Consider the following 57,671-nt stretch of genomic DNA (forward strand, 5'->3'; position numbering starts at 1 on the left):
AAAGAGCGAAGGATTATTGGACACACTCGTGATGCTCGCGGAGGTCATCGTGTTCCCTCCCTTCTGGTAGAAGGTGAGCGAGGTTCCGTTCGCTTGGGCATAGACCGGCATGTTGCAATTGTTGGTAATCAGCGCCCCGAGTGCCGACGCTATGCCTGCCGGTGTCGTGAACTGGCCGTAGGTCAAGGACACGGAGATACCATTGATGGTCGCTGTCACGGTACCGGTGTCGTAAGTGCTTCCCGAGGACTGTTCCCCTCCGCCGATGGTGACTGAGCCGATAGCCGTAGCCGCGACTCCTCGGCTGACGAAACAACCGAGAATCGAGAGCAGCAGAATTATCTTGCGAGGCTTACGCGACATTTTCGTTCCCTCAGAGTTCTGCGTTGCTATTGCAATGTAATAAGCACCATGATGGTTCCGGTGCCGGAATCAAGCGAGCCGAGAGCCTTGCCGATCACCGCTCCGACTAAACGGCTGCGGTCCGTGCCCTTCATGGCATAGCCCATGGTGGATGAGGTCACAAGCAAATCCCCGACCTGGATAGGGCCGTTCTCTGCCGTTACCTTGGTGGGGACCCTGCCCAGCATCGCCATCGGGATCTCGTCTGCACTGGCTGGATCGCTGGCCTCATGGAATCGGCCTACGAAGCCCGGCTTCGTCGAATAGACACCGGATGCCATGGTTGAATACGCTTCGTTCGACTTGAGGAATTTACCCGGCGCCTTCGGATCGATCACAAGCACATCGCCCGGTTCATACTTGGTGCGGTCCCCGGTCACATCGACAGACTCGGCGTAATCCGCGCCGCAGCCCGCATAGGGAGCGCTCTGACCTTGCGCAATGCCGCCGAAGAAGAGTTGTCCGTCGATCTCTACGTCGCCAGCGATATGAAGCTTCTTCTGTGGGTTTGTCGTGCCGATGCCGACGTTACCGTTGCCATGAAGGCGCAAAAGAGAATTGACCGTACCATTATTGGTTACATCGTAGAACGCAAAGCCGCCTCCTCCGCCACCGCCGCGGTTTGCCATAAAATCCGCTTCGCCATCACCGCCCGTGCGGTTCCATCCAGTTACCAGCTTGGCGCTATTCGCGACCTTGCTCATGTCGAGAGAGCCCCATTGCGGATCGAGATTGACGCCGGAGACGAGAAGACCACCAACCGGCGGCGTTACATCGAGGATTCCCTGAGGCGTTGATGTGCCAATGCCAACATTGCCGCTTGTGTAATAAGTATTGGAACCGGACAGCCCCCAGGGACTCGCGCCAGCCGGACCGGTAGCGCCCGCCGGTCCCGCAGGACCTTGGGGGCCAACAAGCCCGCTCGAAGGGCCAACCCAAACGCCACTGGAGTTGATTACCTGGTTTCCACCGACCGATAATCCGCCGGAAGTTGAGATTGCACCGGCTGAATTTACCTGAAACTGAGAACTTGAGCCGACCGAAAGCAATGCACTTGGAGAGGTGGTGCCAATACCAACATTGCCATTGTGGTCGATTCTCATTCTTTCCAGAGAAGTTAGGCTGCCTGAAGGCGTGGTATTAAAGTACAAATATGCGGAATGGTCGGTTGTGGTCCAAGTATTGTAGGCCGCTCCCGCATAAGTAGCTTGACCTAGGCTCCAGCTTGTTCCATCGTAGGCGCCAAGGTTTATTGCTCCAAGCACGCTGCCTGCGGTTACGGCAGTCGGGTTCAAATTAGTACCGCCAGATCTTCGAAACCTTAAGACAGGATTGTTTCCGAAAGCATTTAGTTGAATAGCCGTCGCCGACGAATCCGCCGCGCCCATATTAAGAATTACTCCGCTAGCTGGCGCGGGAAGTGTTGTTGCGGTATTGCTATTCACTGTTAGCAACGCATTCGGCGATGTAGTCCCCACCCCAACGTTCCCGGTGCTAGGAAACGTGTTTTGCGCGTACGCACTTACCGCGAACAATGCCATCAGAGCGGCGAGCCAGAGCCTATTCCTTTGCATATCCTGTCATCCTCTTCCTGTGTCGCTTTCAATTCCGTGATGCTTTTGGGCGCACGGCCGCGTCTCCGGCTCGAATCCTTCTCGCCAGTCTTCTGAATTACTTCAGGGCAACATCAAAGGGCACTTACGCAGAACAAGGCTGCAGTTCACCTACGGAACGGCGTTGAGTGTGTATTTGGGTTTGTTGTAAGAAGGAGGGCGAAAGCCCGTAACCAAGATTGTTACAATTCGTCAAAAGCAGAAAAACATCGATCCCCTTCCATTAGTGGGGACCTGAAAAATTTTCAGGTCAATCAAATCTCTAAATTGTGATTGCAAAAGCAAACCTACTGGCTGCCACAAATCGCGTCAAGAATTATTTTTAGATTTTCGCGGACACGTAGGGACGTAGTAACTCGGAGGGTTTGCGAGCGGCATGACGCGTGGCACTCATCAAAGGATGATGGGATGATATTGTCGACAACCCGACACAAAGAGATTGGCTGAGTCCGTTAGAGCAACACACCGCGAAGCATCGTGCCTCTCCGTTCTCCGTGCGGCCCGTAGAGATTAAAGTCGGCCCACGCCCCCTGTACGAGTTCTTCAGGAAGTCCCAGCATCCGCGCAGGGTTGCTCGCTGCCAACCGCGCAGCTACCGCCAGGGGAGCTCCCGTCATCTGCAGGAAGTTCTCCACTGCGCGGTCCAGAGTAATGATGCTTCCCGCCAGTGTGCCCTCGTCGGTGATACAGGCCAACCCCTTGATGCGCACCACCGTACCGCCGGCTTTATAGGTTCCATCCGGCATGCCTGCCGCTGCCAGGCAGTCAGTAATCAGAATGGCGCGTTCCGGCCCTTTGGCTTTGAGCCATAACCGCACCATCTCCGGCGCAACATGCATGCCATCGCAGATCAGTTCTGCGTAGAGATCGTCACGGTCCAGAACTACACCCAGGATGCCCGGCTCGCGATGATCGAGCGGGCGCATGGCATTGAAGGTATGCGTCGCCGACACCGCTCCGGCCTCAATGCCTGCCAGCGTCTCGGACCGTGTCGCCATGGAGTGTCCCACGGAGCAGCGGATTCCCAGGCTGACGGCGTAGCGGATCGTCTCCAGTGCACCCGGAAGCTCCGGCGCAATAGTCATCAGCCGGATGTTGCCCCGCGATGCCTCCCAAAGGCGCTTCAGCAGCTCCGGCGAAGGCGGCAGCAGAAACTCGGCTGGATGCATGCCCCGCTTGCCGTGCGAAAGAAACGGGCCTTCGATATGGATTCCCGCAGCCTGCGCTCCATCGTCAACTGTGCCTGCTTCGATGAAGGTGGCCATGTTCTCCAGCGCGATGAGCGTGTCATCAAGAGCAGCCGTCACCGTCGTAGGCAGAAAGCGGTTGATGCCCGCGCGTGCCAGGTGACGGGCTACTTCTCCCAGCCCCTCCACCGGGGCGTTCATCACATCATGACCGGCGATGCCGTGAAAGTGGATGTCGAGAAATCCAGCCGTCAACGTGCAATCGGAGAACTCATAGTCGACACGATCGACTGTCTCCTCGTCGCGGTTCGCGATGCGCGCAATCCGCCCATCGTCGATGGTGATGACGGGATCCTGCATCACACCAGAGGAAGTAGCAAGCGCCTTTGCAGCCAGCCTTTTCATCACAACAGATGGTAACAGCAGAAGCAGAAGCGGAAGAGTTGCGGGCCGATTCAAGCGGTACCTCAGTGGCTAAAGCCACGCCTGCTCTTGGTTCAGTACGGCATGGCTGAAGCCATGCCCTTAAGCAAGACGGAGCGCCTTTGGCGCCTTTCCATACTGAAGCCATCTCCTTAAGCAACATAAGCACATCTCCTTCGCGCAACGCGCGAATGCCGTGCTTAAGGGCACAGCTTTAGCTGTGCCGTGTGAAGCCGGAACAGGTGCGGCTTTAGCCGCTGCGGTACCGTGCTGTGAAGATCCCACTGACGCCTGGTGAATTCTTCGTAACAACTCTGCGTTCCTAAGGTTGCCTTAAGGCGACATAGCTTCAATCGAGACACCGAGCAGCCGTAGAACCGGAAGAGACAGGTGTTCCCTGCCTCTTTCTACGCATTCGAAATCTGCCACTGTGTTCTATCTGTTTCCACTAAAAATCGGAAGATTCAATGACAAGATCTCACCTCATCGTAAAAACAGCACGAGCGATACATCTGTACATGGGAGTGTTCTTGACACCCGCGATCCTCTTCTTTGCGCTGACCGGGGCATGGCAGACGTTCTCCCTGCAGTCGCCTTCAAAAGACGGGTCCTATACCCCTCCGCGCTGGATTCAGCAGTTCTCGCAGCTACATAAGAACGCAACATTTGCGGTGCCGCCACCGAAGAAGAAATCAGATGAGAAGAGCGAGAGCAAACGTGCGGAGGAAGGGCACGACGGGACAGCAAAGAAGACGGAGACGAAACGATCCCTATTACCGATGAAGATCTTCTTCGTCCTGGTCTCGCTTGGTCTATTTATCTCGACACTGACAGGGTTATATATGTCGTTTCGGTATGCGAGAAACAAACTGGCCGTCAGTGGAGCACTGGTGGCCGGAGTTTTAGTTCCTCTGCTGTTGGAGTTGCTTTAATACCGTTGCAGCGCGTAGAGCGTTTCCCTGTTACTAGTGTCGTGAGTCTAAAGTTCGTGAAAAATCATGAAGAGCTCTAGTGTTTCAGCGAGCGCTCTTCGCACCGCAGGTGCGAATGTCTTGCTTAAGGGGACGGCTTTAGCCGTCCCGTCCCTCGCACTGAAATACATGCGGCTTTAGCCGCTGAGGTACCGAAGCTATGCCCTCAGCGGCTAAAGCCGCGTCTCAGTGGAGGCCCATACGGCACGGCTGAAAGCCGTGCCCTTAAGCAAGACAAGGCGCCTTTGGCGCTTCCGGTCCGCATAAATGCGGACGCCCTACACTACACCCACAGGGAAAATGTTCTATTCAATCTCAGGATGCTTGCCCCAGGAGAAACGCCGTCCAATAATTCCTTTGACGATCAGGTGGTCTGTGGCCGAAGTCGCTCCCAGACCAACACCGAAGTTAATCTCCCATTGCTGAGAGACATTCAGGTCACTTACCGCGAAGATCTGTTGTTGTTGATTGTGCAGGGTGTCGAAAGCGCCAAACCGCCCATAGTCGGCGTAGTACTCAACACCAGCGCTGATCGTGCGGGTGAAGTCGTAACTCGCTTTCACCCCTGGGGCAAAGCCAAGCCCCTGGTTGACGTCCGGACCATGCCAGGTGCGCTCTAAGGCCGGATTTACAGAGAAATACCAGCGGCCGAATGACTTATCAATGATGGGCCGTATCTCCCAGGTCCAGGTGTCCGGCGAATACATTGCCCGCTGGTATCCCACCTCAGTGGAGATGCTCACTCCGACAGGCCAATGCCAACTATCGGGCACGCGCACGCGCGGCCGGATGTGATCGCCGACCCACTGCAGACCATGTCCCTCCTGCTCGCTGGTGAAGATATAGAAGCCCACTTCGGACCAGTTGTTGATGCCCTGCGTGATCTCGATGGTTTCGTGTTGTTGATGATTGGTCGGGTACACGCCGTCGATCAGGTACCGCTGCCCCTTCGCGGTGAAATTGGAGTGCAGCTCCACCATGGTTGTCTTCGGCAAGACCGTATCCGACCCGTAGACCTGAATCTCGTAGTTCCCTTGCGCATACGCCCTTGGCGCCAGCCATCCAGCCAGGGTAAGCACCAGGCTCCACAACGCCACATAGCAGCAACGTCCGATCAGATTACGCATAACGGAACACCATCATGAAGCCGAGATCCATATGATTCTGCTGGTGGCAGTGCAGAAGCGTCGGTCCGGGATTGTCTGCGACAAATTCAACCGCGGCCTCACCACGGGCGGGCACCAGGACCGTGTCTTTCAGAATGCCTCGCGTCGCTCTGGCCCCTGAGAGACTGCGAAGCTCAAAGACATGACGATGCAGATGAATGGGATGATCGTCGAGACTCGGGTTCTTCAGGAGCAGCCGATAACGCTGCCCGGTTTTCAATACTGGCGAGTCTGTATTCGGATACGATTTTCCGTTGATACACCACTCTTCCATCGCCCCATGCCCCTTGAACTTCGCTGAAAACTCCAGAGGAATTACCTCGACTGCCTCGTTCTGTTTAGCCTCAGGCGCACCGAATACCGTGTAGTCCCAGCTCAAGGTTTGCGGCTGCTGCCATACCGGTTTTCCACTTGCGCCGGCATACGCTACGACAATGCCCATACCAGCCGCCTGAACGTGTTTGCGAACCTCGCCCAATATCCATACGCCGGGATTGTCCATGGTCACAAACGCGGTTACCCGCTCTGCGGGAGCGAGGCGCAACATCGGCACGAGTTGTGGCTTCGGGATCGGATTTCCATCCAGGGCTACCACTTCAAAACGATGTCCGGCAAGTGAAATCCAATGTGTTTCGGTCGGGCTGGAGTTCAGAATCTGCAGCTTGATGCGCTGGTTCTGGCGCACCTGCAGCGGATCTCCGTAGCCCAGCGTGCGGCCATTGATGGTGGAGATATCGTAGGACGGATTCATCGAGCCATCATCGCTGCCGAGCAGTTGGCCCTGCCAATCGTGCAGGGTGAGGAAAAACTCGGCATCGAACTGTCCAGGCTCATTTGCCGGATCCACATATAGCAGCCCGTGCTGCCCGGTGTATTGTCCCTTGCTGAAGTCACCCCCGGCAAAGGTATGCGTATGGAACCAGCGAAAGCCTGCCGGACGGGGAGAGAACTCGTAAACCAAGGAAGCTCCGGGAGCGATCATCGGCGACCCTTCTTCCATAGCTCCATCCATTGCCGATGGAAGAAACAGCCCATGCCAGTGGACGATCTCAGGGTTCGCGCTGCGATTGGTCACTTTGATGCGGACCGGCCTGCCCTCGCGAAGCCGCAGCAATGGTCCCGGAACCTGTCCGTTATAGGCCGTTGTCCGGATCGAGCGTTTCGGAGAGAGGTCGACCTTCGTTGTTGCGATTTCCAGTGTGTGGTCCACAGGGGCATCCGCCGCACGTAGCGCCGTAGCGCCAGCCAGCAGACCGGCCTGCTGCATAAAGGTTCTTCGCGAGATCGTTCCCATTCCTGCCAACTCGACGTTGCATCTCCTTCCACCTATTCAGGTACGACGTATACGTAGTTGACGTAGGAAGGCAGACTTCAGTCGCAGATATCTGTATCCCATCCATTCGGCGCGCCAATGGATGGGATTCCAGCTTCACATGGGAGTCTACTCGCGACTGGGAACAGGTCCGACCGCCTGACTGCAAATCCCCGCTGCAGTGCAGGCGCGCACGCCGAAGAAGACGTTGTCCTTTGAAACAGGGAGACGCGTGCTGTTCGCATCCTTACCTGGGAACTGTGTCGCATTCACGACATACTGCCAGTCGTTCACCGTGGTCTCACGCCATACGATCTGGTAAGTCACCGGCTGCGTGTAGCTCCGCGGAGCATCCCATTTCAGGATGGTGTCATTGTCGAGATTCGACGTCGTTACACGAACATTCTGAGGAATGCCCGGAGAGTTGGCCAGCGTCGCCAGTGCTGCAATGTTCAGCCTTGCCACCCTGGCGATGTAGTCGAAGTCGTCATACTTCAACAGGTCGCCGTACTCCTTGCCATTCTCCACACGCACATGCTGGTGCTGATGGTCGAAGTTTTCGCGCCACTCGGTAAAGCGGACTGACGCAAAACCTGCCTCACTGAACGACCGATGATCGCCACCGCGCAGGAAGCGATCCAGACGAAGCTCCATTACCGGATGGAAGGTCCCGGGAAAGTAGGTTCTTCCTACGGCAAGCACCTGACGTGCAAGCTGACGCGAGGGTGTCTCATTTTCAGCCCCGATGTTCAATGTCTGGCGAATCTGCTCAATGGGAGCAGACGGCAAAATACCCTGCGAGAAGACGCGGATGCGCTGCTTGGACTGCAGTTTGTCTCCAGGCGTGGTGTCGCCTCCGACGATGTCGTTGTTCAATACGCCTTCAAGCTCCCAGCCTTCTTTGCGGGCGCGTTCTGCGAGATGATGCGATCCGTTCAGGCCCTGCTCCTCGCCGGCGACCGTGACAAAGACAAGCGTCGCGGGGAACTTGAGTTTGCTGAGCACGCGTGCTGCTTCCATCGAAACAGCCGTGCCGCTGGAGTCGTCATTGGCTCCCGGAGCGAAATCATGCGTGTTCATCACGTCGGTCTCGCGCGTGTCATAGTGGCCGGTCACCAGGTACATGCGCTTTGACGCGACGGGATCGGTTCCCTTCAGAATGGCAACGACGTTGCGCAGCGGCGTGGGCTTGATGATGCGCGGGCGGCTGTTGTTGAAGCCGGCCTGCGGCTGCTCGACGGACTCGTCAAATGAGACCTCAAGACATCCGCCGCATTCCTTGCTATAGCTCTCGAACTGCGACTTGATCCAGTCGGCAGCGGCCAGCACGCCGGTGCCGGGCTTCAGATCAGTCTCAGTGGAAGAGATCGTCGACCGGTTGTTGAACTCCACCAGACGGGTGATGTTGGCTTTGATGCGTTCGACCGAAACCTGCTTCAGCGCCGCTGCAATTTTCGCATCGACGGGATCAGCCTTGATCGGCGTGCCCACTGCCTCAAAGTCGAGCTTCACCGCGGCTGCCGATTGCGGCTTCTGTTGTGCAACGAGCAGGCAAGGTAGAGAGAACACCGTCACCGCCGCAAAGATACTGCGAACCTTCATCATTGAAACGCTCCGTAAGGAAAGTTGAGTTGCACGTGAAAAGCGGCGCCTCGCACCAGGCGAGGCGCCGCACCTGGAAGAAGCAGGGGTTAGAAGATGATCTTACCGACGATCTGTAACTGGCGCGAAGAGCCAAGATCGCTGACCGCGAAGCGGGTTTGCGAGATAACGCCGAAACTCGTGGAGCCTACGGCCGCCGATGTTCCGGGATTGCCGAAGCTGGGATGGTTGAAGATATCGAAGGCATCGACGCGGAACTGGAACTTCACCGCCTCGTAGATCGTTGTGTTCTTCTCGATCGAGAAGTCCGTATCCGCAAAGCCCGGTCCACGCAGTGCATTGCGGCTCAGGTTACCGAATCCGGTGGTGGGTATCTGGAAGGTGCAGTTTGCCGTCGTGGGCGCATTGCAGACCAGGGGAGCGAACCACTGCACCGTCGTGGCCGTCGTGCGGGTCAGGCCGTACTGCACCGGCCCAACCAGGTTCGGATGCAGCACATTCGCGGTACCTGTAAAGGTGGAGCTCGTGGTGATATTCAGCGGATTGCCTGTCTGCCACTGCGAAATGCCCGAAAGCTGCCAGCCTTCGATCAGGCGATTGCCCTTGAACGGCAACGTATAGATTGCGTTCATGGAGATACGGTGCGTGGTATCAAAGTCCGAGGGACCGTAGTTCAGATACGGACGTGTTGCATCCTGCAGCACAGTACCGCTTAGAGAGCCGGTATCCAGTGACTTCGAATAGTTGTAGTTGAAGTTGAAGTTCAGCCCGCTGCGAAAGTTCTTCCGCGCCGTCAACCACATGGCGTTGTAGTTCGACATGCCGATGGACGAGACCTGCGTGATGTTCACACCGCTGATGTTCGCTCCCGCCGAGATCGGGCTGCTGGTTGAAACGGCCTGGAACGGTCGCACATTCGATGCATTGGGCTGGTTCACATTCAACGGAGTACGCAGATGCTTGCCAACAGAACCGTAGTAGCCGATGGAGCCGACCAGGCCCCAGGGAAGCTCCTGCTGCACGTTGACGTTGAAGGTCTCTGTATACGCGTTGCGAAGATTCCGCTGAACACCGCTGATGCCGATGCCTGCGGCTCCGGCAGCGGCATACAGATTCGACAATGGAATGGTTGCCGTACTGCTGCTGTAGGTCACACGGTTCGCAAAGGGCGGATTGCCGTTCAGGCCGCTCGCGGCATTCGTCTCGGGCTGGTCAGCCATATAACCATAGGCAGCGCGCAGCACCGTCTTGTTATTCCCAAAGACGTCATAGGCAAACCCGATACGCGGTTCGTAGTTATAGTTCTGCGTGTACGGACTGTTTCCAACACCATTCGTCCCAACTCGAATGAGCGAGGCCGACGGGAGATCGAAGAGCACCAGGCGGTTCGAGCCATCGACCGGAGAACCATTCCATTCGAAGCGCAGACCAAGCTCCGCTGTCAGGTTTGGCGTGATCTTCCAGGAATCCTGCAGGAAGGCACCCAGGGCGTTGACATAGATACGGCTCGCCGTCCGTGTCGGAGTGATGCTGAAGCTGTTCGCGCGGCCGGCCTGGAAGTTAGCGACGCTGTTGAAGCCGATGGTGCCGGTGTCACCGGAAAAGTTTGCATTCAGGAAGCGGCGAAACTCACCGCCGAACTTGAGCGAATGTTTGCCGGCCGTGTAAGTCGCTGTGTCGGAGACGATGCCCAGCGTGTCAAAGCGCCCCTGCGGGAATCCCGACGGTCCACCGAAGTTAAGGCCAGGACCGGTGATCGTGATCTGCGGAATGCCGGTCGCACCGCTGGTGCCGGTACCGAGACCAAGCGATGTTGGATCCGTCGTCACATTCGGATTGAATGCGATAGCGATGCGGTTGAAGCCCAGACGGAACTCATTGACCAGCCTCGGGCTGAAGATATGGGTTTCGTTCAAAGTCAGGATCTGCCGGGTAGCGGCGCGGTTATCGCCAAAGCCGGGGATCGTATTGTTTTGCAGGGTGGGTTCGGTACGCTGATCCTTCTGAATGGCGTAGAAGCCATGCAAAGTGTCAGATGCGCTGAAGATCTGGCTAATATCCAACGTTCCCTGGTCAGTGTGGACGGGCCCGTTCGCAAGACCAAGATAGCGGGCACCGGTGCTGTCATTCGCACGTGGAATCAGAGTCAACAGCTTCTGAGCTACAGGGTCAGTGACTTTAGCGCGCTCAGCATCGGTCAGCACACCGCTGTTTACCGTCAGCCCCTGAGCCTGCCGCAGCCCCTCATAGCTGGCAAAGAAGAAGGTATGTTGCTTCCAGATCGGTCCACCGAGAGCGGCTCCGAAGTTATGGCGTTTCAAAGGCGCCATACGCTGCACATCCTTGGTATTGAAATAATTGCGCGCATCCAGGGCTTCGTTACGCACATATTCAAAGACCTCGCCATGAAACTCATTCGTTCCCGAACGCGTGCTCACATTCACGATAGAACCGGACGAACGGCCGTACTCCGCAGAAAAGGTCTGGTTGTTGATCTTGAACTCTGAGGTGGTATTGATCGACGGCTGGAAGGTGATCTGGTTCTGCACCATGTCGTTCAGGTTGACGCCGTTGATCTGGAAGTTGACTGAGTCTTCGCGGTTACCCGCCGTCACAAACGAATTGGCGCCCAGGCCGCGACTTGGTGCAGTCAGGCTTCCGGCTGCCGGAGCGGTGACACCACCGGGCGTCAGCACCGTCAGATCAAGGAAATGGCGTCCATTGAGTGGTATCTCCTGTACTGTCTGGCGATCGATGACCTGGCCGACCGTAATCGACTCCGCATCGATGAGTGGTGCACTGGAGTCCACCTGCACGCTTTCACCGGTCGAAGCAACCGACATCGGAATATCGAGGCCGGTCTTTGCGTCTACCTGCAGCGTCAGTTTTTCCACGGTGTACGAACCAAAACCGTTCGCTGTTACCTTCACCGTGTAATCGCCTGGCGGCAGAGACGGGGCAACAAACTGGCCCCCAGTATCCGAGGTAACGGTGCGCTCGGCGCCGGTTCCAAGGTTGCGGATGGAGACCTGTGCGCCCTGCAGTACGGCGCCGGACGAGTCCTTCACAGTGCCTGAAAGTGTTGCGGTGGATTGCGCCTTTGCGGCAGTCACCGCCAGCATAACGGCGATGACCATGGTCAATAGCTTTCTCATGAACGACCTCCAAACGAACTACCTGGACCTCTGGCAGATAGGGCTATGCATTGCAGCCTTTCTTTCCAGAGACCGTGCCTCCGCAGATTCGCGCCTCTGGCGAGGCGTCCTCTCCGGGTCATAAATTTTGGGTAAATAATGGGACCGCTTAGCGACGTAATATATCAGATACCAAACGAAATCCCCATAGCCTAAGGACGGTATGCGTCTAAGATTCCTGTCATTTGTTTGTCTCCTCGGCAGTACGGCTGCGATCTCTGCTCAAAATGCCGGCCCCGCCGGCACCCTCAAGTCGCTGACAGATACCGTCGCCGTCAGCGGTTATGAGACAGAGCTCTCCCACCGCATCGAACAGCGGCTTGCAGCACTCCATCCGCAGCGGGACAACATGGGGAACATCCTCGTCACCTTCGGCTCCGGAGCTCCGCATCGGCTGCTGGTCGCCCCGATCGATGAGCCGGGATACGTCGTCAGCCATATCGAGGATGACGGCTACCTGCGCGTTACCCGCCTTCCGCAGACAGGGCTGCCGCCGCACTACAACGAGATGCACAACGCCCAGCCGATGGTGATCACCACACGCAAGGGCGAGCAGCGCCCGGCCATCGTCGCCGGACTTTCCATTCACCTCACGCCGGGACGCGCCTCCGTTCCTGATCCGGACGATATCGACAACTTCTACGTCGATCTGGGTGCGGGCTCGCGCGCGGAGGTGCTGGCCAGCGGAGTCGATCTGTTAAGCCCCCTTGCTGCCGAACGCTCCCTCTCTATCGTAGGAACTCACACCTACTCCGGCACGGCTGTCGGCGATCGCTTCGGCGCCGCCCTTCTGCTGGCTGCGGCCGAAGCGCTTGGTCAAAGCGCTCCCAAAGGCACCGTGACCATCGCCTTCGTGACCCAGCAGTGGACCGGCTCACGTGGCCTGGCACGCGTACTGCAGCAGACGCATCCGGAGGAGCTGCTCTATCTGGGCCGCACGCTTCGGCCGGTGCGTTCTACCGCAGAGCGCAATGAGCCTCTGCCGCCGTCACCGAAACCTGGTACAGGAGCTGTGTTCGCAAGCTCCTCCTCTTCGAAGTCCGGCGATTGGCTGAACACCGCATCGCTGCAGCCGGTACAGGGCGCCCCTTTCGTCACGCGCGGCTATGGACCAGCCCCGACGTTGCCGGAAAAGTCTGCGCATCTGAGCGTTCCCATCCTTTATCCGCTGACCGCGGGTGAGATGATCGATGCGCGCGATCTCGACTCCCTCGGCGCGGTCGTCGGCAAGTACCTGGGCGTCTCCATCCCAACGTTCGCTCCCGCCACCCCGGCGCCGGCAGCCTATACCGCGATCTCGCGGCCAAACGCGGCTCCCGCAAACGATGCCTTGCTCAAGACACTCACGCTGGCCTATGGCGTCAGCGAGGTGGAGACAATGTCGCGTGAGGCCGTCGAGAAGATGCTGCCTGCATGGGCGCATCCCACCACGGATGCCGCCGGTAACCTTGTGCTCCATCTCGGTCCGACCACCGGACCCAATACTGTCTTCATGGCGCATACTGACGAGCTCGGCTTCCGCATCCGCGCGATTGACGCGGATGGCGCCATCCAGCTCGACAATAAAGGCGGCGGCACCACCTCGTTCTACTGGGGACATCCTGCCGTGGTGCACACCTCCGCGGGTATGCGTTCCGCCGTTGTCGGTCTGCCGCAGAACTTCGATACTGCGCAGTTCCACTTCCCGACCGACTTCCGGTCCCCTGCCACGCTGAACGTCGGCGCCGGCTCGGCCGATGAGGTCGCCGCTATGGGCATCAAAACCGGGGACTTCGTGACGATCCCCAAAACCTTCCATAATCTGCTGAACCGGCGGGTCTCCATCCGCAGCCTGGATGATCGCGTTGGCTGCGCTGCCCTGGTCCGTGCGGTGTGGGAGCTAGGCGAAAAGCCATCCCGCAACCTGACCTTCGTCTGGTCGACCCGCGAAGAGCTTGGCCTGCTGGGTGCGGTGGCTTACGCAGAATCGTCGGCCAAAGCCGGAACTACCCCGGCGACAGTCTTCGCGATCGATACCTTCGTCTCGTCCGACTCGCCGCTCGAGTCCAAACGCTATGCCGACGGCATTTTGGGGCAGGGTTTCCTGGTCCGCGCCATCGATAACTCGAATATTGTTCCCTGGGCCGATGTGCAGCAGGTGCAGGCCATCGCCACGGCTCACCATATTCCGGTACAGTACGGCGTAACCGGAGGAGGCAACGATGGCGCTGCCTTCCAGCGGTATGGCTCGACCGATGTTGCGCTGAGCTGGCCGCTACGAAACTCTCACTCCCCGGGTGAAGTGATGGACCTGCGCGATCTGGACGCGCTGGCCTCCATCGTCACCGCTCTGGCAAGGGAGTGGATTCCCGTCTCCGGACGATAAACTAAGACCGTGCGCCCACGGCGCGAAAGGCTTTTGACACATGCCGGTAATGGAACGGATTGCACCCCTCGAAACACTGACAGATCAGGCTCACCGCAGCATCAAGCAGTACATCCTCGGCGGCAATTTCTCAATCGACGAGCGGCTGACCGAAAGCTTCTTTGCCGAACACCTGGGCATCAGCAAATCGCCGGTGCGTGAAGCCTTGAATGCCTTGCAGAACGAGGGCCTGCTACGGATTGAACCGCGCAAAGGCATCTACCTTCGCCGCTTCACCGCCAAAGAGATCTCAGACCTGTACGAGCTGCGTGAGGCTCTGGAGGTCTATGCCACGCAGATCGTGCCCATCACAACCGAGTTCATCGAGGCACTCGACCAGAGCCTGGACCGCACAACAGACTTGCTGGCGCGCGATAACAAGACCGCATATATCGAAGAGGACATCGCCTTTCACCGGTTGATTGTGGTCTCTACCGGCAACGAACAGCTCTCCAGCACACATAGCAATATTCAGGACAAGCTCTGGCTCTGTCGCTGCCAGACCTACCAGCTCACTTCACCGGACACTCCTGCAGCCCACCATGCCATTGCCCGCGCGCTGCAGGTCGGCGACCGTGAGGCCGCCGCCACTGCAACACGCGACCACATCCGTTTTGTTCGCGATGCGTTGTTGCGCAGCCAGAACGAGCTGGATCAGGAATCGCGGAACAGTTAAGGGTTGACGCGATACACCAGAAGACCTGCGTCATCAATCGAGGTCTTCGGATGTACAACGAAGAGCTGCTTTGTCTCCGGCACAAACAGCCCCGTCTTGCCGCCGTTGGTGGGAAGATTCGTTAACAGCGTGTAGTGATCGGTTGACTCCTGATGCAACACGCTCATCCCCTGGGAAGCGAAGATGTAGATGCGCTTAGAGGCCGGGTCCCAGGCCATGCCGTCGGCAATATTCATGCAGGGCTGCTGCTCCACAACCTTACCCGTCGCAGTATCGAAGGTATAAACGATTCCCGGCTTGCGGCCCACAACAAAGAGGCGGTGGTTCGCCGTGTCGATCGCCATGGATGTATTCAGGTTCAGATCAGGCGTCGTCCAGGTATCGACCACCTTCATCGCCTTCAGGTCGACAACGCCAATCTTCTTCAGGTCGCGGATGTTGACATAGAGCCGGTCTGTCTTCTCATCCACCGCAATGGCTTCAAGGTTGGCGCCTTCTACGCGAATACGGCCGATGATCTTATGGCTCTCGACATCGATCGCCGTGATCTCGGAGTAGGAAAGGTTTGCGGACTTGCCGCCATTGCCTATGTAGAAGGTGTGCCGGGGAGCGTCATAGTACCCGACGTCCGGTGAGTCAGTTTTGCCGGTTACCGAGCCGTCGATAAGCGGCACCCGGTCGACCTGACGAAAGTCCGCCGCGGAAAAGAATAGCGTCGACGAATCTCCACCATCCGCGACGAGAATCTCGTCCTTCTCCGGAACATAGGCCAGAGTATGCGGTGTCTTCACTCCGGGAACGCTTTGCAGATGAGCTCCTGTGGCTGCGTCAAAGACCTCGAGCGTATGGTGCTCTTCCGCCGCGATAATCACATGGTTGCGCTTGCTATCGAGGACGAGAAAATCGAAATCCCCCTCGATGCCGGGAAGCGGTGTCCATGCCACAAGGGTGACCGGGGGAGTGTGATGTGATGCCTGCGCGAAGGTGGGCAACGACAGGATGACTGAGGCACACAGTGCCAGAGCTGGGATGAGCTTCACGAAGTTTCCTTTCGAGGCGCGCGCCGATCGAGGGCGCGATACGCTTGATTGTGAGCAGGAAACCTGAGTGAAATCTTAGAGAAGCAGCCGGGTTACTGAAGATTTACAGAACCAGGTGGCAATGGCCATGTGCGGAAAGAAAACCGGAACCAGGCCGAGCGAATTTTTCGTAAAAAAATTACTCTATATATCGTAGAGTGACGTTCGTATCGACATTCGGATCCAGGACATAGAAAAAGGGCTCCCATGGCTGAGCAGTATTGTGTGGACCACAACCAATTCAGTCTTCTTTCCCGCATTGCCGTGGGCAATCTGCCGGAACAGAGATCCTTCAGGACCATATATTTATGAGGTCCGACGTCCCATTCAGTCGATGGCGGTTCAGGATCTTCTGTTTCCTGCCACTTCTTTTGCCACCGATATCCAATGGCCAGCAGTCCTGTCCCAACGGCGGCATACAGGTAGACGGCCGTGTCGTCGATCGAACGGGAGCCGCGATCGTCGGTGCGGTTCTGACACTCGATCAGTTGCCGCCTGCTCGCTCAAACCAGCGCGGCGAATTCATCTATAGCTGCGTCGCCTCACAACAGCACACTTTGCACGTCGCAGCCAGTGGGTTCGCGGAACGCACTCTCGCCATTGCGCCCTCACGCGCAGGAAATCTTCGGGTCGTGCTGCAGATCGAGTCCGTTCAGGAAGAGGTCAACGTCTCTTCGGCCCAGGTCAATACCGCCACCGGCGAACGTACGCTGGCAGGCAGCGAGGTTACCGACCTGGCCGACGATCCGGATGATCTGCAGCGGCAACTGCAGTCCTACACCGCGGCTGCGGGCGGTCTTGGCGGTGTCCCCATCATTACCGTGGATGGCTTTCGCCTGGAAAGCCGCATGCCGCCCAAAAACGCGATTTCGTTCATCCGCATCAATCCCGATCTCTTCTCCGCCGAGTTTACAGAAGCTCCCTATGACGGCGGACGCATCGAGATTTATACCAAGCCCGGCCAGAGCCGGCTGCACGGCGACCTTTTCTTCAATGACAGCGAGGCCGGATTCAATGCGAAAGATCCGCTGTCGACCAGGCGCGCGGCGCTGACGCGGCGGCGGACCGGCTTCGACCTCAGTGGGCCTCTCTTCCATCACGATCGCGATTTTTCGCTCAGCCTGGAGCGCCGCGAGATCAACGACTTTGCAGTCGTAAACGCCACGGTGCTTGACACCGCCGGGAACCGTACTTCGCTGGTGCAGAATGTGCCAACACCACAGCATCTGTGGGAGGCCAACGCGCGCGTCAGCTTTCTTACCAGCCCACGGAACGTTTTGATCGCCGGCTATACCGCCAACGTGAATCAGTTCGAGAACGTAAGCGCCGGCGGCATCACGCTGCAGGAAGCTGCCTATGGCCGTAGCCAGGCAGAACATACGCTGCGCCTGAGCGACGTCACTACCCTCTCGCCTCACCTGATGCAGGAGTTCCGCATCAGCGTGCGATATCGCGATGAGCAGGACACGCCGAACTCCACCGCGACGCAGGCACAGGTCGCCGGAGCTTTTACCTCGGGCGGAGCTGATATTCAGACTTCACGGAATCGCGAAACCGTGATCCAGGCGCTGGATGATGTCGTCCTTACCAGGAAGCAACATTCGCTGAAGCTCGGCGTGCAGGTCGAGGATTACTTTGAGCGGATCAAGACCCTTCAGGGTTTCAACGGCACCTATCTCTTCGGCGGTGGAACCGGACCGGAACTGGATGCCCAGGGAAATCCCATCGCCGGCACCAGCATCGTCTTCGACGGACTGGAGCAGTATCGTCGGGCGCAGCGCAACCTGGCGGGCGGCACGGCAACGACCTTCTCCAACGTGACAGGCCAGCCGGGCAACAACTTCAACCAGTTCCGCGCATCGCTCTATGTCCAGGACCAGTGGAAGCTCTCCGACCGGCTGCAGGTGACCGGAGGTCTTCGCTATGCCGTCCAGACGGAGCCGCTCTCTGTCAGCAACATCACGCCACGGCTCGGCGCATCGTGGGTGCCGGATAAGAAAAGGAAATGGTCACTCAGCGGCCGCGTCGGGCTGTTTCTGACACCGGTCGCCACCACCACCATCGCCGAGGCGCGGCGGCTGGATGGAACGCAGCGCACAGGACAGACAATCTACACACCGCTTTACGTCTCCGGTGTTCCCGGCGGCACCATCATCAAGACCATCCGCAGCAACGCGCCTTCCCTCACCCAGTCTCCCTCGATCCAGAGCCAGTTGGCTGCAGGCTACAGCTGGGCCAAGGGATGGAACATCAGCGCGAGCTGGGTCCATGTCCGGCAGTGGAGCGGCCTGCGCACACGCAATATCAACTCGCCGCTGGGCAACGATCCCCAGGGCCTGCGTCCTGGTCCGCGTTACGAAAACATTCTTCAGTTCCAGCAGACGGGCGCCGTCATCGGAGACCTGGAGACAGTTTCGTTTGCCAGCTCCGCTTCAAAGCGCATTCAGTTCTACGCCCTCTATGTCTATGTAGACCTGCAGGGCACCATCGATAAAGAACCAACCTTTGCGCCGCAGTCCTCCAATACCGACGCGGGCGAATGGGCACAGATCAGCGGCCGCAGCCGCCACAATATCGTCACCTCAGGGCAGGCGCAGCTACCCTTCGGGTTGACGATCGCGCATGTCTTCCGCGTGCTCGGGGGCACACCCTACAACCTGGTCACAGGAATCGATCGTAATGGTGACGGCAACTTCAACGATCGCCCGGAGCTGGCAACAGCATCGACACCGGGGGCCATCGACACACGCTACGGATGGCTGGTCAGCAACGGCGGCAATGGAACCATCGCACGTAACGTTGGCCTGATGCCCTGGAACATCTACCTCGACACCAATCTCACCAGGCGCTTCGTACTGAATCCCAAAGCAGCCAACGATCGCAGGCAGACGCTGAGTCTCAACCTGCGGTCGGCTAATCTGTTGAATCACACCAACGTCACGACGATGGGGAGCATTCTCGACTCGCCTTCTTTCGATCGCGCCGTGCTTGCCGACCCGGGACGGCGGCTCGAGTTTGGTGTTCGTTATGCGTTTTAGCGGCATATCGACAAGTTGGAGGCGCTTGCCCAAGAAATGGGCCCAACGTACCACAAGGTAGAAGCAATCTCTATCCCTTGACTACTTGGGTGGGAGCAGCGGGCTTCAGCCCGCTGATTGGAGGCAATAAAACGATGGGCTTTAGCCCTGGGCCTTCTCGAACTTTGAAAACAAAGCCCAGGGCTAAAGCCCGACTTCTCTTGTATCCAGTAAACCGTGGGCTAAAAGCCCACGGCTCCCACCCGGTTCGAGCTACGCTCGAATAGTTGACCTCTCCGAACAATGTTCGCCGGGGACCCCGAATATCCCACCCATCGCTATCGCGATGGATGGGGCACCCAGTGTATGCGCTGGTTCAAATTTGTCGATACCACTCCGCACCCGCGCAAAAATTATCCGAGAGCAACAGAGGCGTGGTTTGATAGCTTCTACGTGACCGTCCACCTCTCATCTGTGAGGCGGTTACAACAATTCGAAAGGCACTCCCCCGATGAAGCCTTCTCTGATTCTGGCCGCTCTCCTCCTCGTTTCCACGTCCGCTCTCGCCGCGACCAAACCCGTTCCCACGTCGTGCACGCCGAAGGTGAATGCAACGCTGTTGCAGTTCCTGCATGACAACAGCGAAGACTCGCATGCTCAGCTCGACAACGTGATGGTCTGCGGTACGGCCATCGCCGACTCCTTCAAGCAGGGCGCCAGTTCCACGGGTACCGGCGCGCACCAGGTGATTCTTCTGAACGTCCCTACCAGCGACGGATCGAAGGTCACCGTCGAGATCGTCTCCAACGACAGCCTTGACGGCGTCGTGACCGCATCCAAAGGCGATGCGGTTTATGCCTACGGACAGGGATACATCACATCCTCCCGCGATATCCGCAAACGCATTCATCCGGTAGCCGGTGTGCATGACACGCACTGCGCAACCAACTCTCATATGGACGATGGTTGGGTCGTGGTTAACGGCATGCGTTATCCGGCGCAGGCGTGCAGTAGATCGACCCGTCGCCGGCGGCGTTCGCACTGAGTCACGCATCAACGACATTGGGATATTCGGATTTGGTGTCTCTGGCCAGCTTTGCTGGCTGTCTTGTCAAAGGCAGTTTTAGCTGTTCAGTTCCACGACATGCTTTGCACCCTGTCTCAAGACATCCTTTACAGGTCGAGGAGACAAAGCTCCACAAGCATGGAGCCATGCCTGCAGCCTGCACCCCGCTTCGCGCCGCAGGTGCGAATGCCTTGCTTAAGGGGACGGCTTTTAGCCGTCCCGCACAGGCTCCGCCAAATCGCGGCTTTAGCCGCTGAGGTAACGCTCGCGCAAAGTTCGACCATTAGAGCCATTCAGTTAGAAACTTTAAACACGTATTAGAAGTTGAAAATGTACCTCAGCGGCTAAAGCCGCGCTCTTACTGCTGTCTATACGGCACGGCTTAAGCCGTGCCCTTAAGCAAGGCAAGAGCAAAGACAAAACGTAAGAGGCAAAGAGATGAGCACGCCAGATTACCTCTGGCTCTCTATACTTCACCGTGCTTCGAAGACACTCGCACTAGCCTCATGCGTGACAGAGTGATCCAGCAGCAACGGCTCCGGCGCCGGGCAGGTTGGCAGCATAAATGAGAATCTGCTCCCTCTTCCCGTCTCGCTGTGCAACGTGATCGTGGAGCGATGGCTCTTCACGATCCACGATGCAATCGCGAGCCCTAGCCCGCTGCCCGAGAATGATCCACGTACCGGCTGTCTTCCGCGCGCGAAACGTTCGAAGATCTTCTCCCGGTCGCCCTGCTCGATTCCCGGCCCTGTGTCGGCAACGGTGATCTCTGCGATATCGCCGTATTGCATTACCTGCAGCGTGACTGAAGCTCCGGATGGGACATAACGCCATGCGTTCTCCAGAAAGATATTCAGAGTCCGCTTGAGCGCCTGGTAGTCGCCGCGTACCCAGCTTTCAGACGAAGAGACCGTGAACATCACGCCGGCCTTGGCGAAGATCTCTTCCCACAGGCCGGCAGCCTCCTGCGCCAGCTCGTCCAGGTTGAGCCGTTCCATCGTCAGCACTTCGACACCGGCATCGGCACGCGCCAGGCTGAGAAGCTGATCGATCAGGCGCGACATCTGCGATGCGGTCTGCAGCACCTTCTCGCAGGTGTCGCGATAGTAGGCAGAATCCCTGGGCAGATCCAGCGCAATCTCTGCCTCCGCATGCAGCCGGGCCACCGGGGTACGCAACTCGTGAGCAGCGTTCGCCGTGAACGAACGCACGCTCTGGTAGCCGTCCTCAATGCGGCCGAGCATCTGGTTCAAGGTGTCGGACAATGCGGCCAGCTCGTCGCGCGAATGCAGTGTGGGCATCCGGGTGTCGAGATTCTGATCGGTAATCTGTTGCGCCTCGCTCGCCAGCACGGCAATGGGACGCAACGCCTTCCGGCTCATAAAGTAGCCGGCAAAGGACGAGAGCAGGATGCCCGCGCCGATCAGACAAAAGAGCTGATAGCGGACGTTGGAGAGAATCACCAGGCTCTTGTTCAACGTCAGGCCGGTCTGCACGGTATAACGCAGACCATTGATCTCGATCGGCGCAATCAGAGCGCGGACATGCAGATCGCCGGTGGTGTAGTTAAAGTACGCAGAGTTGGTCTTGAGGTCCTGCGGAAGCGTCAATGACGGATAGGCTGCAGCGACGTGCGGCGAGCGATAGAGCCAGCGGCCGTGCTCATCGATCACCTGCAGCCACTTACTTCCGTGCGTCACGTTGTACGCAGCCGTAATAGCTGCACCGCGGGCGGCAGGGTCCTCGTCCGCGGGCCTTCCTTCCAGGAACCGGCGGACACTGCGCACGCGCTGCGACAGCTCATTATTCTCGAGGTTCAGAATCGCGCTGTGCACCAGCCACATGCTGGCCAGTCCGATGGCCCAGAATGAGATGGCGAAGCCGAGCGAATACCAGATCGCCAGGCGGACACGCAGCGGCAGGTGCTCCATGGTCAGCATGTCGTCTCCCGCCGCAGACTGTATCCCAGGCCTCGGCGCGTCGACATGACCTCGGGCTCCACGGCGTGCAGCTTCTCACGCAATGTACCCATCATCGTATCCAGCGCTCCCTGGCTAATCTCTGTGGTTCCCCAGACTGCAATCATGAGCTGGCGCCTGGAGACCGTCTCTCCCAGATGCAGCGCGAGCTCGCGCAACGCCAGGTATTCGCTGCGGGTGAGATGTACCTCGCGATAGCGGGCATGCAGCCGGTGCTTCTCCATGTCCAATGTGAAGACGCCGAAATTGACCTCCGTCGCTCGCCGCATCTGGTTACGCCGGCCTACGGAAAGAATGCGTGCCTGCAGCTCATCGAACGAGAACGGCTTCGTCAGGTAGTCGTCTGCTCCAGAATCAAGCCCGGTGACGATCTGGTCTTCCTCACGGAAGGCCGTCAGCATAATGACTGCCGGACGATCACGATGACTGCGAAGCTCTTCGGCAACCGTAATTCCACTGCGATCGGGAAGCCCGATATCCAGAATCACCGTATCGAACTGCTGAGAGAGCGAGAGCTCCTGCCCGTCCCGCGCATTGGTCGCGGTCGCTACCGTATGGCCGCGTTCCCGCAGGCCCTGACGCAGCAGCTCCACCATGCGAGGGTCATCCTCGACAACCAGAATGCGGTATTTGGTCAGAGAGTTCATTGTCACGGGAGATACTGACGCCAGACCCCTACCGTAACCCAGAAAATGTTTCATTTCTGTAAACGCTCGGGGTGTGCCCTCAACCTCAGGACTTTTTTATGACTGCCTGACGGTCGATTCAACTTAGCCCTTCATGCTTCTCTCTAGAGCAATTCTCCTAATCCTGTAGCGTTGGATAAATCTGCGAATGCCGTTTTCTTCGAGGGAAAACGGCGCATACAGCCAAAACTCCGCTCTACACCTTTAGGAGAACTGCTTATCCGCTGCCACTGGCTGACGCACCAAGTCTGCTGCACTTGCAGGCATGCGGAATTCCTTTGCCTGAAGAGGCATTTTGAGGAGGGGCTGTATGCCGATGATTCGACGGGCCTTTCTTGCAGCCATCGTGCTGCTTACCGGGTTCTTTGTTCGCACTCCAGCAATCGCACAGACGGGCACGGCCGCAGTTGCCGGCTCGGTCGTCGATCAGACGGGCTCGATCGTTGCCGGAGCGCGAGTCACGTTGACCCCAACGGGAGTCTCGGGTGTCACCAATCCGCAGGGCTACTTCAGACTGCCGGCGGTTGCTGCGGGCAAGTACACCCTGACCATCTCCTACGTCGGCTTTGAGCCGCAGATGAAAGACATCGAGGTAACAGCCGGCAAGGACCTGAATCTCGATCTGAAGCTTGTGGTCGCCAATACCAAGGAAGAGATTCTGGTTACGGCGGAGCGTCCGCACGGCGAGGCCGAAGCCATCAACCTGACTCGCAATGCAGACAACATTCTGCAGGTGCTGCCGGCCGAGGTAATCACCAGTCTGCCGAACGCCAATGTCGCCGATGCTATCGGCCGTCTGCCCTCGGTCACGCTCTACCGCATTGAAGGTGAGGGCGTTTATGTACAGGTGCGCGGCACCGAGCCCCGGCTTACCAACGTGACCGTCGACGGTATTACGATCCCTTCACCTGAGCCGACCGTTCGCCAGGTACGTCTGGATGTTCTGCCGGCAACGCTGGTGGAAGCGGTCGAGATCAATAAAACACTCTCAGCCAGTCAGGATGCCGACGGCATTGGCGGATCTGTCAATCTGCGCACCAAGGTCGCCGAAGAACAGCCAACGGTGAACCTCTACGGCAACGGCGGTTATACTCCGATCGAAAACTGGCGCGGCTCCTACAGCTTTGGCGGAACCGTCGGGCGCCGCTTTGGCACAGCCAAGCGCTGGGGCCTGCTGGGTAATGCGGCGTATGACTACAACGGCCGCGGCATCGACAACATTCAGCCCGCGCTCGATCCGCGTTCCACGTTCGCGCAGCCCTTCTACGACAACGACACCGTCCGCGAGTATCGCTACTACCGCCATCGCTATGGTTTTGCCGGCAGCGCCGACTATCGCATCAACGACGACTCCAGCCTCTTTGCCCGCGGTCTCTATTCGGACTTCAAGGACTGGGGCGACAAATGGTATTACCAGCCTGTCTCCACAGTGATCTCCTCTACCGGCGCCCTTCCCAGCACCACAGCCTCCTCGCCGAACCCGAAGTTCTATACCTCCAGCAAACGCCCTGAAGCCTCAGTCGGAGCGTTGATTCTCGGCGGCCGTCATGCCGGACACGATGCACTGTTCGTATGGGAGCTTGCCTCCGCCCGTTCCTACGAGATCAGCTCAGCCGGTAACCCCAAAGCCGACTTCTCGTGGATTGGCCCTTCGCTGACCTGCAACTACAGCCCTTCGGCACAGACCAATCCGAATCGCCCGACGTTCGGCGCGTGCGACGGACCAAACTCACCGCTGCAAAACGCCTCCTACTGGATCTTCAAAGACATTACGACCTCACGCGGCTCCACATCGCAGTTGAATCTCTCCGCTTCAACCTGGTACGCACGCAACTACAGCGCGGGCGGACACTTCGGCACACTGCAGGCGGGCTTCAAAATCACCAACGCGCACAAGAGCCAGAATGCGACCGAGACGGTCTATGACGGCTGGTCCACCAAGGCCGGATCGAGCACACCGACGATGGCCCAGTTGCAGAGCGACTTCCAGAGCAACAACTACTACGATGGCTCATACTTCGGCGGCAAGTATGGTCCGGTCTCTGACTTCAACCTGGTCTCTGCCTATACGTTGAAGAACTTCTCTAACTACGTCGACGGCATCAAGACCGCCGCTGCTACGTATCCGAACATCTTCCACACCATCGAGCGCATCACCGCCGGATACCTGATGAACACCATCGACTTCGGCAAGCTGCATGTGCAGGCGGGACTTCGCTTCGAAGGTACGCAGATGGATACGGCGGGTTACAACGTCACACTGTATGCCGCCGGATCATCCAAATGCGGCGGCACCAATAACACCGGTTGCGGCGTTCCGACACCGGTTTCGAACAATCCTTCCTACCTTGACGTTCTGCCCAGCGTGCAGTTGCGCTACTCGCTCACGCGTGACTCCGGCCTGCGTGCGGTTGTCGCTCGCGGCATCGCGCGGCCCGATGCCTACCAGCTTGTTCCCTACATCACGGAAGACAGCTCGGCCAGCCCGGTAACGGTGGCCATCGGTAACCCGTCTCTGCGTCCGACGCATGCCGTGAACTACGACCTGCTCTATGAGCGGTACTTCAATCCGCTGGGCATGATCCAGGCAGGGTTCTTCTTCAAACAGCTCAACGCGCCACAGTTGCTGACAACCATTCCGGGGACGCTCGATCTCAGCAAGTTCCCTGCCGGCTATTTCCCGCCGACAGTGCAACAGGCGATTCAGCAGTATCCCGGCGACTCCATCACGCAGTACGTCAATGGCCAGAACGCCTGGCTCTATGGTTTTGAGCTTAGCTTCCAGCAGCACCTGAACTATCTGCCCGGCCCCATGCGCGGGCTCGGCATCTCGGCGAACTACAGCTATACCAACTCGCGTGAAAAAGGCGTGCCGCTGCGTAACGATCATCCCACGCTGATCGATCAAGCGCCACATACATGGAACATCAGCCCGACGTATGACACCAAGCGTCTTTCCGTGCGTGCTGGTCTTACCTACAACGGAGCCAGCCGCTTCAGCTACAACTGGGTCTCGCCGACGTATGTCGCTGGCTCCGATCCGAACAACCTCGGCCCCAACGGCCCAACGGGCGATGTCTACACGCTTACTCACTTCCAGGTCGACGCACAGGCAAGCTACCGCGTCTTCCGCGGATGGAGCGCGACCATCTCCGGCCTGAACCTGAATAACGAAGTCTTCGGCTACTACACCGGCAGCACCCAGTTTGTGAACCAGCGCGAATACTACAAGCCCACCATCACCGCCGGCTTCCGTTACAACTTCGGATCCAGGCTGGAAGCCAGGTAGGAGAAGACGTTGTCCTCATCGAAGTTCCTTCTATTGACCATCGTCAGTGGTCTGCTCGCTTCCGGGCAGGCCGCTGACGCCGTTACGCGCAAGCCAGGCCATCCCATGGACGAACAACTCGTCATGACAGTCGTCCTGTCGCGGCATGGTGTGCGTTCTCCTACGTGGGCTCCGGAACGTCTAAACCGTTACTCTGCTACTCCCTGGCCCACGTGGCAGGCACAACCCGGCTATCTGACGGATCGCGGCTTCCAGCTCCTGGAACGCTTCGGCAGCTATAACCGTGCCGCATTGGCACAACACGGCCTGTTGTCGTCTGAAGGATGCAGCGATGCGTCGTCTGTCTATATCTGGGCCGATACCGATCAGCGCACCCTTGAGAGCGGCAAGGCTCTCGCCAAGGGTCTGTTTCCTGCATGTCCGCCTGAGGTCCATTCACAGCCCGGCGGAGGCAACGACCCTATCTTTCACGCTCGTGACACGGCACCAACCGCGCGGCAGACCCAGCAGATACAACAGGACCTTCAAGCCAGAATTCCCGCCGCGATGGCAAAGGCCGATCCGCTGATCGATGAGATGCAACAGATCCTGCAGGGCTGTAAGCCCGGCGTCGCCTGCACACCGGCTCGCAAGCCGGAACACCTGCTGCGCGAGAGTGCGACGGCAGTCTCTCCGGGTCGCGGCGACCGGGCGGTCGATCTTCTCGGCCCGCTGCCGCTGGCTTCATCCTTCTCCGAAGACCTTTTGCTGGAGTACGCCGACGACATGCCGGAGCAGCAGCTCGGCTGGGGCAATGCCGGCTCCTCTGAGGTGAAACACATCCTCGACCTGCACACCATCTACTTCGACCTGATCCACCGCACGCCGTCGATGGCGCAGCTTGAAGCCACCAGCATGCTGCGTCACATCGCGATGACGCTCTCGCAGCGCGCCACCGGTACACCATCGCCGGATGCCGTCGGCCCTGGCGATGCGAAGGTTGTCTACTTCGTCGGGCATGATACCAATCTGGCCGGCGTCGCCTCGCTGCTGGGAGTCCACTGGAAGCTGGATGGCCGCGACGATGACACGCCGCCGGGAACTCAGCTCGCCTTCCAGCTATGGCGAGTCGGCCACCGCTATGAGATCCGCATTCAGGTCGCCATGCAGACGCTCGAGCAGATGCGTCATCTGGAACAACTTACGCTCACCTCGCCGCCTGCTCGACAGGAGCTGACAGTGCCCACCTGCGCGCCGCAGCAATGCAATGTGGAGCAGTTTGTCTCGCTCCACCCGTAGAGCGCTCAGGACTTCCCATTTCTCCAAGACAATCGAGTCCTCCCGGCGCTACGCTGGTGTGCGGGAGGGATATATATGGCAAGTCAATACAAAGGTGTTCCCGAGGGAGCCTCAGCCATTATCCCGAGGCTCTACTGTAGCGACGTTGAGACAGAGATCGAGTTCTGTTGCGACGTGCTTGGCGCAGTCGAAGGCGTCCGTCGGCCAGGCCCTGACGGGCGGGCACAGCATGCGATGTTGCTATTCGGCTCAGCGATGCTCATGATTGAGGGCGAAAACCCGGAGGTTCCAACTCGCCCCCCAAATCCTGACGGAAGCTCTCCCGTTGTCATCTATCTTTACGTGGAAGATGTCGACACGACTGTTGAACGGGCACTAAAGCGCGGCTGCAGGCTTGTGGTACCGGTAGAAACGCATTTCTGGGGAGACCGGATTGGATGGGTTCAGGATCCGGCCGGGCATATGTGGACAATCGCGACACGCGTTGAGCAGACAACGGAAGATCAGCGCCGTGAGCGTTGGTCGACGATCTTGTCTGGAGACGCGAGTACACCAAATCCCTGATAAGAATCCCGTGACGTTCATCGTGTCCGGCAATTCTCTAAGTTAGGAGAAACGGGAGAAGGTCCATCGAGCATTTTTCCTGTAGGTGTAGTGTAGGACTTCCGCACCCATGGGCGTTTTTCGCAATGAAAACGCCGCGGCACACCCCTTCCGGGATACCCAGCAACAGGGAAAATGCTCTAATCATCGGATGAGATCGCTTCAAGGCAGAGTCGCTGTTGTTACAGGTGGCACGAAAGGCGTTGGACGCGGAATCGCTGCTGAACTCGCTGCCCAAGGGGCGCGAGTATTCGTGACAGGCCGATCCATCAGAGAAGGGCCTCACGACGAAACGAAGATCGTGGGCATTCGATGTGATCACAGAGACGATCGGGAGGTTGTGAACGCCTTCGAACGAGTCGCCACAGAAAGCAGCGCCATCGATGTCCTGGTGAACAATGTCTGGGGCGGCTACGAGCAGATGATGGAAGGTGGCGTGTTTACCTGGAGCAAGCCATTCTGGGAGCAGCCAATCTGGCGCTGGGATGCGATGTTCGCCGCTGGTGTGCGCGCCCACTATTTTGCGAGTCAACTTGCGGCCCGATCGATGGTGGCTCGCCAAAGTGGACTGATCGTGAATCTATCGTTCTGGTCTGCACAGAAGCGCATTGGCAACGTCGCATACGGCGTATCAAAAGCTGCCACGGACAAAATGACCGCGGACATGGCGGAGGAACTTAGGTCATATGGCGTCGCCGTCGTGTCTCTTTACCCCGGTATGGTCAGAACAGAAAAGGTGATGGAAGCTGCGGCGTGGCTGGATCTCAGCAACTCGGAATCCCCGGAATTTATTGGACGCGCAATCAGCGCGCTTGCCGCCGATCAAGACGTTATGAGACACACGGGAAAAGTACTTGTGGCGGCTCAATTAGGAATTGACTACGGATTCTCCGACATCGATGGCAAAACTCCACGTCCGCTCAAACTCGACGAGGTCTAGAGCATTTCACTGTTGCTGGGTATTCCGAAAGAAGAGTGCAGCGGCGTTTTCATTGCGGAAAACGCCCATGGATACGGAAGCCCTACATTGCACCCGCAGGGAAAATGCTCTAGAGTCCTGCGTCACTAATTCGCTAAAAATATTTGGCGAGAGCGTTGAGGATGTCGTCGGCGGATTTGGTCCTGGCGAAGGCGGTTGAGCCATCGTAGACGGACTTCATCTAACTTAACGGGTGGGAGCAGCGGGGTCCCCGGCCAGCTTCGCTGGCTGGGGTGCTCAGCGGGCTTCAGCCCGCTGATAAAGCACAAAAGTAAATGGGCTTTAGCCCTGGGCCTTTTCCGGAAGGATAGAAAAAGACCCGGGGCTAAAGCCCGTTTCTTATAGAGCCAGCAAAACGCGGGCTGAAGCCCGCGTCTCCCACCCGTTTCGAGCTCCGCTCGAAGAGTTCACCCCGGCGAACCAAGTTCGCCGGCATACTAAATGGATGGCACCTACGCATGGGTGCCCGAGGTTACACTCGAAGACGCATCGTCTTGAACCTGACTCACAAGTGAAGCAGGTACACCGGAGCCAGCGCAGCAAGCGCAGCTGCCATCTGCAGGGCAATGACCTTCAGGGACTCTCTGGGCGCGCGGGGGAACCATGTGACGGCGAAGAAGAGGAGCAGCGGCACCTGCCCAGCCATGAGCAGTTGCCAGATGTGGGCGGCTGTCCCTTCGTCTTTGTCATGCGGAACCCCGAAAATTGCGAGCGTAATCAGAACATCCGCCAGTGCAAGAAGCGACATCGCAATGGGAAGAAATGCGCTTGGCTTCCTCACGATCGTCGTAAACATCCGGCACGGTCTCCGTTCCATATCGATCGATATCGACATATGTGGACTTTGTTGTCAGGAAGCGCTGGCGGAGAGGAACTCTCGATGTTCCGCCAGCCGTCACCCGGGATCGGTCTGCCGGTGGCAAAGACGTTGCCGTTCAGGATTTCAACTCGACTGCAATCACCTCAAAGGGTTCATCGCTCATATTTTCTGGAGCGTGTTGGATGCTGTCCAGGTATTGGACGTCTCCCGCGTTGCCCTGCATGTTAAGAACCTCGCCATTCGCCAAGATATGACGGCTGTGATGAGGAGTTAGAAAGATACCTACGAGAGGCGGGTGGCTGTGCATGGGTGACTTTTCGTGGGGTCCATATCGAATCCGGAGCACTCTGACCTTTTCGTTCTCGAATTCCACCGTGTAATGCTCAGGATCGCAGGTGATTGGGTCGGCAGCCGTTACTGGTGACGTTGCCATGGGAACCTCCTTTTGTGCGCGCCAGTATAGAGCGGTTCTCCATGCCCGCGATAGAAAAATCGGCGGCCGCAACTATCCGGCACGCGATAGAGCATTTTCCCTGTGGGGCCGTGTAGGGCTTTCGCATCTATGGGCGTTTTCCGCAATGAAAACGCCGCTGCATGCCCCTTCCGGAATACCCAGTAACAGGGAAAATGCTCCAATCCAAATCTTCACTCCGATTGGCCGCGGACCGCATACCGCAGGAAGATCTCACCGTTGCGGAACCGCCGCTCCTCGATCAGCTCCAGGTCCAGCCGGACACCGCTCGGGAAGTACCGTTTTCCGCCGCCGACGACCACGGGACAGATACGCATCTGAAACTCGTCGACGATTCCCGCCTGTATCGCCCATGCGGCTAGTTCAGGGCCTGCCACGGCGATGTCATGCCCGGTATCCGCCTTCAACTTGCGGACCGAATCTGGATCGAAGGATCGCTCGATTCTTGTGTGTGCGCTGCGCGGCTCAGTGAGAGTTCTCGAGTAAACGACCTTCTCGGCCGCCTGCCACTGCCTGGCAAAATCGAGCACGAACTGCGGCTGGTCGGGAATCGTGTGCGCGGTCTCCCAGTAGAGCATCGTTTCGTAGACTTTCCGTCCGTAGAGACAGGTACGGAATGATGAGACATGGTTGAAGATCCAGGTATGCACCTCTTCGTCTTTGGGAGCGGCCCAGCCGAAGCCACCCTGCTCGTCTTCGGTGTAACCATCGAGTGACGTGTTCATCATGTAGATCAGCTTTGCCATGCAAGTACCTCCCATTGACATCAATCGTCTGTTCTTCAACAGCAGTCTGCGTTGCGAGGGCGTCCCGAGATGTACAGAGAGACGCAAGCCACCAGGCTCAAAGGCGCCATCAGGAAAATGGAAACGAGACGAGATGTGTGAAGAATGCTCGAAATCATCCATTGTTTGCCTGTAGCGTCTACGAAAACGTTTCCCAACGAAGAAGGCGCGATCACCAGGAGATTTCCCAGTGCAGATAGAGCGTAAAACAAAATGGCTGGAAGGTAATGGTTCCTGCGCGCTGGCAGGGTCTTTTGGTTTCGGAGATAGAACGCGAATAGCTGATAGAAGACGTATGTAGTCAGAAGCCAGCCCAGGAAGTTGCTGGTCGGCACTCCATAATACGAGCCGCCATCGCGCCAAACCCAGCCGTGATCGACATCCGCCCAGATTGCTTCCATCGAGAGGTCCCAGGTGGTCATGACGAAACTGGCGATCATAGGTGTCCAGACGATTCTTCCGCCCGACAGCGATCTGTTTTCGCCGCCCGCAAGTGCAACGCTGACGACCCACGACAAATAACCCATCCCGACATAGGCCAGAGCAAGCAGTATGGGAAGGTCAAAGATCTTCGGTCCCATCAGGCCGGTGAATCGGTAATGGCCAAACGGAAAGCCCGTCCGTAAGCTCACGCTTTCAAAAAGTGCTCCAACCCCGAGAGACAGGCATGTGAAGACAAGTACGCCACGCGAACGGTAGACGCGTGCTCCGTGCACCACAGCGAAGAGTGCAGGAGGAACCACATGGAAGATAACAAGGATGAGGTTCGGTACCCTCCCTGCAAAGAGCTGCAGAGTCCTGCCTATCAGGTACAGAAGCAGCAGTCCCCATAGCAGGAGCCGGTTCTGATCGTTCTTCGGGCGATTCACCGGCATATGTGAAGTCTATGTGAGAGAGGCCCTTGAAGGCTTACGTCAGCAAACGCGGCAGTGTATTCTGTGCGCGTGTCGAAACCAACCGAAAAATCCTCCTCCCTGAAAGCTGCTGAGACGGCTGCGCTTTCGCGTGTCGGCCGCCGTGAATTTCTCAAAACGAGTTCTCTGGCTGCTGGTGCGATCGCGTTTGGTGCGCCTGCATTTGTGCGCGGACAAAATCTCAACAGCAAGCTGAACATTGCCTGCGTCGGAATCGGTGGGAAAGGCCGCAGCGATACCGATGCCTGCGCCGGTGAGAACATCGTCGCGTTGTGCGACGTGGATGCAGGTTCCGCGGCGTATGAGACTCAGACCAAAAAGTATCCAAGCGCGAAGTTTTACAAAGACTTCCGGCAGATGTTGGATCAGATGGGCAACCAGATCGATGCAGTGACGGTTTCGACACCGGATCACATGCATGCGATTGTGGCGTCGATGGCGATGAAGAAGAACAAGGCGGTGTTCTGCCAGAAACCGCTGACGCAAACGATCTATGAGGCGCGTTATCTGCGGGAGATGGCGCACGACAGAAAGCTCGTGACACAGATGGGCAATCAGGGCAGCGCCACGGACGGTCTGCGCCGCGCAGTGGAGACGATCCAGGACGGGCTCATCGGACAAGTGCATGAGGTGCACGTTTGGACGAACCGCCCGGTCTGGCCCCAGGGAATGGAGCGCCCGGACGGAGAAGATCCGGTTCCTGCGACCTTAGATTGGGATACCTGGATTGGCCCGGCGACGATGCGGCCCTATAAGGATCGCCGCAAGCCAAACGATCGGGAAGGAATTTACGCGCCGTTTAACTGGCGTGGCTGGCAGGATTTCGGCACCGGCGCGCTGGGTGATATGGCTTGCCACACGGTCAACATGCCGTTTCGAGCTTTAGATCTCGATTACCCGACGGAGATCGAAGCGATGCCTCTTGGCCCAATGAACAAGGAATCGTATCCCCTCGGTTCCAAGATTCGCTTCGACTTTCCTAAGCGCGAAGGTCGCATCCCCCTCGAGCATCCGCATCTGTTCCACCATTACAAAAAGATTGAGCATGACGCGGTGACACTGTGGTGGTACGACGGAGGCCAACCCGACCCGGGAGCCCGTGGCGGGCACGACCTGAGCAACAAGCCGCCGATCGAACTGACCGCCGACATCGTGGCCCTGCACGGCAAAGTTCCCGACAGCGGTTGCCTGCTGATTGGTGACGGAGGCATGGTCTTTTCGCCGGACGATTATGGGACCAATTTCTTCGTGAAGCTGAAAGGTGAAGAGAAATTCGTTCACTACCTCAAGCACCCGGCAATGGCGCAGTATCCGGAGCGGATTCCTCGCAACCATCACGCCGGGAATAACGTTGTTGCTCATGCCCAGGAATGGCTCACTGCTATCAAGGAAAACAAACCCGAGATGTGCTACTCGCGTTTTGACGTCGCAGCGCGTCTGACGGAGATCATGCTGCTCGGCTGCGTGTCATTGCGTGCCGGCCATAAGATCGAATGGGATGGACCGAAGATGGTTGCGAAAAATTGCCCTGAGGCGGCGCAGTTTATACGGCGGCAGGATCGTTCCGGTTGGGTTCTTTCCTGAGGCACTTATCGTGATCGGCAAGTTCGGGCACCCGTGCGCTGGGTGCCCCATCCATTTCATACCGGAGCCCGGCAGAGTTCGCTTGACACCTGCTCCAATATGTTGATATCAACATAAATTGTAAGGACGCTTCGCTTTGGTGTCTCCAAATTTCCGGGACTCCCTTGAAGTGGATGAACCGGTGGTTGCGAAGTCTGGAAAATCGAGGACCAGCTATGTCATTCTTTCGCGATCTGAAAATTGCTGTGCGCTCCCTGTGGCGCGTACGCACGCTGTGGTTTACCGTCGCCATCACGCTGGCACTGGGAATCGGAGCCAATGCAGCCATCTTCAGCGTTGTGCGTGCGGTTCTGCTACGTCCGCTGGCGAATCGTGACGAAGATCGCCTGCTCTACGTTCGGCAGAGCGCGCCCGGCCTCGGCGAACAGAACACCAACTTTTCGATTCCTGAAATCGACGATCTTGGCAAAGACCTCAAGAGCATTACGGAGCTTGGCACCTTCTCCTCGGTAGACTTCACGCTCATCGGCCTGGGAACGCCACGCGAGATTCCGGCTGGCGTTGTGGATGGTCACTACTTTGAGGTAATGGGTCTGCGTCCGGTGCTGGGCCGCCTGCTGACGACATCCGATGATGGCCCGAACGCAGCCGGAGCCGTGGTGCTGACCTATCGCTTCTGGAAGGAATCGCTCCACGGCGATCCAGGCGTGCTTGGCAAGCAGGTCCATTTAGAGAGTTTCGGCGGACCGCGGAACGCTACCATCGTCGGCGTGCTCGAGCCTTCGGTACCTTATCCCGTCGTCACTGAGATCATCGCCAACGTTGTCACCAGCCCGCATCATCTGTCCGCCACGATGGTCGCAGGCCGCGAACATCGCATGACCGAGGTGTTCGGCCGCCTGGCTCCGGGCGCCACACTGGACGCCGCGCGCTCGGAGCTGCGCGCACGCCACGCCGCCATTGTGGCTGCGCATCCTGACGTATACAAGCCTGACAATCATTACCAGATCGATGTGAAGCGCATGCACGACCAGATCAATGCGCGCGCCAACACTGTTTTGTGGGTGTTGTTTGCCGCCGCGGGCCTGCTGTTTCTTATTGCGTGCTCCAATGTTGCCAACCTCGTGTTAGCCCGCACCGTGCGCCGCGAATCGGAGCTCGCTGTACGGGCTGCGCTCGGAGCCAGCACGGCATCACTGCGCCGCTCGCTGTTGGCCGAGAGCCTGGTGCTCTGCGGCAGCGGGGTGATTGCCGCACTTCTTCTCGCATGGCCCACGGTTGCCGTTCTAGGCCGTTATGCCGCACGTTTTTCTGTACGCGCCGATGGATTGACCCTCGACTTCAATCTCGTATGGTTCGGCATCGCGCTGGCCCTGGTCGCAGCAGTCTTCCTTGCGTTTGTTCCTCGCCTGCCTTCGGTGGGTGGGCAACTCGGTACGAGCCTCACCAGCAGCGGATCACGCGGCAGCACCGGAAGCAGCAACCGGCGGCTGCGCATCTTCGCCGTCATGCAGATTACTGCTTCATTTCTTCTGCTGACAGGAGCAGCCGTACTGATGCGCACGCTCTATACGCTCGAAAATACGCGGCCGCCCTTCGACACTTCGCGAGTTCTTGCCGTGAATCTGCCGGTGCTGACGTATGGCAGAACTCCTGAGCAGGTCCAGAACTTCTATCATGAGGTTGCGCGCCGCGTGAGCACTTTGCCCGGAGTGGACCATGTCTCCACCGGCTTCAGCGTTCCCTGGCGTGACGATCAGGGCCTCAACATCAGCTTCACCTTTGCAGCACAAGGCGCATCGCGCAAGAACGGCGTAGATGACTGGCGCGCGAAGTTCCGGTCGATCTCGCCAGGTTATTTCGAAACCCTGGGCGTGCCCTTTCTTGGAGGCCGCGATTTCAGAGACACGGACAAGGCCGGTTCGGAGCGCGTGGTCATCGTCAGCCAGAGCCTTGCGAAAACGCTCTTCCCCAATGGGGATGCGCTGAACCGTGAGCTGCACTGGACCGATGGCGTGATGAAGTTCGTAGGCATCGGCTATGAGCCGCGCCGCATTGTTGGCGTCGTGCCTGATATCGACGACGAGAACATCATTCCGTCGCCCGCCATGACCGTCTACCAACCGACCGATCAGGAAGGCTGGCAGGGACGGCTCTTCGTGCGCACCCGGACCAATGATCCCTACTCGCTTGCACCTGCCATCACCCGTACGATTCATGAGATTTCAGCAGACCAACCGATCGAGAAGGCCAGCACACTGGATGACATTCGCGCTGAGGTGATGACACCAGACAAACTCAACGCGCTTGTCTTCGGTGGATTCGCTGCCGTCGCCCTGCTGATCTCAATCGTAGGCGTCGCCGGCGTGCTTGCGTTCTCGGTGAGCGGACGTACGCGCGAGTTTGGCATCCGCATCGCGTTGGGAGCGAAGCCGCAAAATATTCTCGCCGATGTTCTGTTGCAGGGGCTTGCGATCGCAGGTATCGGCGTCGGCGCAGGCATTATCTCCGGCATTGCCTTCGCACATGGAATTGCCAGATACATTGCGGAAGTGCGTCAGCCGGGAATTCTTGCATTCATTCTATCGGCCTTCGTCATACTGGCCGCAGCCGTAATCGCATCTGCCGTACCGGCCGCTCGCGCGGCACGAGTCAACGCCGTAGAAGCGCTGCGCTCGGAGTAGCAGTCAACTCATTCAGGTTGGGGTTTGAGCCGAAGCGTCAGATAACAACGAAGAACAGTTCTGAACTCTTCCGCGATCATCTTTTGTTCTGCATGATCGATGCCGGCGTAAGTTGCTGGAAGCGTCATGATGATCTTCAGAGTGACCGTCGTGATGCGCCGCGCATTCACAATGGAAAGACCAGGACTGAGTTCTCTGAGAAGAGCCTCGAAGCTTTCGCGTAAAGCGAAACGCTGCTTAGCTGGCCGCTTGAATCGCACTGGTGCATTTAAGAGCTGAAGGTACGCTGGGCGTGCCATCATGAAGCCGACAAGCGCATCGACAAGGGCATCAGCAAACTCCGCGATGCCGAGCGCCGCCACGCGCTCTCTAAGAGGTGGCCATAAGGCAGCCATCTCTTCTGCATAACGAGTATCAAGGGCGTAGAAAAGTGCCTCCTTGTCCGCAAAGTACTGGTACGCGGTCCCCGCCGAGATATTCGCACGTAAAGCGATTTCAGTCATAGTGGCCGCTTCGTACCCGCGCTCAGCCAGTACCTGGGCGGCTGCGTCCAGAACCTCGGCAACTCGGCGCTCCCCTCGCGGGCGCTGAGGAGTTCGTCTCTTCTCGCTTGACCTACCTGAGGGTGTTCTCATATAACAATTCCACCTGCCCTACATGAGGATACCCTCAGATAGGGGCGTGGAGGAAAAATGCGCCGTCGTATCTTGTGGTTCGGCCTGGTTGGGCTCTGCATCTCCATTTGGGTTTGCAATTCGTCGTTGTTCAGCCATCCGTTCGCGCAACGTCCTGTGTGGCTGGCGCACAGAGGAGTCCACCAGGACTACACACACACGGGTCTTACCGATGAAAGCTGCACCGCACGCTTCATCTATCCCCCGAAGACTTCCTATATCGAAGACACGCTGCCGGCCATCGGCGAAGCTTTCCGTGATGGCGCAGATTTTGTCGATTTCGACGTGCATCCAACGAATGATGGTCACTGGGTCGTATTCCATGACTGGAGGCTGGAGTGCCGGACAAATGGTCATGGTGTAACGCGCCAGCAGTCACTGCAATACCTTCAGACACTGGACGTGGGTTACGGATACACGGCCGATGGCGGCGCTACCTTCCCCTTGCGTGGGAAAGGTGTGGAACTTATGCCTTCCCTCGAGAATGTTCTACAGGGTTTCCCCGATCGCAGTTTCATCGTGCATATAAAGAGCAATGATCCAAACGATGGCAAGGAATTAGCGAGAACGCTGAGGAACCTATCAGGCAATCAGATTTCACGACTCTCTGTCACGGGAGGTGACAGGCCTATTCGTGCGTTGCGGGAGAATCTACCTTCGGTCCGGTCAATGTCACCGTCCTCGATCAAGAATTGCCTGAAAACCTATGCGTTACTAGGCGAATTCGGATATGTCCCCACGGCATGCCGTAATACGGTCCTGTTCGTACCCACAAATGTGGGCCCATGGCTATGGGGATGGCCAGATCGCTTCCTGGGACGCATGGAGAAAGTGAACACACTTGTCTTTGCCGTCGACGATCTTCAATCCGGTGGTACCAAAGGACTGAATGATGCGAAGGATTTGGCAAAGCTCCCCAGAAATTACACAGGAGGCATCTGGACCGACCGTATTGAGTCGATCCATGATCCAAAGCACTGATGACTTTCATAATGCATGTATCGCAAACTCCGCGAACTGGAAAGATCAGGCATCTCGTCGGCGGATGATGCCACCGGTAGCAACAAGAAATGAGCGGCGCCTCAGTGATTGGCCCCTCGACGCAGTCATTGCATGGTGTTGCGCCCTGGAGAGATCTCACGTTAGGTGCGGCTCTGACACCCGTACATGACGTCGAATACATTCCAACCTTTTGGAACATGCGCCTTGTAAGCGAGAAAAACAGCTGCGGGAGGAACAAAGTCCCACGACCAGCGCGATAAACTCCCCATGAATTCTGTTTCACGTGAATATCACACTAGTTGAGTGAAGGCGCTTCGATATGATCGATAACCACGATGGGGACAGGGCCCTTTCTTGGCTCAAGCTTAAGCCCAAGTTGTTCTGAAACTGCGGTAAAAATGGAAGGTCCGGAAACATCGCTCGAGTTGGCGTCTGCAGCGGCAGTTTGCGATGCCCATGTCAATTGGAAATCGTACCGGCCGGTGAGGTTGGTGTTGTCGAGAACAACGCGGCCCAGACCTTGTTGCGAGAGGTTGCTAGCCAATCGATCCATGGTGACTCCATTAGCAGTAAGTTGATTGATGCCTCCACTCTCGTTCGATGCGTGGCGCATTCCGATAATGCCGGTCCGTGCGTTGCTGTCTTGATCGCTCAAAGTCGAAGGCTTGAGTTTGGAGCCGTCCTTGGCAACTGCCAACGCGTAGAACGGAAGATTCCTCGATTCCTCGTGGCTGGCAAATTTGAAGCGATCGGCAAGGATCGTCCTTCCCATGGAGCGAACCTGTTCCAGATTAAGTTTGTGAAATGCGGCGATATCAGAGTCGGCAACCTTCGCCTCTATATCGAAGCGGGGGGAATTCGCCCAACTGGGAAGCCCGACAATCTGATTGCTCAAGACGAGGTCGAACGACTGAACGATCAAGTCCTGCAAAGGCAGATTCGACAGCCGGATTCCATCCGGCTGTAGCTGCATCCGGCTGCCCTGAGTATCCGAATTGTGCATTTTCACCGATACAACATCAAACTGTATGGGACTGCTAACTCTATCTAAAGATTTTGCCGCACCGGATGTCGTTTGGCTATGCGAGAACGGCGCATGAAATCCCGCAAATGTCATCGTGGCAAGAATCGCGGCCCGCGTAGCGAGGTTGAGTCCTTTGTTCCCTGTCGCACTGGACGTTCTCATCGATATCTCCTCTTATGCTCGTTTGACTTCCCGTCTAAATGTCGCGTGTACGGATAGTTATGCCGGCGATGGCTAGCAGCCCGATGGAAACGAGAAGGCAGATGGCCAGACCAGGCCAGGGCGCAGTCCCTTTGAGCAGGCGAGTAATCGGATCGACACACGTCGTGGCGCTCATGACGTCGAACACGTTCCATCCGCGAAGCGTCCTCGCCTTATAGCTAAAGAAGACCGTCGCGAGGGCACAAAGGCCTACCGCTGCGGCGGTGAGCTCTCCCTCAAAGATCTCCGAAAGCAGCAAGCCGCTTGCAACGATCACGAGCCCCGCTGCGCTCATGAAGACACCAAATGCGAGTGCCTGACCGAATGGATAAATCTCTCCCACTAAGGGTGAGACAATCGGAATTAAAAGCGCGGAAACGAGCCCGAGTGTAAGTGCTTCTGCGCAAGCCAGCGCCGCGCGGATGAGGAACAGGCGCAGACGCGGCACCGGAAGGCCCAGAGAAAACAGGGCCGAGCCTGTCCCTTTTTCCCGGCGCAATCCGCCCAGCGTGATGACAAACGCTGCAACTACCCAGAGGCCTTGAAGGGCATAGTGAAAGAGACCGCCCCAGATGTACGCCGAATAGGAGTACGACCTGCCGGGAAAGACTTCCTGGAGGCGCATCACGTATTCAGGCCCCGTGGTCACGGCGTAAATTACAAGCGATGCCAGTAACGCCATCGCAGAAAAGAACCGGCCGCGAGACTCCACCCAAGCCTTCCAGAGCAAGGCACTGTTGGCAGATGCAAAGTGACCGCGCGGATTCGAGACTTCAGTAGTCAATGCGATCACCATAGGCCACCGTTGCTGCGAGCACGAGCCCCGTGAGCGTCCATATCACCAACAGAGAAACCCATGGGATAGTCGCCCAGTTGAGCTGCCATGGGCCCGCCATGGCGTGCGCTAAATCGAAATATTCCAACCATGACTGGTGTGGTTGGGTTGGCAGGTGCATCTGAACTCGCATGAGCTCTGCCACACGCACGCGCTGCATATAGAGCTGGAGCCACAGGTACGGAACTCCGATAAGTATCAGCGTGGCGAGCAAGCTTAGATAGTTACCGGGAAGCAGCGTGTAGCAAAGATTGCCGAGGGCGAGCACAAAGGCACCGGCAGCCACCATCAAAGCGGCATGGAGGACCATCTGTGAAATCGAGAAGGTTTGATGAATGACCGATGAACCGAGAATGACAACGAATACGGCAAACAGGCTCAGCGCGATGCTCTCCAACAGGACCATCGCCAAGCGCGCGAATAGCCAGCGCTTGCGGCTAACCGGAAGGCCTAGGCTGAACAGAGCCGTCCCGCTGGCCCTCTCGCGAATCAACCCATCAAAGGCAAAAAGAGCGGCGAATAATGCCCAGACCTGCTGCAGGTAGTTGTCGTAAAGATAGTGCCAAAGATACCAGCCATATTCATGTATCCCCCACCACATTCCCGAGTGGTAGAAGTAGGGGTTCCTCAAATTCCGTACGTCTGTTGCCCACCACCTGACGAGCCATGCGTGCTGCTCCATATAGAAGATGCAGACGATGGCCACGGCAGTGAGCCCCGCGATGAAGCGCACCCGTGTTTCCAGCCATGCCTTGTAGAGCAGCGCGCTCATGACCGCACCTTTACTTTTCCGAGGAATATCTCTTTCAGCGAAAGCGGCAGCACATCTATGTTTCCGGCGCGCAGCATGCGAACGTGTTCGATGATTGCGTCCACATTATGGCTGGCGACCAACGAAACGGTGCAACCTTCGGTTCGGATCGTTTCGATTCCAGCCAATCGAAAATCGCGCTCTTCGACCGGCTGTGGGAAGACGGCCTGAATGTGCCGATATTGCTCCTTCACCTGGTCCATGGGCGCGTCCAACACGAGCCGGCCGCGGTCGATCATAAGTACATGGTCTGCGATTTGCTCCACTTCCACGATCTGGTGCGAAGAGAAGAACACAGTCGTACCTTCGGCTGTCAAAGAGACCACAATCTGTAAAACGTCTTCGATCGCAACCGGATCGAGGCCTTCCGTGGGCTCATCCAGAATTAGCAGTTCACAACCGCGCGCGAACCCTAGAAGCAGCGCGAGCTTCGTCCGCATTCCCTTGGAAAGGTGCCGGATTCTGCGCTTCGGTGGCAACTCGAACTGTTCCATCAGTCGGCGTTCGAAGGTGTGATTCCAACGCGGAAAGAATGCCTTCGTAAACTGCACGATCTGCTCGACCGTCATGTAGTCGTAAAGCCGCTTGTCTTCCGCTACGAAGGCCACTTTCTGCCGGATCAGCAGGCTTTCTTTCTCCCGGTCGATGCTGTGACCGAGGACGCTGCCCGATCCCCCAGTCGGGTGAACCATTCCCAAAAGCATCTTGATGGTCGAGCTCTTGCCTGCACCATTCTGACCCAGAAAGGCGCATACCGACCCGGACTGAACGGACAAATTCAAGCCCTGCACGGCCTCGATCTTCCCGTAGCTCTTTTTCAGTTCAACCGTTTCAATGACTGCTGCCACAAGCTACCTCCTTTGAAGCTCTCGGCGAGTTCTGCTTCAAACAAGCGTCGAATCTCGCCCTCGGCTAGACCCCGCTCTTTCAAACTCTCCACAAATTCGTGTACCGATCGCTGGGCATCCCGCAGATCTTCGGTCTTCGATCGGCCGCGCCGGCGAGAGGCGATGAAAGCGCCCAAACCGTGTCTTATTTCGAGCACGTTCTCCTGCTCCAGCTCGCGATATACCTTAATCACGGTATTGGGATTGATGACCAGCGATTCGGCCAGACCGCGAATACCGGGAAGTTGATCGCCCGGCGACAATGCGCCAGTCTCGATGGCGTGGCGAATCTGTTCCTTAAGTTGAACGTAGATGGGAACGCCGGAAGACGGGTTTGGTTTGCGAAACACTGTTCTACAGTAATAGCACAGTGAACTCCCCGAGCGTCAAGCGATATCAACGAATTTCGTTCGATCGTCTTAAAACTTCACTGCAGTCGCACTACCTCGCGGGTGAGGTGGCCATGGGTTCCGTACGATGGCGCCCGCCTCGCCATCCGAGCCCTTCGATTTGATCGGCTCGTACCGCAGGAAGCGCGTGGTATATCCGCTTCTGCCGCGTGCGCTGGAGCGCAGCACCTCCGCGATGGGAATTGCCGCGCGAATCAGCAGTCCATCCACGGTCTGAGAGATCGATTCGACACGCCCGAAGCGCGCGTGGATGTCTTCCATCACCGACGACATAAAAGGTGTGGGTAGGTCGATCGTCGCTTCGACCATTGGCTCCAGCACAATCGGCTTAGCCTGTTTTGCTGCCTCACGAAGGGCCATGGCGCCGGCGATCCTGAGGCTCATCTCGTGGCGGCCAACCTCATCGCAATCGCTTGTGAGCAGTGTGACTTTCAGATCGACGAGTTCGCAGCCCTGCAGAGTGCCTCCCTGTGCTGCCTCTCGCACGCCGGCTTCAATCGCCTGAACGGACTGCCTGGCAATCGCCTCATTGTCCAGGTCATAAAGAAACTGCAACCCGCTTCCGCGCGGACCGGGCTCTACCCGAAGCTTGCAATAACCATAGTTTCGGGAGCCGCCGGTATCACGGAGATACGAGTGTTCTGCTTCCGCAGAACCAAGAACTGTCTCCAGGTAGTTAACCTTCAAGTTGCCCGGTTCGGCCAGCTCTCGCTGAATGACCTTCAAGCGAAGCTCCAGGAGCTGCAATTCGTCCTCTCCACTGACGAAGAGCCTGTCGTGCTCGATGTGAACTTCGGCCCTCAGTCTGGGGTTTTCCTGGACCAGATCTTCGAGTTTCTGCCGGACGGAGGCATGCTGCTCCAACGGGATGGAATAGAGCTCAAACGAAAGAATGCGATGAACGGCTCTGCCTGGCCGAGTCATGGGCGTGCTCCTCCTCAACAAAACGCGAAGCCCAATCAATGATGGCAACCATTGAGCCATAGGTGAGAGGCGAAAGCAACCGAAAGTTATCTCATTGCGTAACCCTGCCGGGTATCAATAACGGGTCAGGGACAAACCTCGCAGTTCGGGAGTGCACTGAATCACGACATCGCGGCCGCGACCAGTTACTCCGAAAGTAATCGTTGTCTCACCGACCCGCAGATTCCTGACTTCGAGATCCTGCAGTGAATCCGGCAGTGCCGGGTGAGTGAGTGTAATCTGCCGTGAGATTCCATCCACCTTCAATCCAAGACACGCCTGAATCAGCACAAAGATGGACGCTGCAGCCCAGGACTGCGGCGCGCACGCGACCGGATAGAGGACCGGCGCCATCCCTTCTGCCCGTGAAAAGCCGCAAAAGAGCTCTGGAAGGCGATAACGATGGAAGTAGGTCGCCGAAGAGAACAACCCCTCGAAGACGCGGCTGACATGACTCGTTAAACCATAGCGCGCCATGCCAAGTGCAATAAGGCCGTTATCGTGCGGCCATACACTGCCGTTGTGATACGACATGGGATTGTAACGTGGCGAGCTGGTAGCGACGGTCCGGATGCCCCATCCGGAATAACAGTCCTCGGTAAGTAACGTATCCGCTACGCGCCTGGCTCGCTCAGGAGTGGCGATGCCGCTGAAGAGAACCTGGCCTGCATTGGATGAGACAACCCGACATAACCGCTTTTCCCCATCAAGGGCCAGACCATATGTTGAAAGCTCTTCACACCAGAAAGCGTCGTTAAACTTTTCCTGCAACATCTCCGCACGCCGGGTAAGCTCCGCGCAGTCATCGAAATGTCCAAGATGTTCCGCAAGAATCGCGCCGGCCCTCAGCGCGCCATAGGCATACGCCTGCACTTCGCACACCGCCAGAGCGCCATGGGCAGCACCGCCATCAGCATGAAATACAGCGTCATCCGAGTCCTTCCAGCCTTGATGGATCAGGCCGTTCGGCGCATTGCGCTTGTACTCGATAAATCCGTCTCCGTCTGCGTCGCCATACTGCTCCATCCAGTCCAGGGCGGCCCGCACAGCAGACCACAGCTCACGGACGAAATCCAGATCGCCTGTGCGTTCGTAATAGGCTCCTGCCAGCAGGACGAAAAGCGGAGTCGCGTCCACGCTGCCGTAGTAACGGCCGAAGGGCATTTCCTTGAGGGCGGCCATCTCGCCGTTGCGGGTTTCATGCAGAATCTTTCCCGGCTCCGCATCTTCCTCGGGCACCAGATCGGTGGCCTGGGTCTCGGCGAGATAGGCCAGCACTCCTTTGGCAACCGACGGATCCATCCATAGGCACTCCAGCGCCGTGACAATTCCGTCGCGTCCGAACGGCGTATTAAACCAGGGCACGCCCGCATACGGATATATTCCGGTAGGCAGATGAGTCGACATCAGGTGCAGATCGTAAAGCGAACGCCGATACCACTCGGTGAACTGCCCGTTCGAGGAGCTCACGATCACATCGTCTTCAGCCCGCTTTGCCTGCAGCGTAGCGATTCTCCTCTTCGCTTCTTCGAGCGGAAGCGAACCCTGTTCTGTCCGCCGTGATCGATAGCACGAGATACAGAGCACAATGGAAGTCTGTTCCCGCTCTTTGAGGTCGATACGGAAACAGGCTTCACGAGAGCATAACTCCTGCGGCGCCGGCTCGAATGTAAGCACCGTATATCTTTCTTCATGATCGAGCCCGTCATATCCCAACCGCACCCGGTCTTTTTCGAAGACCGGCGCCTGCAACACTCCATGTCTATTCCTCGGCAAACCTCGGATCTCGAAGATGTCGGCGAAGTCGGCATCGAACCCAACTGCCAGCCCGCATTGCACTTTCTCCTGTGAGAAGTTCTCCAACTCGATGGCCATATAGCAGGTATTGTCGAAGACAAAGATATGACGGCTGATCCGGACCGTGTTGGGGGCCAGGGATCCACCGCTCTCATCATTGGTCTCCGTCACATCCAGCGAGTCGTTCTGATCCCGGACATACGATCCCAGAACAATAGGAGCCACTCCGTCGAGAAGCAATGAAAACCGTGAAAGAAACCTGGTCCCATCGAAGAAGAATCCTTCTTCGCTACCCTCACCGGCACAGATGTCGCCGGAACGATCGCAAACGAGAAATGCATCCTGGTGTTTGAGCGTCTGGCGCGCCATATTCCGAGCGACAAAGGGAAGCTCCGAAGAGGGCTGGCCGGACTTCTTCTCAACATCAGGATTTGTGATCATAAGCGCCTCTCCATCTCTCGAATCCGTTTTTCATAAAGGCCGACATACCGCTCGGCCATGCGCCTGGAGGTAAACCGTTCTTCAAATCGGCGTCTGCAGCAGCGTCTACGGATGTGCTTTAGCGAAGCCACAGCGAGAACAGCATCTGAGATGGAATCCACCACAAAACCGTTGACTCCATGCTCGACAATCTCCGGCACAGCGCCCCGGTTCCAGGCAATGATCGGAGTTCCGCACGCCAGGGCTTCAATCAATACAAGCCCGAATGGCTCAGACCATACGACCGGAAAGAGCAGACCGTAGGCATTCCCTAGCAGCTCATTCTTCTCCGCTCCTCCGACCTCTCCAACAAATGTAATGTTCTCGTTAGCTTTGAAGATCGGTCTGATCGTCTGTTCGAAATACGACCGGTCTTCGTCGTAGATCTTAGCCGCCACCTTCAGGTGCATGTGCGCCTGCGATGCAATCTCGATGGCTTGTTCGATGCCCTTGTCCTGCGAGATACGCCCGAGGAATAACAGGTAGTCACCCGCTTGCTCCCTATACGTATGTAAGCCGGGTGGCATTCCATGATGTACCGTTCCGCACCATGCGGCCTGCGGCAACGGGCTCCGCTGGCTTTCCGAAATTGCCACGAGCGCAACCTCGGGAAAGGCCTGGAATAACTTTTCATGATCCGGCGGATGCACCAGGCCGTGAAGGGTGGTGACCGACGGCACCTGAAGCCGGCCGACCAGGGGAAAATGGACATAGTCGCAATGGAAATGGACCACATCGAACTCGTCCGCGTGCCGCAACACCTCTTCAACCTGCAGAACGTGATGTGGCAGCGTCTCGCGACACGAGACATCCTGCCACAGCGCCCGCTCGCAGGAAGAGATCAACCTGGCATTCGTACGTGAGTCGCCGCTGGCGAATAACGTGACCTCGTGCCCCATGGAGACAAGCTCTTCCGTCAGCCAGGAGACGACGCGTTCCGTGCCGCCATATCGTGCAGGCGGCACGCTTTCAAAGAGAGGGGCAACCTGTGCGATTCGCATGCTCGTCCCGCACTAGCTCAGTTGGACCATCGGCAGGCCCTGACGTGTCTTCTGGAAGTAGCAGATCTCAACCAGCGTCGGCCATAGCTCTAGAGAAGACCGTATCGATGCAATCGCGTCGTCTACGATGCGAACCAGGTTGTGCTGGAAGAAGTCAGACTCGAAGCCATAGAAGGCCTTCTGCAGATTTGCAGCGAATAAGCGTAGCGACTCCGCACGTTCCTGTGTAGGTGCTCTCTTCACTGCATCCAGGGCACGCGCATGCAGGCCGGTGATCTTGCCAAGGATTTCTTCGGCATCCTCGGCTGCCAACTCACCCCGATACTCAAACGTGACACTGAGCTCGTCGATACAGGTGACCGAGTCGCGTATCTTCCGCTTCAACAGGTTTGCAATCTCTTCATTCAATACCTCGGAGGCGGGTGGATTCCGCATGTAGTTGCTCTTGGTGTGATGCTGCGCCGCATCGACATGAGCCGCCACAATGCCTTCCTGCTGGATCCAGATGCGATAGATGTAGTCCTCGAAACGAAGCCGGGTGGGAAAGAATGGAGGCAAGCCGAAGCTATTGTCATAGCCTGCGACGCCACAATCCATGCGCCAGTTCTTATTCGTCAGAACAGGGCGGAAGTTCTCGAGAACGTAGAGATCATTCAGATCGTCGGGGCTTAGCTGCTCGTCGTTGCCGAGAAACATCTCAACAAAGTCGATCGCATCGATGTCGTTCGTTCCTGAGCGGAAGGTCTGGGCCATCTTGACGATGTCGCCGTCACGCACCCGGCCGCGCTCCAGCCGCATACTGTTCTCTTCGGCCAGCCCTTTGGAGGCGTTGGTCTCCAGTTCCATCGCCGTGTCGACCAGAAGCTCGCCGCGTTCGTAATTTTCTGGGACGTCCGCGCTCTTCTTTCCGAGCACGTCCAGAAACGCCGACATAATGTCGAAGGACTTCCGGTTGTATCCGTTCTGGCCGACGCGATGCAGCTTGCCTCGGCTCACTTCGTCGTACTCCAGAGACTCGGGGCTGTCCTGCACCAGGGCATATGGCCTCATGTCATCGTCGGAGCTGATCATCAGGCCGCCCAGCGTATACATCAGGGTATAGTTGCGATTTCCTCCGTAGCTTGGGCGGAAGAGGTTTTTGACCAGAGGCTCAAGGCGTTTGTTCCTCAAGCGCGAGTTGACGTAAGTAAGGAATTCTTCTTTCTGCCGTGGGCCTACATAGAACAGATCGGAGCGTGTCTTGATCTCCTGCAACAGCGGGAAATACTTTTCGAAGTTTGCTGGGGTGGAATCATCAAACACGATAATCGTGGGCGAGTGTCCGTTACGCCAAAAGTGATCGTCGTACTCCCGGATGGTTTCGCGTACATCTCTCAGGCGATGTGTCGGTATGACAAAGTAACTGTCCGGATCATGCATATTCCCTGTTCACTCCCTGGCTGCATCACTAGCAGCCAGAGACTATTGAACAGAGAAAAGCATCAAAAAGGCATATGGATTTGCTTTACAACTCCATCAAGCTAGGCGTGGTGAATCTGAAATTCGCAACATAGGCCATGAACGGCCTCGCCGTCCGAAGCGTTGAAAAAACAGGCCCTTCACGAATCACTCCAGCGAACAAGTTCGCTGAGGACCCGAACGTTCAGGATGACAACATTTTTGATAACACTTTAGACTCATGACACTAGGCGCAGGCGATCCGTGTCTCCCAGCGCCAGACGCGTATTGTGTCGAGCAGCTTCGTTCGAGACAACTCTGTAATGCCGATGCGAGCGGCTCCGGTGATGGCATGCAACGGCCGTATGGCCATGGCATGCTGCGGGCCGGGACAAATACGGAGAAATACACCGGCGTGGGACCTTAACCTGCGAGAGTAGTCTCCGCAGGCAAGACGCAATTCGCCCCCGGAACCGATATATGGCAATGCATATACGGCACACTGGCCTTCGTTAAAAAGCTCCTGAATAAGCTCTTCCACCAGCGTGGCCTGACCTTCGGGAAACTCAATGCCATGAATGTACGGCATGGATAGAACCTCCTCTGACTCACATTACGAGGAAGTCACTAAGAAAGGCGTAAAGGCCGAACGCCGTAAATACTTACAGCGTTCTTATACTTTTCCTCTATCATTCGTTGGTTCTCAGTGAGAATCATTTGCTGCCGGCGCGGTGACTGTCGAAGGCAAGCGTCTTCTCGATGGCCTTCTCGACCAGAGGCTCCATCGACACATAGCCTTCGGCCGTGGGATGAAGACCTGCGGTTTAGGCCTGCGCGGGTCGCCCGCTAATCTGCTAGCCGAAGTCGCTCTCACAATCAGTTCGAGGACGGGTACTCGACATTGTCGACCACGAAGATACTGATGGCCCCGTCCTCTTTCTTGAGCTGGAGACCGAGTTGCTCCCTTATAGCCTCGGTAAATGTCGGTCCCGAATCGTCACGTGGGGCGCTGCTAATGCCTTCCCTACCTAAGGATTCAGGATCGAACTCGAGAATGAAATCAAACGTTCCGTTTAGCCCTGTCTGATCCAATATAGGTCGATCAGACTCTCCTGCACCGGTCAACCAATCCACAATCGCGTTCATGGTCATGTCACGGCCGCCTTCTCTGAGACGGTACTTAGAAGTTCGAGCCTCAGTGCCGTCGCCGCAGGTAGCCGGCCAAAGTCCAACCATTGTCGCGACGGGTGTTCCCACCGCGGGGAGTGGCAGAGGAGCCGAGCACGATAAAGTCGGATTATGCGGTCTCAACTGAGGTCCAGTCTTCCCGGGCCTTGTAAGATACAACCCAAAGACAGGCATTTCCCGCTTCTCTCGATGGACCTTCAGGTTGAACCGATCTTCAAGAAGAGACTGCAGCATCAACCGCATGTCTTCCTTGGTTGGCTTCCCGGATTCTGCTCTTGCGTTGATGTCAAATTTATCCGTCGTTGCCCAACTTGGCAGGCGGCGCATCAATCCGCCGCGAAATTCGCTGATGTTTATCTTGTAGGCAAAGATAAGGAGGGTGACGAGGGATTGATTCGTTGCTGAGAAAACTCCTCCTGTGGGGAAATAAACATCTCCGCGATCAAGCGGAAAGTTCGAAGTCCCCCGACCGCCTGACTTGTTCTCGCGGACGGAAGCTACCTCGAACTCAAGCTTGTGAGGCGCCATCATTGACGATGGGTTCTGGGCAGACGATTGTGCCAGGTACGCCGGAGCAATCAAAACGACGATAAATCGCAAAAGAAGAAGACGCCGCATATGGGGAGGCTAACAAATCTTCAGCCGCTTCTAGACCATAGTTTCGACAACTTCGAATCCTGATCCGCACCTCCAAAGCAGGCCATGGAAATGACAGAGTGTGGAAAGCATGGAGAGCCATAAAACCGGCTTCCCACCCTTCCCACACTCTTTGGAAATCCCTTCAGGATTCCCACATTACCACGGCCTCGACGGCGAGTTAGGTGTTAAGGAGCAAAGGCAAAGACCAGCCATAACCTCAATTCAAGCCCTCAACTCCGCAAGGGACTTGTAACGGATGTTCCCGGTCCAATGTGTAACGGATGTTCCGGTACACTCAACCCCTGCACTATGAGCGCTAAGAATTTTCCCCTATATCAGGATCCGCTCGGCCAGACGGACCATTTGGTCCACCGCATCTTCCGTCGTCATCTCTTCGGAGACGAAGATGTCGAAGAACTCGAAGGAGGTGAAGGTGTAAAGGGCCGCGGCTGCTTCGCTGGGCGGCAGAGCCATCGCGCTCGCAAAGCGATTGGCAAGCACCTCAGCCGCGCCACGGCGACGAGCGTACCGGGATGAGACGGCCTGACCGAAGGCAAGGTCCAGTGCAGCGATGCCGTGAATGCGGCGGATCAACACACGTTCCTTGCGCCAGAACCGTGTAAACACGCGCACAAATCCACGTACGGCGGTACGTGCATCGGTTCCGTGCATCACCTCGCGCATCTCCTCGACACCCGCGCCGAGCGCAATTTGATCGAAGAGCGCCGTGATGATGCCCTCCTTGTTGCCAAAGAGGTTGTTCAGTGTCTGCCGCGAGATACCGTTCTTCGCCGAGACGTTCTCCATGGTGAACTCGGCTCCGCCACCCTTCTCCAGCAACTTTCGCGCTGTTCGCAGCACCCGCTCCCGGGTCACATCGGACTGCACTGCGCGCTGCCCCAGCGTATATGGACGTTTAGCTGGAGGCGGTCGTCGGGATGGCATGAGGGTATTCTAGAGCCGAAGATTTAACTGGACAAGATGTCTATCTAAATTCTACAGTGCTATCCATGTCGACCGTGCCCTTGTCTTCGCCCACAACACGGTTTCCACGATGGCTGCGGATCTTCTTCTGGTTCTGCATTGTGATCGCTGTCGCCGTAGTGACGCGCCGCGTCGTCTCCTTCCTGGCGCCTGCTCGCAATGCACCACCCATGATGGTGAGCGTGGAAGAGGCGTTCATGAGCCGCAAGGCGCTCACGCTGGCGCATATCCTGCCCGCAGGAGCGTTGGTGCTGCTACTCCCGTTTGTCCTGCGACGCGGACCTGGAACAAGACGCGGTCTTGAAGGTGCAGTCTACGCACTGGGGTTTATCGTCGGCATCACCGCCTATGCAATGAGCGGGCATCCGGTCGGCGGAATCATCGAGCGTTCTGCGGTACTGTTCTTCAACACTCTCTATCTCTTCTGCCTGACACGGTCGTTTCTTCTATGGAGTTCCAAAGCGTTTCCATTGGCGGGACGATGGCTGCTGCGCGCCATGGGTATCCTGCTGGGGATTGCGACCACGCGGCCTGTCATGGGTGTCTTCTTCGCGACCAGCAGGCTTACACATATGACGCCGCAGCAATTCTTCGGCATCGCCTTCTGGATCGGTTTTTCCATCAATACGGTCGTAATTGAGTTGTGGCTGAGAAAGCATCCCGTTATCTCGAATTAGGATTGTTCCTGCAGTGGTGCCCATCCATCGCATCGCGATGGATGGGATATCTCGCGAAGCGAGATTGCTTTCCCCTAGCGCAGCAAAAGACAGTTATGGGTAGAGAAGCAGATTTCTCCGCTCCCGCTGGTCGCTACGAAATGACAAACAAAAAGGCGATCCCCACAGCTTGGGACTGTCCAAGCCTGTCCGAAATTGCTGTATTTGTGTCGTGGCGTTCGCTGCCTGACCGCTCTAGGTTTGAGAGCAGGAGGCAGCAGACCATGACCACCGACACCTTGCCCACCATCTCCGGAGTCACCATTCCCGACAGCAAACTCGCGCAAGCGATTACCACCTTCATCCGCGACACCGAGACTTCCCTGCTCTTCAACCACTCCAGCCGTGTTTATCTCTTTGCGGCGCTTGCTGGTAAGCGCCGTGGGCTGAACTTCGATCCTGAACTCCTCTATGCGGGAGCGATGTTCCATGACATCGGTCTGATGCCTTCCCACAGCAGTCCTCGCGATCGTTTTGAAGTAGACGGAGCCAATGCCGCGCGCGATTTTCTGCGCAGCCACAAGATCCCGGAGCAGGAGATCGATCACGTCTGGACAGCCATTGCACTGCACACCACGCCGGGTATTCCGCAGTATATGCATCCGGTCGTCGCCCTGGTGACCGCGGGAGTCGAGATGGATGTGCTTGGCATTGACTACACCAGCTTTGCCGACGCCGATCGCGAGGCTGTGGTCAACGCCTTCCCACGGACGCCAGCCTTCAAGGAAGACATCCTACAGGCCTTCTACGACGGCATTCATCACAAGCCGGAGACTACCTTCGGCAACGTGAAGGCCGACGTGCTCGCCGATAAAGACCCGAACTTCAAACGCGGTAATTTCTGCCGTGTGATCCGAAACTCCATGTGGCGCGGTTAAGCTGTTCGCCACCGGGGAACGACGATCGCGCTTCCTAGTTAGAATCGGAGTATGAGGAAGGTTGTGATCGTCGGTCCTCCTCCGGTCCAGATTCTCGATGTTGCCGGGCCGCTGGAGGTCTTCAGCAATGTCCCCGGATACGAGGTACAGCTTGCCCATCCGGGAACCGGCGATACTCTTCCAACTCACCGGGGCTTTGCCCTGACCAACGCCATTCCCATTCGCGAGATCACAGGAAAGATCGACACACTGGTCGTCGTCGGAGGTCCCGGAGCGGAGAACGGCATCTACGACGAAACCTTCATTGCCTGGATCGCTGAAGCAGGCGCCAAAGCAAGGCGTGTCGCCGCCATTTGCACCGGAGCTTTCCTTCTCGCAAAAGCTGGTCTGTTGGATGGAAGAAATGCCGTCACGCACTGGAACTTTTGTGACCGGATGGCCAAAGAGTTTCCTGAAGTCACGGTAAAAGCCGAATCTATCTTCCTGAAGGACGGGCCGATTTATACCTCCGCGGGCATCACCGCCGGTATCGACCTATGCCTTGCGCTCGTCGAAGAAGACCACGGACATGAAGCGGCGCTACGCGTCGCTCGCTTCCTCGTCATGTTCCTGGTGCGACCGGGCGGGCAATCGCAGTACAGCCATATGCTCTCGCGCCAGGCGATCACTTCTCAGCCCCTTCGTGAGCTGCAGGTGTGGATGCTGGAACATTTGCGCGAACACCTCACCGTTGACCGTCTTGCGGAACGCATGGGAATGAGTGCACGTAACTTCACTCGCGTCTGCCTGCGTGAGATGCGTATGAACCCGGGGCAATTCGTTGACCGCATGCGAGTTGAAGCTGCGCAGCAGATGATCGACAGCTCATCGATGGGATTGAAGGAGATTGCGGATGCCTGCGGCTTCCGCTCAGCCGATGCCATGCGTCGTACGTTTCTTCGTGTGTTGGGTGTAACGGCGGGTGAGTATGTGAATCGCTTCCGGCGGGATGCCACGAAAGCATAGCAGTCTTAACACCGACGCCCGGCTGCGGGGCAAAAATTGGGGGAGCCTTGCGGCTCCCCGAAGTGTGTGCAGCAGCGAAATGTGGATTTGAGCGTTTTCCCTGTTGCTGGGTATTCCGGAAGGGGCGTGCAGCGGCGTTTTCATTTCGGAAAACGCCCATAGATGCAGAATCCCTGCATCACACCCACAGGAAAAATGCTCTAGAACTCCACAAAGTTTGCGTCGTTGCCGGCGCCGACAGCGACGGGAACGGGGATGGCCACCGGACGGATCATCGGTTTTGCAGGCTTTGCGGCAGCCTTTACGGCAGGCTTCGCCGAAACGCTCTTCGCGCTTTGATGAGTCATTGCGCGAGATGAGGTCTGCACGCCAACCATGGCTCCAAGGCGGGCAGCCAGTTCGTAAAGTGCGCCTGACTGCGCATTGAGCTGCTCAGCGGCTGCGGCAGACTCCTCCGCGTTCGCGGCGTTCTTCTGTGTCACCGACTCCATACGGCCGATGGCGCGTGCGATCTGATCGACACCGCCGACCTGCTCCGAGGATCCATCGCCGATCTGGTCGACCAGCGACTTGATCTCAGTAAAGGAGCCTTCGAGTTTGGCTCCAGCCTCCGCCATCGATTCGATCTTGGTGCGGCCGTCTTCGGCGTTGGTCAGTGCTGCTCCGATCAGGGCGGAGGTCTCACGTGCTGCTTCGGCCGAACGCTGGGCAAGGTTACGCACCTCTTCGGCAACCACAGCGAAGCCTGCTCCGGCCTCACCGGCGCGGGCTGCTTCCACCGCTGCATTCAGCGCCAGGATATTGGTCTGGAACGAAATCTTGTCGATGACATTGATGATCTTCGCAATCTGCTGCGAGCTCTCATTGATGCTGGTCATCGAGTTGACGCACTCCTTCACGGCCGCCGCGCTCTGATGGGAGGTGCCAACGGCAGTGCCGACGATTCCCATCGCAGAGCGCGCATTATCTGCGTTGCGCTTCGCCATGGACGAGATCTCTTCAGAGGAGGCCGATGTCTCTTCGATCATCGCCGCCTGCTCCGAGCTGTCACGAGCCAGGTTCTGGCTGGAGGAAGAGATCTGCGAGGCTGCAGAGGCAATCTGCTCCGCACCCTGGTTCAGGGCGAGCACGTTTTTGCGCAGGTCGCGTTCCAGACGAATGACAATCCAACCAACGACAGCGGAGGCAATAAACGCAAGGAGCAGCAGCGTCATCGAAATCGACTCTGCGGTAACTACGGAGCTACGGGCATCATTGCTCGCATCTGTCATGATTTTCTGCTGGTGCTCGAGGATCTGACTGCTCAGGTTGTCCGCTTCTTCAAGCGGTTGCGTGAGCTCATTCAGGTTCAGGTCGGCCGCTTGCTTGAGGTCGTGATTGTTAACCGCGGCGGCAAACCGCACATGGATTGGAGCCAGGCGGTCGAGCGTGGCTTCGGTTTTATTCAATAGATCTGCACCAGCGGAGCCTACTCCAACGTCGCGAATTCCTTTAATCGCCTTGCGGAACTCAGCTTCGTGCTGTGCGTACTGATGTTCCCGTTGGGCAGCCATATCCCAGTTCCCCATGGCGGCCTGGGCGAGTTCGCCACGCTGCGCAGCCAGCATCTCGGAACCAGAGGCATCGGCAACGCCGGCGAGATAAAACTTGTGAGCATCATCCACACCAAGCGTGTGAATCGTATCCCCCAAAGTACTTACGCGGTAGGCGAATGCCCCGCCCAGAACCATCGCCAGAAGGGTGAGGGCGCCTGTTGCGCTCATAAGCTTTTGCTTGATTGTCAGATTTTTCATTGTGTGCCACCTGCCAGGGAGAAACTCTGTCCTCTCCATCGGCGGAAAAAGGCATCACAATAGCGATTAAGTTATGAGCGGTAAACGACTTAAGCCAATGTTAAGGCTAAATGCGAAACGCCGGACGCCCCTTGACGGCAGCCGTGAAGGGGATATCCGGCGTATAAGTTACTTCGCCTTGCTGGCGTCGAACGTACCACTCACACCAAACGGATCAACCGTGGTATTCCCGGAGATCTTCTCGCCATCCAGTTTTCCGTCAAAGCTCAGCAACAGCGCGGTTCCGTTATAGTCGCCGGGTTGCGACCACTTGATCTGCTGGCCATCAATCTTTCCGGTCACCTTAGCCTCGCCTGCTTCACCTTTGCAGGTGCCCGACAGGTCTGCTCCGGCCTGGACGAAGTTACACTCCATTTCGCTATCGCTACCGCCGACCGACAAGTGGACCTTCCATTTGCCGCTGGCGTCAGGAGCGGCGGCGGTCTGTGCGAATGAGAGGGTGGAGAGCAGGGTAAGCGAGGCGACGAAGAGTCTCATGAAGGGATTGACCTTTCCGGTGCACATGAATTACATACGTGTGAACACGCATTAATCTATACCGCCGGATTCCAATACTGTCCAGCGGAAATTCTTTTTCTCCCTGTGGAGGCTTTTCCCATGACCCTGGCAGGTTTTGAGGCGGTTCAGCCGGCTCACGTACCATCGTTGGTGATGAAGCAAGATAGACCGCTGACCAAACACGCCATCAAGAGCAAGGCCACCCGCGATGCCCTGCTGAAGGCGGCCGAACAGATCTTTGCGCGTGACGGATACGAGCGGGCGCAGATCGATGAGATCGCACAGCTTTCAGGCCGGACCCGCGGCGCCGTCTACGCGCAGTACAAGACCAAAGAACAACTCTTCTTCGCCGTGCAGGAGCGGCAGATTGAGACCGCGAAGGCAGAGGTGCAGAAGCTGCTCCTTGAGACGGACGACTACGCCGAACGGCTTGCCAGGCTTCGCGAGTACTACAGCGGCCTGCGTGATCCGCGTGCCGGTCTTCTCGATCTGGAGTTGAAACTCTATGCCATCCGCCATCCGGAGTCGGCTGCCTCCTGGGCCGATCGCTACACGCGGACCTACGGCCCAGGAAGCTTCGACGCTGAGTTCGGCCTGGCCCAACTACCGGGCCGCTCCAGGCTCCATAGCCGGGCTCTCGCCCTTGCTTCCCTGAAAACGGCGCTGATTCTCACGATGGAGTTTCTTCCCGATCACCTGCCACGCAGCGAGGCCAAACTGCTGCTGAAAGAAGTCTTCGACGGTCTGTTTCCCCCGAATACCGTTGCCGGCAGTGCGCCGAAAAAGAAAGCTCGCGCTGTTCGTAAGAAGGTATCCGGTGCGTAGATCGGGTACCCGGATACCCATACACTGGGTGCCCCATTCACGCGAAGCGTGAGTGGGATATTCGAGCTACGCTCGAACCGCTTTTCGGTTGTTACCCTGCGGCGCGCCTGCCCAAACTAGATTGCTCACATCCCACCCATCGCGTTGCGATGGATGGGGCACCCAGTGTATTGGCTATATTCAAAAGCCCAGAATGAGTTTGAGCCTTTTCCAATTTACATCCGTGCAAGCACGCATTTATTGTGATTGCCTACATCAAAAATCGTCCCCCGGAGCACTCATCCATGCCGCACCCCCGCTTCACACTCGTTCGCAACACTGTTGCAGCATCTCTCGCCGCCGCCTCCGTATGCGCCTCTCTCCAGGGACAGGTCACTCTCCAGCCGAAGTCGATGCGCCGCGTCGCGCAGGTCGATCCGCGATATGTCTCGTTCAATGTTGAGGCGATCGAGATCACCGGGGGCCGCTTCTGGAAGCCCTTCCCCAAGAAAGACCAGCCGCCAGCCGCTCCGGGAACAACCACTGATCCCTACCAGTACCGTCCGCCCATCGACTTGAGCCGCCCAAAGATCCGCAAGCTCGCCGGAGCACTTGCTCCCAGCTACATGCGTGTCAGCGGCACCTGGCGGAACAGCACGTACTTTCAGGACGATGATGCCCCGCAGATGTCGACACCGCCGGCAGGCTTCAAAGGCGTGATGACGCGGGCACAGTGGAAAGGCGCGATCGACTTTGCTCACGCCGTCGGCGCGGACCTGGTGACCTCGGTCGCCATCAGTGATGGGACACGCGACGCCAATGGAGACTGGACTACGACCCAGGCCAAGACCTTCTTTGATTTCACCCGCAAAGCCGGCGGACACATCGCCGCAACAGAGTTCCTCAATGAGCCGACCTTTGCAGCCCAGGGCGCAGCGCCGACAGGCTACGACGAGGCGGCCTTTGCGAAGGACGTAAAGGCCTTCCGCACCTTCCTGAAAGCTGAGTCGCCAGAGACCATCTATCTCGGCCCGGGAAGCATCGGCGAAGGTGTTCCCATGATTGTGGGCATGCCCATGCCGAAGATGCTCTCTACCGAAAAGATGCTGCAGGCTTCTGGCCCTGTCTTCGACGCGTTTTCGTATCACGTCTACACCACGCTTTCTCCCCGTTGCGTCGGCAAGATGGGTCTCTCGTGGGAGAAAGTGCTTACGCCCGCCTATCTGGATCGCAATCCCGATACCGAAGCCTTCTATGCCAAGCTCCGTGATACCTACTTGCCCGGCAAGCAGATCTGGCTGACAGAGACGGGCGAGGCCGGTTGTGGTGGAAGCCCGTGGGCTTCCGCTTTCATCGACACCTTCCGCTTCGCCGATCAGCTCGGCTCGCTGGCTCGCAG

46 protein-coding genes (2 of these 46 only partly in view) are annotated in these 57,671 nt (G+C 57.4%); 17 read left to right on the top strand and 29 right to left on the bottom strand.

Features of this window, described 5'->3' with window-relative positions:
- The 3 genes from FTW19_RS21465 to nagA all read right to left on the bottom strand — a co-directional run.
- Positions 1 to 363, bottom strand: the 5' portion of a protein-coding gene (locus tag FTW19_RS21465) for an IPT/TIG domain-containing protein (protein WP_147649592.1). The gene continues 306 nt to the left of window position 1, outside the view; 363 of the gene's 669 nt are visible here — the first part of the coding sequence; the start codon lies at positions 361 to 363; the stop codon falls past the left edge of the window.
- Between the two features lie 26 nt (positions 364 to 389).
- Complete coding sequence (locus FTW19_RS21470; protein WP_147649593.1) at positions 390 to 1,505, bottom strand: hypothetical protein; 1,116 nt, start codon at positions 1,503 to 1,505, stop codon at positions 390 to 392.
- 962 nt (positions 1,506 to 2,467) lie between these two features.
- Positions 2,468 to 3,661 (bottom strand): N-acetylglucosamine-6-phosphate deacetylase, encoded by a 1,194-nt coding sequence (gene nagA, locus FTW19_RS21475; protein WP_246153435.1) that lies wholly within the window; start codon positions 3,659 to 3,661, stop codon positions 2,468 to 2,470.
- 494 nt (positions 3,662 to 4,155) lie between these two features.
- On the opposite strand from nagA, the gene FTW19_RS21480 reads away from it, so the two are divergent.
- Positions 4,156 to 4,557 carry a PepSY domain-containing protein gene (locus FTW19_RS21480; RefSeq protein WP_222705490.1) on the top strand — a complete coding sequence of 134 codons (402 nt, stop codon included), beginning with the start codon at positions 4,156 to 4,158 and terminating at the stop codon, positions 4,555 to 4,557.
- A 344-nt stretch (positions 4,558 to 4,901) separates the two neighbouring features.
- On the opposite strand, the gene FTW19_RS21485 is transcribed toward FTW19_RS21480, so the two are convergent.
- The 4 genes from FTW19_RS21485 to FTW19_RS21500 all read right to left on the bottom strand — a co-directional run bounded on the left by FTW19_RS21485 (position 4,902) and on the right by FTW19_RS21500 (position 11,831).
- Positions 4,902 to 5,723: a hypothetical protein gene (locus tag FTW19_RS21485; RefSeq protein WP_147649595.1), complete on the bottom strand. Its 822-nt coding sequence runs from the start codon at positions 5,721 to 5,723 to the stop codon at positions 4,902 to 4,904.
- Positions 5,716 to 7,029 (bottom strand): multicopper oxidase family protein, encoded by a 1,314-nt coding sequence (locus FTW19_RS21490; protein ID WP_246153436.1) that lies wholly within the window; start codon positions 7,027 to 7,029, stop codon positions 5,716 to 5,718. The genes FTW19_RS21485 and FTW19_RS21490 overlap by 8 nt, the downstream gene beginning before the upstream one ends.
- Before the next feature lie 174 nt (positions 7,030 to 7,203).
- On the bottom strand, positions 7,204 to 8,679 hold the full coding sequence (locus FTW19_RS21495) for a M28 family metallopeptidase (protein ID WP_147649596.1): 1,476 nt from the start codon (positions 8,677 to 8,679) through the stop codon (positions 7,204 to 7,206).
- 86 nt (positions 8,680 to 8,765) lie between these two features.
- A complete protein-coding gene (locus FTW19_RS21500; protein ID WP_147649597.1) occupies positions 8,766 to 11,831 on the bottom strand; it encodes a TonB-dependent receptor in 3,066 nt (1,021 codons plus the stop codon).
- A gap of 202 nt (positions 11,832 to 12,033) precedes the next feature.
- Here FTW19_RS21500 and FTW19_RS21505 point away from each other — a divergent pair, with 202 nt between their 5' ends.
- Both FTW19_RS21505 and FTW19_RS21510 read left to right on the top strand, forming a co-directional pair.
- Positions 12,034 to 14,235, top strand: a complete 2,202-nt coding sequence (locus FTW19_RS21505) for a M20/M25/M40 family metallo-hydrolase (protein ID WP_147649598.1) — start codon at positions 12,034 to 12,036, stop codon at positions 14,233 to 14,235.
- 49 nt (positions 14,236 to 14,284) lie between these two features.
- Positions 14,285 to 14,950 carry a GntR family transcriptional regulator gene (locus tag FTW19_RS21510; protein WP_246153437.1) on the top strand — a complete coding sequence of 222 codons (666 nt, stop codon included), beginning with the start codon at positions 14,285 to 14,287 and terminating at the stop codon, positions 14,948 to 14,950.
- Here FTW19_RS21510 and FTW19_RS21515 read toward each other — a convergent pair.
- On the bottom strand, positions 14,947 to 15,990 hold the full coding sequence (locus FTW19_RS21515; RefSeq protein WP_147649600.1) for a YncE family protein: 1,044 nt from the start codon (positions 15,988 to 15,990) through the stop codon (positions 14,947 to 14,949). The genes FTW19_RS21510 and FTW19_RS21515 overlap by 4 nt on opposite strands.
- Before the next feature lie 347 nt (positions 15,991 to 16,337).
- Between FTW19_RS21515 and FTW19_RS21520 the strand changes: the two genes are divergently transcribed.
- Together FTW19_RS21520 and FTW19_RS21525 are read left to right on the top strand one after the other, a co-directional pair.
- Entirely contained in the window at positions 16,338 to 19,067 is a 2,730-nt protein-coding gene (locus tag FTW19_RS21520; protein WP_147649601.1) for a TonB-dependent receptor, read from the top strand.
- A gap of 490 nt (positions 19,068 to 19,557) precedes the next feature.
- Positions 19,558 to 20,091, top strand: coding sequence for a hypothetical protein (locus FTW19_RS21525; protein WP_147649602.1), 534 nt, complete (start codon positions 19,558 to 19,560; stop codon positions 20,089 to 20,091).
- A gap of 494 nt (positions 20,092 to 20,585) precedes the next feature.
- On the opposite strand, the gene FTW19_RS21530 is transcribed toward FTW19_RS21525, so the two are convergent.
- On the bottom strand, positions 20,586 to 22,052 hold the full coding sequence (locus FTW19_RS21530; protein ID WP_147649603.1) for an ATP-binding protein: 1,467 nt from the start codon (positions 22,050 to 22,052) through the stop codon (positions 20,586 to 20,588).
- Positions 22,046 to 22,738, bottom strand: coding sequence for a response regulator transcription factor (locus tag FTW19_RS21535; protein ID WP_187143109.1), 693 nt, complete (start codon positions 22,736 to 22,738; stop codon positions 22,046 to 22,048). The genes FTW19_RS21530 and FTW19_RS21535 overlap by 7 nt, the downstream gene beginning before the upstream one ends.
- Positions 22,739 to 23,087: 349 nt before the next feature.
- On the opposite strand from FTW19_RS21535, the gene FTW19_RS21540 reads away from it, so the two are divergent.
- The 4 genes from FTW19_RS21540 (at position 23,088) to FTW19_RS21555 (ending at position 28,887) form a co-directional block, all read left to right on the top strand.
- Complete coding sequence (locus FTW19_RS21540) at positions 23,088 to 26,066, top strand: TonB-dependent receptor (protein WP_147649605.1); 2,979 nt, start codon at positions 23,088 to 23,090, stop codon at positions 26,064 to 26,066.
- A 9-nt stretch (positions 26,067 to 26,075) separates the two neighbouring features.
- Complete coding sequence (locus FTW19_RS21545) at positions 26,076 to 27,344, top strand: histidine-type phosphatase (protein ID WP_147649606.1); 1,269 nt, start codon at positions 26,076 to 26,078, stop codon at positions 27,342 to 27,344.
- Positions 27,345 to 27,419: 75 nt separating this feature from the next.
- The gene (locus FTW19_RS21550) at positions 27,420 to 27,908 is read left to right on the top strand and encodes a VOC family protein (RefSeq protein ID WP_147649607.1); all 489 of its coding nucleotides are present in this window, start codon (positions 27,420 to 27,422) and stop codon (positions 27,906 to 27,908) included.
- Positions 27,909 to 28,098: 190 nt separating this feature from the next.
- Positions 28,099 to 28,887: an SDR family NAD(P)-dependent oxidoreductase gene (locus tag FTW19_RS21555; protein ID WP_147650785.1), complete on the top strand. Its 789-nt coding sequence runs from the start codon at positions 28,099 to 28,101 to the stop codon at positions 28,885 to 28,887.
- A gap of 544 nt (positions 28,888 to 29,431) precedes the next feature.
- On the opposite strand, the gene FTW19_RS21560 is transcribed toward FTW19_RS21555, so the two are convergent.
- The 4 genes from FTW19_RS21560 to FTW19_RS21575 all read right to left on the bottom strand — a co-directional run bounded on the left by FTW19_RS21560 (position 29,432) and on the right by FTW19_RS21575 (position 31,878).
- Entirely contained in the window at positions 29,432 to 29,722 is a 291-nt protein-coding gene (locus FTW19_RS21560) for a hypothetical protein (RefSeq protein WP_246153438.1), read from the bottom strand.
- Positions 29,723 to 29,861: 139 nt separating this feature from the next.
- Entirely contained in the window at positions 29,862 to 30,179 is a 318-nt protein-coding gene (locus FTW19_RS21565) for a cytoplasmic protein (protein ID WP_147649608.1), read from the bottom strand.
- 212 nt (positions 30,180 to 30,391) lie between these two features.
- Positions 30,392 to 30,964, bottom strand: coding sequence for a dihydrofolate reductase family protein (locus FTW19_RS21570; RefSeq protein ID WP_147649609.1), 573 nt, complete (start codon positions 30,962 to 30,964; stop codon positions 30,392 to 30,394).
- A 35-nt stretch (positions 30,965 to 30,999) separates the two neighbouring features.
- Entirely contained in the window at positions 31,000 to 31,878 is an 879-nt protein-coding gene (locus FTW19_RS21575; RefSeq protein ID WP_147649610.1) for a carotenoid biosynthesis protein, read from the bottom strand.
- A 69-nt stretch (positions 31,879 to 31,947) separates the two neighbouring features.
- On the opposite strand from FTW19_RS21575, the gene FTW19_RS21580 reads away from it, so the two are divergent.
- Positions 31,948 to 33,501, top strand: a complete 1,554-nt coding sequence (locus tag FTW19_RS21580) for a Gfo/Idh/MocA family protein (protein WP_246153439.1) — start codon at positions 31,948 to 31,950, stop codon at positions 33,499 to 33,501.
- A gap of 215 nt (positions 33,502 to 33,716) precedes the next feature.
- Positions 33,717 to 36,185 carry an ADOP family duplicated permease gene (locus tag FTW19_RS21585; RefSeq protein WP_147649612.1) on the top strand — a complete coding sequence of 823 codons (2,469 nt, stop codon included), beginning with the start codon at positions 33,717 to 33,719 and terminating at the stop codon, positions 36,183 to 36,185.
- Between the two features lie 8 nt (positions 36,186 to 36,193).
- On the opposite strand, the gene FTW19_RS21590 is transcribed toward FTW19_RS21585, so the two are convergent.
- The gene (locus FTW19_RS21590) at positions 36,194 to 36,820 is read right to left on the bottom strand and encodes a TetR/AcrR family transcriptional regulator (protein ID WP_147649613.1); all 627 of its coding nucleotides are present in this window, start codon (positions 36,818 to 36,820) and stop codon (positions 36,194 to 36,196) included.
- A gap of 57 nt (positions 36,821 to 36,877) precedes the next feature.
- On the opposite strand from FTW19_RS21590, the gene FTW19_RS21595 reads away from it, so the two are divergent.
- Positions 36,878 to 37,840, top strand: coding sequence for a glycerophosphodiester phosphodiesterase family protein (locus FTW19_RS21595; RefSeq protein ID WP_147649614.1), 963 nt, complete (start codon positions 36,878 to 36,880; stop codon positions 37,838 to 37,840).
- Between the two features lie 316 nt (positions 37,841 to 38,156).
- On the opposite strand, the gene FTW19_RS21600 is transcribed toward FTW19_RS21595, so the two are convergent.
- The 12 genes from FTW19_RS21600 to FTW19_RS21655 all read right to left on the bottom strand — a co-directional run bounded on the left by FTW19_RS21600 (position 38,157) and on the right by FTW19_RS21655 (position 50,479).
- Positions 38,157 to 39,047 carry a TIGR03435 family protein gene (locus FTW19_RS21600; RefSeq protein WP_147649615.1) on the bottom strand — a complete coding sequence of 297 codons (891 nt, stop codon included), beginning with the start codon at positions 39,045 to 39,047 and terminating at the stop codon, positions 38,157 to 38,159.
- Between the two features lie 34 nt (positions 39,048 to 39,081).
- Positions 39,082 to 39,870: a hypothetical protein gene (locus FTW19_RS21605; RefSeq protein WP_187143110.1), complete on the bottom strand. Its 789-nt coding sequence runs from the start codon at positions 39,868 to 39,870 to the stop codon at positions 39,082 to 39,084.
- A complete protein-coding gene (locus FTW19_RS21610) occupies positions 39,860 to 40,693 on the bottom strand; it encodes an ABC transporter permease subunit (RefSeq protein ID WP_147649617.1) in 834 nt (277 codons plus the stop codon). Before FTW19_RS21610 ends, FTW19_RS21605 begins: the two co-directional genes overlap by 11 nt.
- Complete coding sequence (locus FTW19_RS21615; RefSeq protein WP_147649618.1) at positions 40,690 to 41,580, bottom strand: ABC transporter ATP-binding protein; 891 nt, start codon at positions 41,578 to 41,580, stop codon at positions 40,690 to 40,692. Before FTW19_RS21615 ends, FTW19_RS21610 begins: the two co-directional genes overlap by 4 nt.
- On the bottom strand, positions 41,550 to 41,969 hold the full coding sequence (locus FTW19_RS21620; protein WP_187143111.1) for a GntR family transcriptional regulator: 420 nt from the start codon (positions 41,967 to 41,969) through the stop codon (positions 41,550 to 41,552). Before FTW19_RS21620 ends, FTW19_RS21615 begins: the two co-directional genes overlap by 31 nt.
- Positions 41,970 to 42,038: 69 nt before the next feature.
- The gene (locus FTW19_RS21625) at positions 42,039 to 42,953 is read right to left on the bottom strand and encodes a hypothetical protein (protein WP_187143112.1); all 915 of its coding nucleotides are present in this window, start codon (positions 42,951 to 42,953) and stop codon (positions 42,039 to 42,041) included.
- A 114-nt stretch (positions 42,954 to 43,067) separates the two neighbouring features.
- Positions 43,068 to 45,230, bottom strand: coding sequence for an amylo-alpha-1,6-glucosidase (locus tag FTW19_RS21630; protein ID WP_147649621.1), 2,163 nt, complete (start codon positions 45,228 to 45,230; stop codon positions 43,068 to 43,070).
- Complete coding sequence (locus tag FTW19_RS21635; protein ID WP_147649622.1) at positions 45,227 to 46,270, bottom strand: glycosyltransferase family 4 protein; 1,044 nt, start codon at positions 46,268 to 46,270, stop codon at positions 45,227 to 45,229. The genes FTW19_RS21630 and FTW19_RS21635 overlap by 4 nt, the downstream gene beginning before the upstream one ends.
- Before the next feature lie 12 nt (positions 46,271 to 46,282).
- Complete coding sequence (locus FTW19_RS21640; protein WP_147649623.1) at positions 46,283 to 47,689, bottom strand: hypothetical protein; 1,407 nt, start codon at positions 47,687 to 47,689, stop codon at positions 46,283 to 46,285.
- Between the two features lie 265 nt (positions 47,690 to 47,954).
- The gene (locus FTW19_RS21645; RefSeq protein WP_147649624.1) at positions 47,955 to 48,296 is read right to left on the bottom strand and encodes a CRISPR-associated protein Cas5; all 342 of its coding nucleotides are present in this window, start codon (positions 48,294 to 48,296) and stop codon (positions 47,955 to 47,957) included.
- Positions 48,297 to 48,583: 287 nt separating this feature from the next.
- Positions 48,584 to 49,513, bottom strand: coding sequence for a TIGR03435 family protein (locus tag FTW19_RS21650; protein ID WP_147649625.1), 930 nt, complete (start codon positions 49,511 to 49,513; stop codon positions 48,584 to 48,586).
- Between the two features lie 351 nt (positions 49,514 to 49,864).
- Positions 49,865 to 50,479: a TetR/AcrR family transcriptional regulator gene (locus FTW19_RS21655; protein WP_147649626.1), complete on the bottom strand. Its 615-nt coding sequence runs from the start codon at positions 50,477 to 50,479 to the stop codon at positions 49,865 to 49,867.
- A gap of 65 nt (positions 50,480 to 50,544) precedes the next feature.
- Here FTW19_RS21655 and FTW19_RS21660 point away from each other — a divergent pair, with 65 nt between their 5' ends.
- The 3 genes from FTW19_RS21660 (at position 50,545) to FTW19_RS21670 (ending at position 53,117) form a co-directional block, all read left to right on the top strand.
- A complete protein-coding gene (locus FTW19_RS21660; protein WP_147649627.1) occupies positions 50,545 to 51,195 on the top strand; it encodes a DUF2306 domain-containing protein in 651 nt (216 codons plus the stop codon).
- 263 nt (positions 51,196 to 51,458) lie between these two features.
- Positions 51,459 to 52,112 (top strand): HD domain-containing protein, encoded by a 654-nt coding sequence (locus FTW19_RS21665; RefSeq protein WP_147649628.1) that lies wholly within the window; start codon positions 51,459 to 51,461, stop codon positions 52,110 to 52,112.
- Positions 52,113 to 52,163: 51 nt separating this feature from the next.
- A complete protein-coding gene (locus FTW19_RS21670) occupies positions 52,164 to 53,117 on the top strand; it encodes a GlxA family transcriptional regulator (RefSeq protein WP_147649629.1) in 954 nt (317 codons plus the stop codon).
- Between the two features lie 200 nt (positions 53,118 to 53,317).
- On the opposite strand, the gene FTW19_RS21675 is transcribed toward FTW19_RS21670, so the two are convergent.
- Complete coding sequence (locus tag FTW19_RS21675; protein ID WP_187143113.1) at positions 53,318 to 54,910, bottom strand: methyl-accepting chemotaxis protein; 1,593 nt, start codon at positions 54,908 to 54,910, stop codon at positions 53,318 to 53,320.
- A 168-nt stretch (positions 54,911 to 55,078) separates the two neighbouring features.
- Positions 55,079 to 55,447 carry a hypothetical protein gene (locus FTW19_RS21680; protein WP_147649631.1) on the bottom strand — a complete coding sequence of 123 codons (369 nt, stop codon included), beginning with the start codon at positions 55,445 to 55,447 and terminating at the stop codon, positions 55,079 to 55,081.
- A 120-nt stretch (positions 55,448 to 55,567) separates the two neighbouring features.
- Between FTW19_RS21680 and FTW19_RS21685 the strand changes: the two genes are divergently transcribed.
- Complete coding sequence (locus tag FTW19_RS21685; RefSeq protein ID WP_147649632.1) at positions 55,568 to 56,293, top strand: TetR/AcrR family transcriptional regulator; 726 nt, start codon at positions 55,568 to 55,570, stop codon at positions 56,291 to 56,293.
- Positions 56,294 to 56,577: 284 nt separating this feature from the next.
- Positions 56,578 to 57,671, top strand: the 5' portion of a protein-coding gene (locus FTW19_RS21690; RefSeq protein WP_147649633.1) for a hypothetical protein. It continues 466 nt past the right edge of the window; only the first 1,094 of its 1,560 coding nucleotides appear in the window; the start codon lies at positions 56,578 to 56,580; the stop codon falls past the right edge of the window.

It is taken from the genome of Terriglobus albidus, from assembly GCF_008000815.1.
Taxonomy (GTDB): Bacteria; Acidobacteriota; Terriglobia; order Terriglobales; family Acidobacteriaceae; genus Terriglobus; species Terriglobus albidus_A.

Bases quoted from the DNA above. Each gene is read 5' to 3' on its own strand.
- FTW19_RS21640 (WP_147649623.1), bottom strand. From the start codon at position 47,689: ATGCATGATCCGGACAGTTACTTTGTCATACCGACACATCGCCTGAGA.
- FTW19_RS21535 (WP_187143109.1), bottom strand. From the start codon at position 22,738: ATGAACTCTCTGACCAAATACCGCATTCTGGTTGTCGAGGATGACCCT.
- FTW19_RS21495 (WP_147649596.1), bottom strand. From the start codon at position 8,679: ATGATGAAGGTTCGCAGTATCTTTGCGGCGGTGACGGTGTTCTCTCTA.
- FTW19_RS21595 (WP_147649614.1), top strand. From the start codon at position 36,878: ATGCGCCGTCGTATCTTGTGGTTCGGCCTGGTTGGGCTCTGCATCTCC.
- FTW19_RS21630 (WP_147649621.1), bottom strand. From the start codon at position 45,230: ATGATCACAAATCCTGATGTTGAGAAGAAGTCCGGCCAGCCCTCTTCG.
- FTW19_RS21675 (WP_187143113.1), bottom strand. From the start codon at position 54,910: ATGAAAAATCTGACAATCAAGCAAAAGCTTATGAGCGCAACAGGCGCC.
- FTW19_RS21585 (WP_147649612.1), top strand. From the start codon at position 33,717: ATGTCATTCTTTCGCGATCTGAAAATTGCTGTGCGCTCCCTGTGGCGC.
- FTW19_RS21600 (WP_147649615.1), bottom strand. From the start codon at position 39,047: ATGAGAACGTCCAGTGCGACAGGGAACAAAGGACTCAACCTCGCTACG.
- FTW19_RS21590 (WP_147649613.1), bottom strand. From the start codon at position 36,820: ATGAGAACACCCTCAGGTAGGTCAAGCGAGAAGAGACGAACTCCTCAG.
- FTW19_RS21560 (WP_246153438.1), bottom strand. From the start codon at position 29,722: ATGTTTACGACGATCGTGAGGAAGCCAAGCGCATTTCTTCCCATTGCG.
- FTW19_RS21610 (WP_147649617.1), bottom strand. From the start codon at position 40,693: ATGAGCGCGCTGCTCTACAAGGCATGGCTGGAAACACGGGTGCGCTTC.
- FTW19_RS21485 (WP_147649595.1), bottom strand. From the start codon at position 5,723: ATGCGTAATCTGATCGGACGTTGCTGCTATGTGGCGTTGTGGAGCCTG.
- FTW19_RS21670 (WP_147649629.1), top strand. From the start codon at position 52,164: ATGAGGAAGGTTGTGATCGTCGGTCCTCCTCCGGTCCAGATTCTCGAT.
- FTW19_RS21550 (WP_147649607.1), top strand. From the start codon at position 27,420: ATGGCAAGTCAATACAAAGGTGTTCCCGAGGGAGCCTCAGCCATTATC.
- FTW19_RS21645 (WP_147649624.1), bottom strand. From the start codon at position 48,296: ATGCCGTACATTCATGGCATTGAGTTTCCCGAAGGTCAGGCCACGCTG.
- FTW19_RS21565 (WP_147649608.1), bottom strand. From the start codon at position 30,179: ATGGCAACGTCACCAGTAACGGCTGCCGACCCAATCACCTGCGATCCT.
- FTW19_RS21520 (WP_147649601.1), top strand. From the start codon at position 16,338: ATGAGGTCCGACGTCCCATTCAGTCGATGGCGGTTCAGGATCTTCTGT.
- FTW19_RS21470 (WP_147649593.1), bottom strand. From the start codon at position 1,505: ATGAGAATCGACCACAATGGCAATGTTGGTATTGGCACCACCTCTCCA.
- FTW19_RS21685 (WP_147649632.1), top strand. From the start codon at position 55,568: ATGACCCTGGCAGGTTTTGAGGCGGTTCAGCCGGCTCACGTACCATCG.
- FTW19_RS21540 (WP_147649605.1), top strand. From the start codon at position 23,088: ATGCCGATGATTCGACGGGCCTTTCTTGCAGCCATCGTGCTGCTTACC.
- FTW19_RS21525 (WP_147649602.1), top strand. From the start codon at position 19,558: ATGAAGCCTTCTCTGATTCTGGCCGCTCTCCTCCTCGTTTCCACGTCC.
- FTW19_RS21575 (WP_147649610.1), bottom strand. From the start codon at position 31,878: ATGCCGGTGAATCGCCCGAAGAACGATCAGAACCGGCTCCTGCTATGG.
- FTW19_RS21570 (WP_147649609.1), bottom strand. From the start codon at position 30,964: ATGGCAAAGCTGATCTACATGATGAACACGTCACTCGATGGTTACACC.
- FTW19_RS21505 (WP_147649598.1), top strand. From the start codon at position 12,034: ATGCGTCTAAGATTCCTGTCATTTGTTTGTCTCCTCGGCAGTACGGCT.
- FTW19_RS21530 (WP_147649603.1), bottom strand. From the start codon at position 22,052: ATGCTGACCATGGAGCACCTGCCGCTGCGTGTCCGCCTGGCGATCTGG.
- FTW19_RS21510 (WP_246153437.1), top strand. From the start codon at position 14,285: ATGGAACGGATTGCACCCCTCGAAACACTGACAGATCAGGCTCACCGC.
- FTW19_RS21490 (WP_246153436.1), bottom strand. From the start codon at position 7,029: ATGCAGCAGGCCGGTCTGCTGGCTGGCGCTACGGCGCTACGTGCGGCG.
- FTW19_RS21660 (WP_147649627.1), top strand. From the start codon at position 50,545: ATGTCGACCGTGCCCTTGTCTTCGCCCACAACACGGTTTCCACGATGG.
- FTW19_RS21665 (WP_147649628.1), top strand. From the start codon at position 51,459: ATGACCACCGACACCTTGCCCACCATCTCCGGAGTCACCATTCCCGAC.
- FTW19_RS21650 (WP_147649625.1), bottom strand. From the start codon at position 49,513: ATGCGGCGTCTTCTTCTTTTGCGATTTATCGTCGTTTTGATTGCTCCG.
- FTW19_RS21635 (WP_147649622.1), bottom strand. From the start codon at position 46,270: ATGCGAATCGCACAGGTTGCCCCTCTCTTTGAAAGCGTGCCGCCTGCA.
- FTW19_RS21555 (WP_147650785.1), top strand. From the start codon at position 28,099: ATGAGATCGCTTCAAGGCAGAGTCGCTGTTGTTACAGGTGGCACGAAA.
- FTW19_RS21655 (WP_147649626.1), bottom strand. From the start codon at position 50,479: ATGCCATCCCGACGACCGCCTCCAGCTAAACGTCCATATACGCTGGGG.
- FTW19_RS21680 (WP_147649631.1), bottom strand. From the start codon at position 55,447: ATGAGACTCTTCGTCGCCTCGCTTACCCTGCTCTCCACCCTCTCATTC.
- FTW19_RS21500 (WP_147649597.1), bottom strand. From the start codon at position 11,831: ATGAGAAAGCTATTGACCATGGTCATCGCCGTTATGCTGGCGGTGACT.
- FTW19_RS21625 (WP_187143112.1), bottom strand. From the start codon at position 42,953: ATGACTCGGCCAGGCAGAGCCGTTCATCGCATTCTTTCGTTTGAGCTC.